Origin of the sequence: Listeria cornellensis FSL F6-0969, assembly GCF_000525855.1 — a bacterium.
In the GTDB taxonomy this organism is placed as follows: Bacteria; Bacillota; Bacilli; order Lactobacillales; family Listeriaceae; genus Listeria_A; species Listeria_A cornellensis.
In genome coordinates this window covers 57,672-115,342 of record NZ_AODE01000008.1, presented here as the reverse complement: position 1 = coordinate 115,342, position 57,671 = coordinate 57,672, and the positions used below count along the sequence as shown (strand labels likewise).

Sequence of the window (57,671 nt, the reverse complement as noted above, 5' to 3'; positions counted from 1 at the left end):
GTTTCACCTGTTTTTGTTGCTAATTCATCTAATTTCGTATAATCCAATGCGTCGGGAAGCAACTTCAAGTTTTTCTGAACTTTCTCTTCACGAGAACCTTGAATAAACTTGGAATCTAAATCATCTTTTCGTTGCAAAATCTTCACTTGCGTTGCGGCTGCAGTTTTTGTAAATGTATCGACCTCGGTTTTTGGTCCAGGAGATGCGATACTTTCCAGCAATGCCGCCAAAGTGGTATCATTTTTAACGACTTTATAACTTAGTAATCTACGTGCTGCGTATCTTCTTTCAGCAGTAGACCGTTCATCTGACATTGCAAATTTATAAGCTTGAAGTGGCGAGAAATTCCCACCGAAATGTCCATCATCGACACCAGCTGGTTGGAACCATTGTGGTGATAAAATAAACACGACTTTCTTGTCTTTTAGATCATTGCCCATCGCTTTTATATCTAAATAATGCGAAAGGGATTGTGTACCAGGACGACCAATAAGAAATGGCGTATAGCCACGATTATATTTCTCTGTAAAGACATTCGGGTGGAATTGATCCACACGTGATAGCTCTGAGGAACCGAAAATAGGCACGTAGGTTTTATCTGTCGCGAGCATTTTTTTGTTGAATGGCAACACCTTGCACGACAACCGGGTTCATAGAAGTAGCGCTTTTTTTGACAGTATTAGTCGACACACCACCAAAAATTGAACTAGGGCCAAACAGGATGAACAAGAACACAGCCCCTGCAATAAGCAAAGGCCCAAATGTCATCCAGATTTTCTTTTTCATTTTAATTCCTCAAGTTTAGCGATGATTTGATCTGGAGTTGCCCACTCATCACGATCAAATTCCGAAACAGGAACAGTGATGCCTAAGCGCGATTCTACTTCTATTAATAACTGAACGGTTGCCATCGAATCGAGTAGTCCTTCATCAAACAGATGTACCGATGTGTTTTCCACAACTTCCTCTGATTCTGTAATCTCTTCTAAAATCTCTAATACGTCTTCGCGAAATGCCATAATATTTTACCACCTTATCATTTTATTTAAAAACTAATTTTGTCAAAAATACCTGAGAAAATCAGGAAGCCAAAGCAGACGAATTGGAATGTAATCACAATACCAATCACGTTGGTGACTTTATTTTTCGGATAGAATTTCTTTTTCTTATTCCAGCGTTCAAAGAGGTCAAATCCGACAATCAACGCCGCCTGATAGAGCCCATAAACGATGTAATACCAGTGAAGTCCGTGCCACATACCCATAATCAAAAAATTCACGAAGTAGGCAATATAAGCAACGGTAAACTTACTCTTAAAAAAACTTCTTCTTCGTCATCCAGAAAACCAGACGCATAAACACGAAATCGCGGAACCAGAAAGATAGCGTCATGTGCCAGCGATTCCAGAACTCTTTAATATTACGACTCGCGAATGGTTTGTTAAAGTTCATCGGTGTCTGAACACCCATCAAGTAACTAACCCCAACCGCAAAAGCACTGTAACCTGCGAAATCAAAGAACAAATACATACTATAGGCATACATATAACCAACCAAGCTCCAGCCAAATTGAACGTGATGGTGGAGATTATACTCAAGACCAGTTATGGCATTGGTTTGAATCACATAAGCAATAATAAATTTATATAGAAAACCTAAGAAAATAAGGAAAATACCACGATTAAGTAAATTTGCGTATTTATCAGGATCTATAGGTGAGTCGGCTTCTTTTTTAAAGCGACGGAAGCGATCAATAGGGCCAGATGACAGCGTCGGGAAGAACAGTAGGAAGTTAATGAAATCCCACGAGTTTAGCTCTTTAATCAATCCATCACGCGTCTCCATAATCATTTGCGCGGCTTTAAAAGTTAAGTACGATATCCCGAGAAAACCAATCATCGTTGTGTTCGCTGCGAGTAACGGCTGTACTTTTACAAGGAAGAGCGGCAAGATGGAAAGAATGAGTGCAAGTACGAAAATGCCGCCATGATTGCTTTTCTGCCGATAATTAAAGTAAAGTCTTACGAGCGCTAATTGCCAAAATACGAATACGATCAAGGCAATAGCTTGAATCGTGTTGCTAGCAAACATCATGTAAATGAAGACCAGTGTCACAAAAGCATTGTAAACAGGCATTCTTTTACCGAGTAAGCCAGCAATCACAATCGGTGCTAAAAAGGCGAACAATACTGCAAAATAGAGTATTGATCCGTATGGCGTTGTCATGTGTTCACCTCACTGGAAAGCTGCTTGCGGTCAATTTTGCCATTCATCGTTAGTGGGAGTTCCTCTTTGTACATCCATTTACGTGGAATCATATAGCTGGGCATCGATTCTGCGAGTTCTTTTTTGATAGCCGCGCTTAATTTATATTCCTTCTCAAAATCGTGCTCAGAAGGGACTACGAAAGCAACTAAACCATCCACCTTACCCTCACGCATTTTCGGAACGACAATACAAGAGCGAATGTAGCTTACTTCTTTTAAATTATTTTCAATATCTTCCAGCTCGATGCGATATCCATGTAGCTTAATCTGAAAATCAAGCCGCCCTTGGAAAAAGAGCATGCCGTCAATAATTGTACCGCAATCACCAGTTTTGTAAGCTTGAAATGGCTCATCCGTATAAAAAACAGCATCCGTTTTCTCTGGCTCATTGAGATAACCTTTCGAAACGCTAGGACCGATCAGGACGATTTCTCCTTTTTCTCCATTTGGAACCGGCAAACCATCCTCATCCAAAATAGCGAGTCTCGTGTCGGGCTTAATACGTCCAAGCGGCAGGCTAGGATACGTGTTGACATTACTCTCATCAATCACCACATTTGTCACAGCAACGGTCGCCTCAGTAGGTCCATACGTGTTGTATACTGTAGCTCTTGGGAAGCGAGTAATAAGCATCTGAGCAGTCTCTTTTGTCAAAACTTCCCCACAGAACAGGAAGTGTGTAATGGATGGATTGTTTTCTCCATTAAAATTCTGATCCATCAAGCAAATATCAACGAAAGAGGGTGTGGAAACCCAAACATTGACTTCTAAGCTGGGGATAGTCTCGTACAAACTCTTTAAATTAGCGCTGACTGTTTTATCTAGCGGTACAAGCGTTCCACCAGCAAGTAAACAAGGATAAAGATCCATAACCGATAAGTCAAACGAGTAGGGCGCTTGGTTGAGGAAACGAGTACCTTCTTGAATTTGGAAATCTTGGAGTATCCAGTTCGTAAAGCTCACGAGATTGTTATGACTGATTTGTACACCTTTCGGAACGCCTGTACTTCCCGATGTAAAAATGATGTAATAATTATCTTCTGCTTTCACAAAGTGTGAATCCTCAGGTGCTTGTCCAGTAGTACGCTTGATGATTCCTTCTAGTTGTTCCGAATCGATAGTACTCACTCCCGCAATTTTTGCCTCGGCTGGTAAATCAGCTGTGCAAAGAATGAAGCTTGGCTGCGCGACCTCAGTTATCTGCTTGATGCGATCTGCTGGCATGGAAGCATCGATTGGGACATAAGCGCGCCCAGATTTAGAACAAGCCAGGAAAGCAACAATTTGTGAAGCATCCATATGTCCATAAACTAAAATAGGTGCAAAATCATCATCTAGTTCTTGCAGTAAAAAGACCGCTAATGCGTCTGATTGTTCTTTCAGTTCATGGTATGTCAAGGACTCGCCATTGTAGTCATAACAAGATTTATTCGGTGTCTTAAGCGCCCATTCATCAATACGTTCATTAATAGAAGTGGTGAAAAAAGATACACTCATTCGTAATCGCCTCTTTTCTTTTAAAATTCATTATAAATAAATGTGGTGTCGTTCGGATTTTTGAAGCCATAGAACCAAAGCAAGCCGAGTAAAACAACCAGATAAAATAACGTTTTCCAGATAAAAATAGCTGTTGGATGGAACATCGCTGTTTTCCATTTCTTCATGTCGCATATCACCTCGTATATTTCTTTAATATTACAAATGTTAAAGTAGAGTGTCATGTATTTATATAATGTAACGCATTTGCTTTGAAATGTCCAATTACATTTTTGTAAGGTTGTGTAAGGGGTACTACAGGAGTGCCTAAATTAGCTTTTTCAGAACGAAATGTAGGTGAAAATACTCTTTTAAAAGTATAGAAAAATACACCAGATTACCAGTTAAGTCAAATAATAGCTTTCTAAAGCGATTTCTACAGCATTTAGAGCTGAAATTATGAACTTTTTGTGAATTTTTCTAAAGAGCTTTGTTTTTCCAATTAAAGGTCTTTTATATCTGTTAATTGGTATTTAAATGCTCCAATATGTCGTCCTGTAATATGACTATTTAAGAGAATATAGGATACGGCTATGCGAATCATTGGAAATTATATATAATGTAGGGAGTATGAATTTTTTGAGGGGGCTAGTAGTAGTGAATACCAAGCAAATTGCGGGAGAAAAAGCATGTGAGTATATTCAAGATGGTATGGTTGTTGGGTTAGGAACGGGATCAACAGCCTACTACATGATTCAAAAACTAGGTGAACGAGTAGCAGAGGGCCTAAATGTGACAGGTGTTGTTACTTCCAAAGCAACGGAAAAACTAGCATTGAAACGTAATATTCCCTTGATGGACTTGAACGATGTCACGGAAATCGATTTGACTATCGATGGAGCGGATGAAGTAGATGCAGTGTTTCGAGGCATAAAAGGTGGAGGTGGGGCTCTTTTATTTGAAAAACTTGTCGCCCATGCGTCGAAAAAAAAGTATCTGGGTTGTCGGCGAAGATAAAGTTGTTGCAACGTTGGGAGCCTTTCCGCTGCCTGTTGAAGTAGTACCATTTGGTTACAAGCAAGTAGAGCGCCAATTGGAAGTTAGAGGTTATAATCCAGTGTTACGTCATCATGAGGATGGTAGTATTTATGTGACGGATAGCCAAAACTATATTTTAGATTTACAAATGAAAGAAATAACGAATCCAGAAGACCTGAACGATTGGTTAAACAATCTACCAGGTGTTGTGGAAAATGGTTTATTTTTAAACTATGCTACCTCTGTTGTCATCGGCTTTTCAGATGGTAGCGTTGAGGTTCGCGATAAATAAAATAAAATCGGCATGTCCAATTCGACATGCCGATTTTATTTTAGCTATTGTGATTTCATTCTAATTAATAGATTGGTAAAATGAGTAATAATAATAAATTAAAAGTCCAATGCGAAACAATTAAGAGTGATAAACTTGGGCGTTTGATGTAGATAAATCCCCAGTATATAGATGCTAAAGTTGCTGCTAGGGCAATGATGAAATTGCCACTGAACAACATGAAAGCACCGTTCAATGCAGCCATTATGAAGACGGCAACCCACGGAATTAAGTCATGCTCTAATCGTTTTAATACAAAGCCACGCCAGAAAATTTCTTCTCCAGGAACAATGGCAACAACAAGTAATAACCAAATGAGCAATGATTCAGGTTCATACTTTCCATATCCTTTCGCAACAAGCATATCGAAATTACCTGGAATAAATTTCAGTAGAAGTGCCCCAATATAAAACAAGATATAAAGGATAATACCACTAAAAATGCCTGGGATTATATTTTTTAGAATAGAAAATTGTTTTTTTAATTCATCATTTAATACGACCCAACTAATAAGAAATAGCATGGAAGCGCCATATAAGTACCAGAATACAGAAGCGTATTCAAAGGTGACATACATTAATCCCGCTGCTAATAAGATGCCTAAATAAAGGCGGTAATCAATCTTGCTGCTTTTCAATTTTTCCACCTCTTTACTCCATTACCATCTATGAATACTTTAATGGAAAAGAACATATTTAGCAACAAGGAACTCTTTTAAATGGATGTTTTTTTATAATTGATTGTAGTTTTGGTGAAATCATTTATAATTAGGGAATAGGAGTTGATTGCTTTCATGGTAGAAAAAAGATTTCGATTTTTCGTTTGGCTCTATATGGCCCTCTTTTTCGTTGCAGTGATATTGATTGTTTTGAACGTATTGCCACTTCGCTTAACTGAGATTCATGCCTTGTTCTTTATTGTTTCGGGTGTTTTTGCAGTTATATTTTTAATTCTGCAATATGGGAAAGGACTTGGGTCGGCGATTACGATACTCATTTTTGCGGTCAGTACGAGTATTGAATGGATGCAAACAAGTCTAACAAATGCTGGACAGCAAAACGATGTTACGACAGATTTTGGACTGGTTATCAATGGAATACCTGTTGCGTTTGGATTTATTTGGCTAGTTCTGATTGTTGGAACGCACGTTATTTCCCGGGAAATAACGTTGAAAATTAAAATAGATTGGATTCGTGGAGGTATCTACGCGATTATTGCGGCTACAATGGTGATGGTATTTGAAATGCTGATAGAACCTGTTGCGATGCAAGTGAAGCAGTCCGCGCTAGATAGTCCGACATTGACGATTATTCAAATGACAGATGCAGCGAATTGGTGGACGCTAGGGCTTATTCTTCATTTGATGATTTACTTCATGCTTAGCTTAACGGATCAGTGGGGCAAACTGCATTTCCCAACGCTGAAATCGGAACTTGTCCTCGTTTATTGGATTGTTCTCTCATTCTTCCTTGTGTTAGGCTATTTTATGGGATTATGGAGTATTTTACTCGTGACTTTGATAGGAAATATCCTATTTACGGTCTGTTATTACCTTAGTTTAGAAAGCGATACGAAGAAAAAAAACTGTTGCATGAGTGTAATTGCAGCAGTTTTTTTTGTGATTAAGTATTTTCTTTATTGAACTGACGAACGACGATATTGGCACTTTCTAAGATGAATGGAAGGCTATTTGCTGGATGTGTCGCACCGCCCACGATTTTCATATTTTTGATGGCTGGTATTTTATTCGGTCGAAATGGGCCTAGCTGTGATAAGTTATGTGTCAGGTTGAAGATAGCGCCTTTGAAAATATGATAATCATTTTCCCAATCGTATGGCGTGATAATTTTTTCTGTGAGGATATGGGACTCTAAATCAGTTAAGCCAAGTTTCTTCTCAATAGTTTTTTAAAACAAGTTGACGCATCGCAGAGCTTTCTTTTTTCCAATCAATCGTGCTGTTGTTGTTAGGAACAGGTACTAGAATGCGCAGTGTGGACATATCTTTTGGTGCCATTGTTTTATCGACAGCGGTGGGGTATGTGATATGGATAGACAAATCTTCAGGAATGATTCGTTGGCGCATAATTTTGTCCATATGACTACGAAAATCACTCGGAAATAGAACGGTATGAACATTTAGAGGAAGCGTTGTGTCTAAACCGAGATACATGGCAAAACCAGAACAAGAATATTTTTTTTTGATTCAATTTTTTAAGGTTAACAGGTGCTTTTGTATTAGAAAAGAGATGGCTCATTGTGTAGGCATAGTCTGCATTCAGAAAGAAATAATCGCCTTCCACTAACTCTCCGTTTTCGAGTGTAATGGAGGTGATGGTTTTGGAAGCTGTATTTATTTGCTGGACCTGTTGATTCAGGTGAATTTTTCCACCGTTCTCCTGTACGATTTCACTCATGGCTTGAGTGAGACGATTGATGCCACCGACAATATGAAAAATGCCAAAATAGTGCTCAGCAAACGGAATGACAGAAAAGGCACCGGGCGTTTCCCAAGGCGACATTCCTAAAAATTTCGTTTCAAATGAAAAAGCTAGGCGTAACCGCTTATCCTCAAAGTACTTGGCGAGTTCATCGATTAAATGATTCCCAAGGGTGAGACTAGGAAGCGCTCGTAATGTCCGCATTCGGAAGATAGACCAAAGCGATGTGAAAGGTTCTTGCCATAAAGGTAGCAGGTAAATCATTTTCTTGGCATTATCATGCATAAAACGATCATAGTGTTCCTCCTCACCTGGGAAAAAACGAGCAATTTCATTTTTCGTTTTGTCGCGATTAGAAGAAGGGCTAAAAATAATGTCTTCTATATAGAGACTATAAAGAGGATCTAGTGAAACAAGTTTGATGTAATCTTGAATATTGCGGTTACAGTCTGCAAATAGGGCTGTCAGTACATTCGGCATATTTAAAGCGGTAGGCCCTAAGTCAAAAGAGAAACCGTCCTGTTTTAAAAGTGCTGTTCTTCCACCAATTTCAGATGCTTTTTCATAAATATGTACGTCGTGACCTTGTTCTGTGAGTTGCATGGCGGTCGCTAATCCACCTGGACCTGCGCCGATGATAACGATTTTTTTTGACATGTTTGTTCACTCCAATTAGCGGTTTTTGCACAAAAAAAACACGAAGGTATAATGAACCATCTTAAAAATGGGATTATAGACCTTTGTGCAAAGGATTGTGGAAATACATAAGCCAGTTTTTTATGAAAGCCATTTTCTGACATAGTACGCCGAATTATTTTTATTATCACTATTTTTATTTTTCTTTCGCCTATTGAATGGATGATCTTGTACTTTTTGTGATTGACCACAGTTTTTTTCTTCAATAGCTAGATTTTTGAAATTTTCCATTAGTGTTAAGTCTACAATGACAGAGTTTTCGTTTATTTTCTCAACGACACCTGTCAGGCCATCTTTGAACTCGATAATGTCTCCTACTTGTGCTTTTGCCATGTTTATCACTCCCGATTCATAGAAACGTTAATAAAAGCAATTCACTAAATATAAAACTTTGTCTCCATTTTGCCTGAAAGATGATGGGAATGCAAATGAAAGACCTTGTAAGCGTTGTGAAAATGTCTGAAATTGGTCACGTTTACCACTAAATGATAGCGGTTTTAAAGAAAATACGTGAATTCATCATAAATTTGAATTAAATAGTTGTGTCAGGTGCGAAAACATGGTAATGTTTTTTAATTGAGGGATAGTCTTTTTTTTGCTGAATTTTTTTTTTAGTGAGAAAAGTCACAATAAAATTTCTTATATGAAGGAGAATGTAAATTATGGAACAAGCAAGCTTTGTAGTAATCGATGAAACAGGAATCCACGCACGCCCAGCAACTCTTTTAGTTCAAGCGGCAAGCAAATACAGCTCGGATGTACAAATTGAGTACACTGGCAAAAAAGTTAACTTGAAATCAATCATGGGCGTTATGTCTTTAGGTATTGGTAAAGGCGCTGACATCACAATTTACGCTGAAGGTAGCGACGAGAAAGACGCAATCGTGGGTCTAACAGAAGTGCTTAAAAAAGAAGGCTTGGCTGAGTAATGGTTAAGGAATTAAAAGGTATCGCAGCATCCGATGGTATCGCTATCGCGAAAGCTTATTTATTAGTGGAACCAGACTTGTCTTTTGACAAAACGGAAGTTGCTGATACAGAAGCCGAAGTTAAACGTTTTCAGGATGCAGTTGCAGTTTCTGGATCGGAGCTTGGCAAAATTCGTGATATCGCGAAGGAAAGCTTAGGCGAAGATAAAGCTCAAATTTTTGATGCGCATCTTTTGGTTCTAAATGATCCAGAACTTATTACACCGATTTCTGAAAATATCACCAACAATAAAGTAAACGCAGAATCTGCTTTACAAGAAACAACAGACATGTTTATTGGCATGTTTGAATCGATGGATAACGAGTACATGCGCGAGCGTGCGGCTGATATTCGTGATGTTCGCAAGCGTGTTTTATCGCATCTGTTGAACGTAACGATTCCAAATCCTGCGCTAATTGACGAAGAAGTAGTTGTAGTCGCTAAAGACTTGACACCTTCCGATACGGCGCAATTGAACCGTAATTTCGTTAAAGGTTTCGTAACAGATATCGGCGGACGTACTTCTCACTCGGCAATCATGGCGCGTTCACTAGAAATTCCTGCTGTTGTAGGTACTGGTGAAATCACGCATGATACGAAAGAAGGACAAATGATTATTGTGGATGGCTTGGAAGGCAATGTTATCATTGACCCAACGGCTGACCAAATCGCTCATTATGAAAAAGTGAAATCTGATTTTGCGGCGCAACAAGCAGAATGGAATAAGCTTAAAAACGAAGCAACTGTTTCTAAAGATGGTCATCATGTGGAACTTGGCGCCAACATTGGTACGCCAGAAGATCTGACAGGTGTAATCGCGAACGGTGGAGAAGCAGTCGGACTTTATCGTACAGAATTCTTGTACATGGGTCGTGATAACTTCCCAACCGAAGAAGAGCAATATGAAGCTTATAAAGCCGTACTTTCTGGTATGGACGGAAAAGCTGTGGTTGTTCGTACACTCGATATTGGTGGCGATAAAACGTTACCGTACCTTGATTTGCCACATGAAATGAATCCATTCCTTGGTTTCCGTGCGATTCGTTTATGTTTTGCGAACAAAGATTTATTCCGTACGCAATTACGTGCTTTACTGCGCGCAAGTGTTCACGGCAATCTAAAAATCATGTTCCCGATGATTGCTACAGTTAATGAATTCCGCCAAGCCAAAGCACTTTTGGAAGACGCGAAGAAAGAACTTTTAGCAGAAGGTGTGGCAGTTTCTGACACAATCGAACTTGGTATTATGATTGAAATTCCAGCAGCGGCGATTCTAGCGGATCAGTTTGCGAAGGAAGTTGATTTCTTTAGTATCGGAACAAACGATTTAATCCAATATACAATGGCGGCAGACCGCATGAACGAACAGGTTTCCTACTTGTACCAACCTTACAATCCTTCTATTCTACGCCTTGTGAAAATGGTTATTGACGCAGCGCATAAAGAAGGCAAATGGGCTGGTATGTGTGGCGAGATGGCTGGCGATCAAACGGCTGTACCATTACTACTTGGTATGGGCTTAGATGAGTTCTCTATGAGCGCGTCAAGCATCCTTAAATCACGTTCTCTGATCAAACGCTTAGATCGTACAGAAATGGCGAAATTAGCGGAAGAAGCATTACAACAAGCGACAGAAGAAGATGTTGTGGTGTTAGTAAATAAATACACAGCTGAATAAGTCAGTCAGCGAACCGACAAACGATCATCTGCGTCGTTAAAGGCTCTGTTCCGGTGCTCATGTACAAATCGTACATTCCGCTCCGGTACTCGCCTTTGCTTAGCAGCTAATCATTTGTCGGCCCGCTGACAGTTTGGCGAATCAGAAATGGTTTGCGTATTGACACGAATGCCCGGGGATGATTCCTCGGGTTTTTCTTTGTGTCGATGTATGTGAAATGATGAAATCTGTCGACCGTCAGTAGTGCAAAAACTATAGGGCATCGACAGATTTGTTGTAATGCCTGGTATCAAATGGTTTAACGTAGTTTTGAGGCGGGGAGATGTAAGGTTAGATAGGTGAAAAACGTAGATTTAGTATCGGTCGACAGAATGGAGGTCTTAAGGTATGATGGGAGTAGGGCTAAAAAGTCACGGGTTTTTATCTAAGTAATGTGAAATGTAAAGATAGAACACCAGCCGATAGACTGAATAAATGGTGTCTGTTTTTATCTAAGTAATGTGAAATGTAAAGCAAATTAAGGCATTAGGATTAAGTTTTTAAGAAGGAGTTTTTATCCAAATAACTTAAACCCGACCGCTCCTATTTGCAATTTCCCCAAACCAGATGTAAACTTTGTCTATACGAAAAGTGAACGACTAAAGGAGGAATTTCTGAATGAAGAAAATAGGGTTTGTTGGTGTCGGGGTCATGGGTACAAGCATGATTCAGAATTTGATGAAGGCTGGTTTTGAGGTACATATTTATACGAGAACGAAATCAAAGGCGGATGCGGTTATTCAAGCTGGAGCGATTTGGTATGATACACCGCAAGCGTTGGCGCCGAACGTGGACGTGCTGATTACGATGGTTGGTTATCCAACAGATGTCGAGCAGCTGTACTTGGCGGAGGACGGATTTTTGATCAACGCTTCGTTCTGGAGCTTTTGCAATCGATATGACGACTTCTTCGCCGAATCTTGCTAAACACATTGCGGAAGAGGGCAAGGCGGCTAGTATTGCGGTGCTTGATGCGCCCGTTTCTGGCGGTGATATTGGTGCAAAAAATGGAACGCTTACCATTATGGTTGGTGGGCAAGAACAGGATTTTGCGGCAGTCGAACCGGTTTTGAAAGCGATGGGGCAGAGTGTTATTTTGCAAGGGGCACCGGGGGCTGGTCAGCATACAAAAATGGTGAACCAAATCGCGATTGCATCAAACATGATTGGTGTCACCGAAGCGATTGTTTACGCGAAAAAAGCGGGTCTGGATCCTGAGAAAGTTTTGGCGTCGATATCGGGTGGCGCGGCAGGAAGTTGGTCGTTATCGAACTTGATTCCGCGTGTACTAAAAGACGATTATTCGCCGGGATTCTTCATCAAACACTTCATCAAAGATATGCGAATTGCGCTGGATGAGGCAAAACAAATGGGTCTGGAGCTACCGGGACTTGCGATGGCGGAACAAATGTATCAGCAGTTGGCGGAGTCTGGGTTTGCGGATAATGGGACACAAGCTTTAATTAAATACTACGAAAAATAAATAAAAAAAAGCTCTGTGCGTAACGCGAAATGTGGCGTCATGTACAGAGCTTTTATTATGCGTATTTTTCCATGAATGTATGCATCCGATCCATCGCTTCAGCTAACTGGCTGAACGATGCAGCAAAGGAAAGCCGGAAGTAACGATCGCCTTTTTCTGAAAAAGAAGAGCCAGGAACAACGGCTACTTTGGCGACCTCTGCCAGCTCAATTGCCCAGTCAAATGAATTTTGCGGAACAGAATCGGGTAGTTTTGCAAAGAAGTAGAAAGCGCCGTCGGGTTCGATAATCGAAAAGCCCATTTTAGTGAGTCGATCCTGAACAAAACCCGCGCGCGTATTGTATTCTGTACGCATTTGGACGGCATCATCTTTACCATGCACCAGCGCTTCTTCAGCGGCCTTCTGAGAGATCGAGGACGCACACGTTACGGAATATTGGTGAACCTTAATCATTTGGCTTGTAATCGCTTCAGGAGCCATTAAAAAGCCGATACGCCAACCGATCATCGCGTGGGATTTGGAAAGCCCGTTGATGACAATCGTCTGTTCGCGAATCATCGTGGCAATCGAGGTATGCGTTCCAAAGAAAGTCAGCTCGCTATAAATCTCATCTGCAATGACAAAAATACCAGTTTCGCGAACAACCTCGGCAATTTGCTCTAACTCCTCAAGTGTCAATGTCACACCAGTAGGATTAGACGGATACGGCAAAATGAGTGCTTTCGTTTTTGGCGTAATCGACGCACGTAATTGTTCAGCTGTTAATTTGAAAGCCGTCTCGGTCGTATCGATTTTGATAGCTTTAGCCTCCATCAAATGAATTAATGGCTCATATCCAGGATAAATCGGGTCTGGCAACAAGACCTCATCACCAGCCTCTAAAATCGTTTGTAGCGCTACATTAATTGCTTCTGTTGCGCCCACTGTCACAATAATTTCGTTCGTACTATAGGACAAATCGTATTTATCGTGAAAATAAGCAGAAGCCGCTTGCAAAAGTTCCGGAGTACCCGCGTTTGGTGTATAATTCGTGAAATCGTTGTTAATCGCTTCTATTGCCGCCTGTTTTACGTGCATAGGCGTTGGGAAATCAGGCTCTCCAAGCGTTAACTTGATCATATCGGGAATCCCCGCAACACGTGTATTAAATTTCCGAATACCACTAATTTCAATTTCTTGCACAGACTGTCGTAATTGTTTTGACATGGATAGACTCCCTTTCTATAAAACATCAAAATTATTTCTTCGGATAAGACGTAACTCTTGATTTATTGAGGTTATGCTCAAAACGTAATATTTAGCGGAAATATGGGGAGGCATTCTCATAAAACGCAGATTTTTTGAGAGGATCTGGCTTCACACCAGTGTAGTTCTCGAGCGTTGTCTTGGCATGTGACAACGACATTCTGACTTGATTCGTTGTTTTAATTGGTTGCATAGTCCCAAGGTGTGGTAGGTCTTTCATATCTTGTTTTTGCGGTGGAAGATGAAACAGAAAACCGTGGCAATCAATAAGAAGATTAGAGTGTTGGTAGGACTTTTTCGGGTTGTTTGAAAATTGTAGACCTAGCTTTTTTGCTTGGCCTTCTGTTAATAGTTTTTCAATCGCGGCTTTCTTCAATTGATAAAGATAGCGTGGATCGATTGCGGCTTTGCTATGGCGATTCACAATAAAGATCGCTTCGGCAATTTTTTTTGCTCGCATAATTCATTGTATCCCTCCTTTCCAGTTATAACTAATTATACCGGAAAACGCGTGGAGAAAAAAGGGAAACTAGAGAAAAAAAATCAAAAAAAATCGTAAATGTGTCGGCAATTTTGCCCATTTCGTTAAATAATGCAACATTTCTTGAATAATCGGACAATTTTTTTTTGAGAAGACTTGTGTTCTGCTAAAAATTCGAGTATACTATCAATAATGATAATCATTTTCAATTAGGGAATGATGTTAACGTTTTGGAAGGGGCTTGATGGAATTTGAATAAAACAGGCAAAGTAGAATCATTTTATTTCCCAACAAAAGACGGGATGTTAAAATTGCATGTATATGGTTTTAATCCAGTTGGTTCCTGGGGCGAAGTTTACACAACCCTGAATGAACAAACAGTGTGCGTGAAAGGCTTTCATCGTCAAAAAACAATTATGCGTTCAGTGAAAATGATGCTGGATACGAATATAAATAAGAAACAAGGTTGATTTTGTGTTTAGTTATGTGAGTAAATTGGATATAGTTTTGAGGAAAGGCGTGAAATGAGGGATTGTGACCTTTGATTTTGCGTTTTTTTTTGTAGTTTGGAGGAAAAATAGGTTTCAAGGAATGGGATAGGAGGAAAGCAGTAATAAGGAGTCGAAAATTATTTGTTTATTATAAATTTTACAGAACGCTTGCTAAATAGGTGTAAGGTGCGATAAAATCTGTTAGTACGGTTTAAATAAATGATAATCGGGTGGTTGAATAGAGAGGAGAATGTACAATGTCTCAGTTATTGGGAATTATTCAACGTTTACAAGCAATGCAAGAGGATGACACAGCGGACACGCAATCGCGAAGATTCGAAAAAGATGGAGAGCCGTTGTGTGAAGTACGTTATTTCCACGCTTCAAATTCTTATGAAATTGAAATTTACGGAGATAAAAATAAATATCAATTCGATGATATTGATATGACGACGCTAGAAATCTTCGAAATCCTGCAGTAAGCGACTAATACGAAACAAGACTAGTCTCCAGTGAAAAAATGAATAGTAACGGAAAGATTACCAAAGACGACAAACTCTGTTGCTTTTGGTAATCTTTTTGTCTGAAAAGCGGAAACAGCCCAGAAGAAAAGCGGAAACAGCCCGTTATGTTGATGAACTTTCAAACCGCCGTTTGGTTTGATTTAGTGAATCAATAGGCAGTGGAGCAAAGCGAGACTGACAACCTTTTATTTGCTAGGAGGCGCAGAGAAAACCTTCTTTTGGTTTTTGCGGAGGCACCGAAAATTCCGAGAGGGTGGCTGTTGGAGCTAGCCCGCGAAACAAGGATAAGTAAGAGGAACAAAGCGTTCCCGCGCCCAAAATGGCCGAACATGAACAACCGCAAAACAAAGTCTAAATAAGCAAAAACCCATACATAGCTTTACATAAATTTCGTCAGCGAGAAAACCTGCTGTGTAGATACCGAACATGGTTCAGCGTATGGATTGCATATTGAGGCTTTAAATCGGCAAGTGATCCCTCATAAAAACCTCAACAATTTCCCGATCCCCAACATCCATCCCTTTAGAAACACCAGCCTTTATGGTAAAATAGACATGAACAGGTTTGAACGATTCACTTTTAGGCTAAATATACAAAGGATTAGAATAGCAAGCGCTATCCCTAAACGTTTGAAGCCAATTTTCAAACAGCCAATAAAGAACAGAGATGAGGGGGATTGTATGATCTCTAGTAGACTAGGAAATTTTTTGAATGACAAATTAGAAAATTATATTATATCCGCTGAAAAAGTAGCGCATGTACAAATGGGAAATAATTTAGAGCATGCCTTGTTAGTTTTAACAAAATGTGGATATTCCGTAATTCCCGTCTTAGATTTTGAATTTAAGTTGCATGGGTTAATTAGCTCGGCGATGATAACCGATTCGATTCTGGGAATGGAACGCATTGAATACGAGCGCTTGGAAGAATTGAAGGTAGAAGACGTGATGCAGACGAAAATCCCTGTTTTAACGAATGCACACGACATCGAAAAAATAGTGAAGTTACTTGTGGACAACCCGTTTATTTGTGTGGTCGATGAGGAAGGCGTTTTTGAAGGAATTATCACGAGGCATGTCATTTTAAAGCAAGTGCAACGCTATATTCACGAATAGATTGGAGAGAGTCGATTGATTGTCACAGAGTATGAATTATTAGTTTGCTTAGCGGCGGAATTAAATATGCGCAAAAGTGCTGAGAAGCTATTTCTGTCACAACCAGCGCTCTCCCAACGACTTCAAACGATTGAAAGTAGATGGGAAACCAAAATATTTTTACGCACACAAAAGGGTTTGTTATTGACGCCAGAAGGGGAAGCGATTGTTCAACATGCAGAGCGCGTGATTGAGCGTGAACGGCAGATTCAGGAACGTTTAGAGGCGCAAGATGGAATTGTTCGTGGAACGCTAAAAATCGCTTGTGCTAGCATTGTGGCCCAAATGTGGTTACCTCGTGTACTGAAGCAATTTATAGAAACGTATCCCGATGTGCATATTTCTGTTGTCACGGGTTGGAGTAGCGAAATTCACCAAACACTCGTCGATGGATCGGCACATGTTGGTATCGTTCGCGGAAATGTAGCTTGGAAAAGTATTCAAAAACCGCTGTTTCAAGATAAGCTTTTTCTTGTGGATAAAGAGATTACACGCTTAGAAGATGTATTAGAATCGGAGCGGCCGTTTATCCAGTTTCAGAGCGATTCGAATTACTATCAGGTGATTCAAGACTATTGGCAGCGCAACTTCGGAAAGATGCCGCGTCAAGCGATGGTAATGGATCAGATTGAGACGTGCCGCCAAATGGCTTTTAATGGCATCGGTTTCGCAATTTTGCCAGAAGTGACATTGATCGGAGCAAGTGAGGATATTCATAAAATTCCGCTCGTCGATAAGTCAGGTGAAATTTTATGTCGAGATACGTCTTTGATTGGCTATGAACAGTCACTTGCGCTGCCACAGGTGAAGGCGTTTCTCGAAATTGTAGATAAATATCTTGAAACTCACTACTAGCTGTGGCACTATTAGAACGAGGCATATATCTGAAAGGGGTTATTCATTCATGAAACAAATGGACGCGCATCAAATTATTTCATTCATTCAAAACAGCAAAAAGGCAACACCGGTAAAGGTTTATATGAAAGGCGATCTCGCAAGCATCGCATTTCCAGAAGATGTGAAAACATTTATCTCAGGAGACGCTGGAACAATTTTTGGCGAATGGGCGATTGTTAGCGAATTGCTTGAAACAAATAAAGATAAATTAGTGGACTTTGTTGTGGAAAACGATCGTCGTAACTCGGCAATTCCATTACTAGATATGAAAAATATTAACGCACGTATCGAGCCCGGTACGGTTATTCGCGATCAAGTAGAGATTGGTGATAACGCGGTAATCATGATGGGCGCAAGTATTAATATTGGTGCTGTGATTGGCGATAATACAATGATTGATATGAACGTGGTACTCGGTGGACGTGCAACGGTAGGTAAGAACTGTCACATTGGTGCTGGATCGGTGCTAGCAGGTGTCGTCGAGCCACCATCCGCCCAACCAGTTGTTGTAGAAGATGACGTGGTTATCGGCGCAAATGTTGTCGTTTTAGAAGGTGTGCGCGTTGGTAAAGGTGCGGTCGTAGCAGCGGGTGCAATCGTAACGAAAGACGTGGAACCATTCACTGTCGTAGCGGGAATTCCTGCCAAAGAAATTAAAAAAATTGATGCGAAAACAAAATCAAAAACTGAAATCATGCAAGAACTTCGCCAATTATAAAAAGGAAGAAGCATTTGTTTATCGCATGAGTTCAGACTTTTGTGGGGAACAAGTGCTTCTTTTATTAGGAGGATAAAAACGATGCCAGAATTGAATCCATTTATTAAATTACGCCGGGAGTTGCATTTAATCCCTGAGGTTGGCTACGAAGAATTCAAGACGCAGCAATTTTTACTGGATTACATAGGAACATTACCACAAGAGAATCTTGAAATAAAAACATGGCGTACCGGAATCTTAGTCCGAGTTGCAGGTGTGGCTCCAACGAAAACCATCGGATACCGTACAGATATTGATGCGCTACCAATTACCGAAGAAACGGGATTACCTTTTTCGAGTCTCCACGAAGGAAAAATGCATGCATGCGGCCATGACTGCCATATGAGTATTGCACTTGGTCTCCTGACTCAATTTGCGAACGATCCGCTTCGTGACAATCTTCTTTTTATTTTCCAACCAGCAGAAGAGGGACCAGGTGGCGCAAAACCGATAATGGAGAGCGCTGAATTTAAAGCGTGGTGGCCAAATACGATGTTTGGACTCCACATTGCGCCCGAATACAAAGCTGGACAAATTGCCGTGAAACCAGGCCTTCTTTTTGCGAATACATCTGAATTATTTATCTCGTTTAAGGGAAAAGGTGGGCACGCGGCATATCCACACTTGGCGAATGACATGGTCGTAGCAGCCAGCGCCTTTGTCGGCCAAATGCAGACGATTATTAGTCGCAATATTGATCCATTAGATGCGGCAGTCATTACAATTGGACAAATCCGAGGCGGCGAAGTTCAAAACGTCATTGCGGAGGAGGCCTATTTGGATGGCACGATTCGCACGCTTTCCAAAGAGACCATGGATATTGTGTGGACGCGGCTCAAGCAACTCGCAAAAGGATGGGAGGAAGCCTATCAATGTGAGGTCCGTTTTATTGCCGGCTCTGATTACGTCGAAGTAGACAACGATGAGGTGGAAACGAATAAATTCATTGACTACTTACAAAAAAACGCATCCAGAAAGTTATATCGCCTGCAAAGAAGCAATGACAGGAGAAGACTTTGGCTACTTCTTAGAAAAAATTCCTGGGTTCATGTTCTGGCTTGGCGTCGATTCGGAATACAGCCTTCATCATTCTAAATTAAACCCAGATGAAGCGGCGATTCCATTTGCTATCGACGTTTTAACAGGTTATTTAAAGAGTATAAAATAAGTAAAAACCTCGAGTTTACAACTCGAGGTTTTTACTTATTTTCCAGGTTCTAGCGGTGCTAAATAAGAAAGCGGAAGTTCGATCTGATGACGAACCAGTTCTTCCCGTATATCTTTCAATAAATTCCGTTGTACTTCAAATTGTTCACCGTTTACCGCTTTCCCCATGACACGAATCATCGTATTTGTCGCGCTAACTTCCTGTACACCAAGCACAGTAGGTCCATCCACGATATTTTTATTCGTCGCTTTTTCCTGCTCACAAACGCGTTTTATAATATCCATCGCGAGCTGGGCGTCGGCTGTTGGCGCAATTTGAACATCGACCAATATCCGCATGTTTCCACGAGAATGATTACTAACAATCATAATTTGCCGATTGGGAATAAAATGTAGCGTGCCATCGAAGTCACGAACCTGTGTCGTCCGCAAGCCTAGAGCCTCCACATTCCCGTTCACCTGCTCTAATGTAATACTGTCCCCAACATCTAATTGTCGCTCCAGTAAAATAAAGAAACCAGTCACGACATCACTCACAAGGCCTTGTGCTCCAAAAGCAATCGCTAAACTCGCCACTCCAGCTCCCGCGATAATCGCTGTTACATTAATAAAATTCTGCAAAATTAACATGGCAAATGTGAAAAACATAATGTAACCGAACACATTCATAATTAGGCCTTCTAATGTCTTGGCACGACTCTCTGAAACCATCTGTTGTGAACGATATTTTCGAAAGAAGCTCCGAATTAGTTTACGCCCAATCCAGCCTAAAATAAAATATAAAACGAGCAAAACGACGATGCTAATAATTTTAGAAACAGAATCGAGCCAAAATTTATCCCAATCAATGCGTTCAAACCATCGAGTTATAAAATCCAATCATGTCACTTCCTTCTTTAAATAAAGTCTTGTAACCATTCTAACAAAGAAAAGTGAGCCGTGTCTAGATAAAAAAGATTACGCAGAATTGTCTCCACGTAATCTTTTCCAAACTATGTTGTATCTATCCTTAAAAAGAAAGACTCATTTTCGAAACTTCTCTATATTGTTCATCCACGCCAATTATTTCCACGATATCACTTGGCTTCGTAATAAAGTAATTTGTACTCGTGAATGTATAGTTCCCGTCATGTGTAGTGGCTTGCTGTACAACTTTACCGTTTACCCAGAGGCGAACTTTTGAGATATTTTTTCCGAAAGTACCTGTGATTAATTTATCGCCCATCTGAAAAGTATTTGCTGTTAGTTTCTTATCAAGTGGAGACAGGTCTTTTAGAGGGACAGTAATCCGATTGAGCTCTTTGTATTGCGTATCAACACCAACAATTTCGACTTTATCGGAAGCGTTGTTTATAAAGCTCCCAATATTTGTGAATGTGTAGTTACCATCTGCTGTAGTAGTAGCTTGAGTAACCACTTTACCGTTAATCCATAGACGAACTTTTGAGATACTCTTTCCAAAAGTACCACTTAATGTGCTATCTCCTATCGTGTAAGGGGATATGGTTAAACCAGTAGTCGTGATAGTTGAATTTTTGATAGTAACGGCAATCCGTTTTTTCTCAACATAGGAAGCATCGACACCAACAATTTCGACCTTATCTGTTGCTTTGGTAATGAAGTTGGCCGCGTTATTAAAAGTGAAGGTGCCATCTGCGTTGGTTGTAGCTTGCGTGACTACCTTATCATTAATCCATAGACGAACTTTGGCAATGTTCTTGCTAAAGGTTCCTGTTAAAGCACTATCACCGAGTGTATACTCATCTACTGAGAGTGCATAAGGATTAGCGGGAGCCATGACGGTTTTGGTAGTAGATGGACTGATTAGATCACCTTGTCTATAGGAAATTTCTATGCGCATACCAGGTTCTAATTTGATGATTGCTCCAGGGGAATAGTAATCTAGGGATAAGCTGAATTTGCCATCTTGTTCTGTCGCATAACCATATTTTTGGGAAGAGCCATCGAGATTGTAAATATTAAATGTGACACTATTATTAGACACTGATTTTCCGGATATTTCCGTATCGTTAGCATAGACATCATTTAAGATCGGTGCTTGAAGTGGGTTTTTGGGATTTAGTTCAACATTCGGTAGAACATCTTTATATTTATTTAGTAAAGTTGATTTGTTAGGTTCGTCTAATGATTGGATTGCTAGAAGTAAATCATCTTTACCTGCCACATAGGGACTAGTAAGCATAGAATCATTGGAGCGTATTATTTTTGCTGCTTTTTCAATGATTGTAACTAGATTGTCTTTTGCAGTTGTGGTACTATCTTTTTGTTGTAATCCTGATTTTGTAACTAGGAATGTATGTGTGCCAGCTGAAGGATTAGTGATAGTTAGGTTGTCGATAGATAGAAGAGCAGGATCAGCATGAAAAACACGAATTTGATAGCCTTCTTTTATCGTCGTTTCTTCTGTACCGAGTTGGAGATTGCTATTTGCAATGGTTTCTCTTGAATAAGTGATCTTGCCCGCGGAATCAAGCACTTCTATTTTAGAGTAGAGGCCTTGTTTAGTAGGATTTGCGTTGACAAAATTGTTTTCAATGGAAAGTTTTTCGTTATTTAAATCAACATGAGCAGTGGTATATTCACTGTTATTCACACCTTTAAAATGAATATCTTGTTTGATTAATTCGGATGCTTGTTTGGCTGTATATTTTATAGGAATACTAGTAGCGCCATTTTTAACACGAAGATAATGTGAATCAATGTTATACTTAGTCGCATCACCTGTAGGTAAATCTAATGTGTAAATACCGACAGGAAGACTACGAAGTGCTATGCTTTTACTAGTTAAGCTAACTTCGCGAACCACTTTTTCCCCATTTCTGATGATTAGAATCTTATCTTTTATTTGAGAAAAGTCGTCGATATCAATTTTAAGTGTTACATTACCAGTTAGGTTCGTGCCTGCTAATTGATCTGTATCCACTAGCGAATAAGAAAAGGGAAGATCTAATTGTGTTTGTACAGTTGGTAGTTGGTCTGCAGTCACTAGTTCTGTAAGTGGAGCCACAGGTTTATCCTTCTTGTAGTAGTTTTCTATTTGTTGTTTCTGTGAGATATTTCCTTTGGCAGAGGTTAGGACTGGCGTAAAGTCAAAACCACTTGCTTCTTCATAATATTTTGAGATCAGATCTAGGAGTAGCAAGTTATTTCCACTATAGTCAGGTTGGTTGGTCAATTTACGAAATTCTTGATTAAAGTGGGTGAAACCCTTGCTATCTGTCTTTTCATTAAGTGCGAGAAGTAGATCATGTTTTGAACTTCCCTCCCAATTTTGCAAGGGAAGATGGTCTTGTTGCCATTGTTTTATCATTTGACTTTCACTATTCGCCTTCCCACCATTAGCATAATATCCACTTTTTGTATAGAAATCTTTTCCGAATTCCTTTTTTTGATAAGCGCTAACGTATAGGTTATTCCATACTTCGTTTACATCAAATCCCCAAGTGTTGGCGTTCATGGCGGCGTTAACCATTGGATCGATGAAACTACCTTGATAACCATGTCCAATTTCATGAAGAGCAGCTGTAGCCCAACTCTTAGAAAGCCAGAGATTGGCAACACTATCGCCAGTTTCAGAAGTGAAATAAGAGTTGTAAGTAGCAAAAGACCCAGATGTTCCCTTGACATTTGCTTTGAAGAAATATTTATTAGGGATATTTTTGTCCGTTAAATTAATGGGTGTGAAAGAAAGACCAGCTACTTTGTTAAATGTTTCAAATACATCCGTATAGTAGTGGATTAAATCATTGATAGAGCTGAAATCTTCCATATTTTTTAAATAAGCTTCGTCTTTTTGAGGAACTAGCAACTGGAAATACTCTGATGTAACTAGTCCGTAGGGAGCTTTTTCTGAATCCCATTTCTGGAAAAATTCTGCTTGATTATCATTGGTTTGATAAATAGGTAAATTTTTCATTTGGTCGGTGACACGATATTCTAGAATAGGTTTTTCTTTCGTAAAGGGTGTTTCGATAAAGGGAACAAGGTCTAATGGACTTTCTAAGTTACTCCACTCTGATGTAACATAAGCAGTAGGTTGCTTGACGCCATCTCCTAAAAAATAAACCTTGAGTTCGTCTGTAAATTTCGGATTCACTTGACGCATTTCCAACTTTACACCTGCTGGAACAATGATTCCTAGTGCTTGTCTGTCATGATAACGACCTTTTGTCATTCCTGATTTATCTAACCAGGTAGGTTCTTCTAAAACATAAGCTTCTTTCGTACGTACTTCGTCTGCATGTACAGGTGGTGAGAAGCCTCCAATTAGAATACTTGCAAGTAAAACAAAAAATAAGGGAACCATCTTTCTTTTCATCATTTCTACTCCTTTTTGAGATATGTTGCATCTCGCATTAGTATGCAATAATTGCATCAAAATAATCTTACAGCTCTTATCATAACTTTTTACGGGAGAAGAAAAGTACAGTATTTCCGCTTTTTGGTCGATATAAAATGAACATATTGTCACAATTCTACTAAGTTTGTGTTTCGTTTTGGAAATCAACTATAGTCGAAAAGTCAATCTTAATTGTCATGCTAGAAACGCTAATGATACATTTTTAGTTTTGAATGTACCTATCTATGTGCCTTTTTATACAGATTTAAGGTACAATGAGAGAGAGAACTTTTTTAGGAGGAATAGATGATGTTTAAGAAGATGTTCAAAAAAGATAAACAGGAAGCGGTTGTATCACCAGCTACAGGCCAGTTTGTAGAGCTGAAAGATGTGCCGGATCCCGTTTTTAATCAAAAAATGATGGGCGAGGGTATAGCTGTGAAGCCAATAAATGGAACGGTTGTAGCGCCAGTTACAGGTGAAATTATTCAAGTGGCGGATACGAAACACGCATTTGGAATTAGATCGGAACTCGGTCAAGAAATCCTTGTGCATATTGGATTGGAGACGGTTGCGTTAAAAGGAGAAGGGTTCAAAGTCCTTGTTTCTCTGGGTGATAAAGTGACTGCTGGACAACCGATTGTGGAAGCAGACCTTGATTTTATTGAAAAAAAATGCGAGTAGTACGGTGATTCCGATGGTTGTAACGAACAGTATGGAGAATAAATATGATTTTGATTGGAAGACTGTAACGGACGTTGTTGCGGGGCAAACAGTTGTATTTGAATCGAAAGCAAGATAAGTAGTAGGAAGGCATTGTTCTATGGCAATGCTTTTCGTTTCTTTTCAGGTGAGATTAGGATAGAATAAATACATAATTATTGAGGGAAAAGGAGTGGTGGTTATGGTACTTGAAGTTATTGTTGAGAATATACGGGAAGCGTCGCAAGCAGAGCATTTTGGTGTGGATCGTTTAGAGGTTGTTTCGGCTATTAGTGAAGGTGGTTTGACGCCGAGTTATGGCGCTATCAAGCAGATTACGGAGAATATTAAAGTCCCGGCGATGGTGATGATTCGTCCGCATAGTCACTCGTTTCACTATGATGATTATGATATCGCGATGATGCAGGAAGATATTTTGATGGCAGGCGAACTGGGCGCGCATGGCATTGTTTTTGGTGCTTTGACGAAATCCGGAGAAATCGATCGTGATTTGCTGGAGAATGTGATTGACTGGAAGGGCGATATGGATTTGACGTTCCACCGGGCGATTGAAAGTGCGCAAGACATTGATAAAGCGTACGCGGTTCTTCGAGAGTATGGCAATAATATTACGCAAATTTTGACCTCAGGTGGCGGGGATAAGGCGACGGACACGTTAGATCGTTTGAAAAAGTGGGTTGCGGATAGTCAAGCGGATAGGACTTCTTTTGAAATTCTGGTAGGAAGCGGCGTGACATCGGATAATATTGGACTGTTGCACGAAGCGCTTCATAATACGCAGTACCATGTTGGCGGTGGCGCGCGTTTGGATGGTGATTTTAGCAAAGGGCTCGACGCGACGAAGATTAAAGCGTTGCAGGAAGCGATTAAATAGGATGGAAGAGTCGAGCTGAGGATGGTTCGGCTTTTTTTCTCGGATTGGGCTGTACCGACGTTAGCATTTAAGCTATAATAGGAACAGAATAACTAATGAGGTGGAAAAGTTGATAAATATGATTGGAACGGCACAAATGATGACCGTTATTGCAAAAGAGGAAGAATATTTTATGCTTGAAAAACGCGGCGTGGAAGTGAAGTTACCGCTGACAAATGCGTCTAATTTGAATTTAGCGGTTGGTGATACGGAAACCGTGTTTATTTACCGTGATTATGATCATGAGGTTGTGGCCACGACGATTATTCCGAACGCGCAAGTTGGAAAATTTGCTTGGGGAACCGTGACGGATGTACGTAAGGATTTAGGTGTCTTTGTGGATATCGGTATTCCAAAAGATGTCGTTGTTTCGATGGATGACATGCCAGCGCTCAATCACTTGTGGCCGAAAAAGAATGACCGATTAATGATTATGCTACGTGTGGATGAGAAAGAACGGATTTGGGGTGTGCTTGGTGAAGAGCATGATTTCAAAGCGATCGCAACAAAGGCGACGCAAGATATGTTTAATCAAAATGTGACTGGGACGGTTTACCGCTTGTTGAAAGTTGGAACGTTTGTGATTACGGAAGATGGCCATATTGGCTTTGTTCATGAGACAGAACGGACTTCGGAACCACGATTAGGTCAAAAGCTAGATGCGCGTGTGATTGCTGTCAAACCTGATGGCACGTTGAATTTATCGTTACGTGGACGTGTGCATGAAGTGTTAGGCGACGATGCAGAAATGATTTTGACGTATTTACGAAGCGTCGGTGGCAAAATGGCTTTTTCCGATAAATCAGATCCAGATGCTATTCGCGCTAAATTTGGAGTCAGCAAAGCGCAGTTTAAGCGGGCATTGGGTAGTTTGATGAAGGAACGCCGGATTAAACAAGAGGATGGCTTCACGTATTTAATAGAAGAAGATAGCGAAAAATAAGACTTAAGATGGAGAGGTAGTTCGAGCCACAGCGGCTGTTGTGACTACATCAAACTATTTATAATGGGAACAGAAGTTAATATTCTAGTTACCCGTTATTTGAGTCTAACTCAAAATTTAACAGCAAAGGGGGTGTATTCAGATGAAAAAATTAGAAGGCTCGTTTATTTTCTTATTCTTAGTTCTAGTCGCAGTGGGTATCGCATTTGAGATGCTTTTCAGATGGGAATTACTTGTGTTATTTGCGATTGGTATTTGCTTTTTATTTACGTCACGAAAAGAAGGTGTTCCGAAAAAGAAGGCTCGGTCCAGACTTTTTATTGCGGCAGTATTTATTTTGATTTCTGTACTTTTAACCGTGACATTCAAAATTGGTTTAGTCGTTGCTGGGATATTCGCCGTGTACTATTATGTGAGTCGCAAGCGAGCGCCACAGTTATTAATGGTGAAAACCAAGGAGACGGCGGAAAATATGAATCCGCGCAATACGTTTATTCGCAATCAGTGGTTTGGTAATCAGCGGGTGCTAGATGTGGTATATGAATGGGATAATATTAACATTCAGACGGGCATTGGTGACACGATTATCGATCTTGGAAACACGGTATTACCTACGGGCGAGAGCGTTGTTTTGATTCGCAGTTTTTCAGGGAAGATTCGATTATTAGTGCCGTTTGATTTGGGGATTTGTCTGGAGCACTCAGCGATTTTCGGGCATTTACAATATGACAAGGAAAGTACGGTCGTGCAAAATGACACAATCAAGCTTTATTCGGATAATTATGAGAAGGCGCCGCGTAAAGTGAAGATTATTACGTCGGTTGTGCTTGGTGATTTAGAGGTGATTAGACTATGACGTTCACTCGTGCTTCGATGGCGACTACGACGGCGTTGCTGCTACTAGCCTCACTCGGAACAACCGTTATTTATCAATCGGGCGGCGATATTTCATGGTACGACCTTTTGATTGATAAAAAGATTTTTTACTTGCCGTTTATCGTTTTTATCGTATTGATGGCCATCTCGATTGGGCTTATTGTTGGGGCAGTGATTGGTTATATTATTAAGCGGAAATTCGAGGCGATTGACTTTTCATTGCGGCTTTTGGAGCAAGGGGAATTGGAGAAGAAGCCGGCGGATGATGAGGAAATTTATGCCGAGATTCAGCAGGTGTATAAGCAAATTGAGCGATTACGTGATAAGATGAAGGCGCAGACGATTATGACGCAGGAAATTGCGAATGAGCGCGCAGAAACTACCGGCCAAACAAAAGAGGCTATTTTAGCGGAGGAGCGGCATCGGATTGCGCGTGAATTGCATGATTCGGTGAGTCAGCAACTTTTTGCGGCGATGATGCTTTTGTCGGCACTCAATGAACAGAGTGAGAAGAATGCAACGCCAACGATGCAGAAGCAATTGAAGATGGTGGAATCGATCGTGAATGAATCCCAATCAGAAATGCGAGCGTTATTATTACATCTACGTCCGATTCAACTAGAAGGTAAGTCGCTGAAAACTGGGATTGAGCTATTGCTAAAAGAACTGACAACGAAACTCCCGATTCAAGTCGAGTGGCAAATCGAGGATATTTCGTTTCAAAAAGGAATCGAGGATCATTTGTTCCGAATTGTACAGGAGCTGCTTTCCAATACATTACGTCATTCGAAGGCTAATTTGCTGGAAGTTCGGATGATTGTGATTGATAATCTAGTCGTTTTAAAAGTGGTCGATGATGGAATCGGCTTTGACATGAATAAAATGCGAGCTGGTTCTTACGGTTTACAAAATATGCGTGAACGAGTGGCTGAATTTGGTGGCTCGATTAAAATCATTAGTTTTCCTAAAAAGGGAACGAGTGTGGAGATTAAGATTCCACTGGTGAAGAAAAAGGATGTGAACGGCGAATGATAAAAGTTTTACTAGTTGATGATCATGAAATGGTTCGAATCGGTGTGTCAGCGTATCTTTCGGTGCAAGATGATATGGAAGTCGTTGGAGAAGCTGAGAACGGTCTCGAAGGCGTGAAGCTTGCGATGGAGTTGCGTCCGGATATTATTTTGATGGATTTAGTGATGGACGAAATGGACGGTATTGAGGCAACGCAGGAAATTATGCGTCAGTGGAAAACGGCGAAAATTATCATTGTGACGAGTTTTATTGATGATGAGAAGGTGTATCCTGCGCTTGAGGCGGGTGCGTCGAGTTACATGTTAAAAACGTCGACGGCAAGCGAGATTGCGGATGCCATTCGTGCTACATACGGCGGGGACTCTGTGCTAGAGCCAGAAGTGACAGGAAAGATGATGCAGCGTTTGACGGCGAAACCAGAGAAGAACTTGCATGATGATTTGACAAAACGAGAAAATGAAATTCTATTGCTGATTGCAGAAGGTAAATCGAACCAGGAAATTGCGGATGAACTTTTTATTACATTAAAAACAGTGAAGACGCATGTAAGTAATATTTTGTCGAAGCTGGATGTACAAGACCGGACGCAAGCGGCGATTTATGCGTTTAAACACGACCTTGTTGATAAAGAGTAAGGGGGCGGATTTTTGCGATGAAAGAAGGATTTGCAGTTATTGGTTTAGGACGTTTTGGCGGTAGTATTTGTAAGTCGCTAGTCGAGCAAGGGATGGAAGTACTGGCGATTGATTCGAATGAGGAGCGCGTGAATGAGTTCATGTCGATTGCGACGCATGCGGTCATTTGTAATTCGACGGACGAGAATGCGTTGCGCCAACTCGGAATTCGGAATTTTGAGCATGTGATTGTTTCGATTGGTGAGGATATTCAGTCGAGTATTTTGACAACGCTGATCTTAAAAGAGATGGGTGTGAAGTATGTGACGGCCAAGGCTACGAATGATAAGCATGCCAAATTGCTCGATAAAATTGGAGCGGATCGGGTTGTTCATCCAGAGCGAGATATGGGGCGTCGCATCGCGCATTATATCGTGTCTAAAAATATGCTGGATTATTTGGAGCTTTCCGATGAGTACAGTTTGGTTGAGATTTCGGTTTCCAATCGTCGTTTCTTAGGTAAAAGTCTGCATGAACTAGATTTCAGAAATACGTTTGGCGTGAATATTGTCGGCATTAAGCGTGATAAACAGATGATTATCACTCCAGAGGCAACGGACGTGTTGCAATCGAGTGATGTGTTGATTGTTATTGGTAGTGATGATGATATTGAACGATTACAAGAGCAGATTCAATAAAGTGAAAGGGCGAAGTAGCGTTTGTGTACTAAGCCTTTTTTATTTTGCCTATTTTTAATGTCTAATTGGCGAGAAAGAAGGGTATATGAGAAACAACTATCGAAATGGACGAATGTGTGATAAACTTTCTAAGTGATACTAAACTTAGGAAGAAGAAGGGACAGCAGAGAATGAAGAAACTTATTTTAGAAAAGGTTGGACTTAAAGGACTTATACATATGTTGCAAGTCTTTATTTATACGACAATTTGTGTAGCGATTCATGTATTGGTCATACCAGGGATGATTGGACTATTGCCGATTGCTTTATTGATGGGGGTTATCGCGATTCAGCCGACAAGTGGCATTACAAAACGAGTGATACCAAAGATGCTTTTTGCGTTCGTATTAGCTTGCCTCATTGGTGGCTCGTCGTCTTTTTTCGAAGAGGGGGACGTGTATGCTTATTTTGCAGTGGCAGTTATTGCTTTATTGGTTATTAATTTTACGATGCCGCAAAAATACATGGTTATAACGATGGCGATTGGGACAGCGCTATTTTTTACAGAGAGAACGGCGGGATCTGTTTCCGAATGGACGATATTGGCTGTAGCTTTTATAGATGTCTCTGTCTTTTTCATCCTTGTGCGCCTCATTTTACGATACGTGCATATACCACTTGAGAAAACGATTCACGTCATGATGAAGCAAACAATTGGCTTGTTTCAAAAAGAGCTTCAGAACATCTTAGTAAAAAAAAGAAATCGGGAAACCGAAACCGCTCTATGGTCTGTTCATACAATCACAAATGTTGATCGAAGAATATTTGAAAAGGAAAGATAGTAATCCGAAACATGGTATGATTTATCAGGAAGCGATAAAATCTTATTTACGAGCTTTTTTTTAGCTTACAAACGATATCGGAGTTGGGGAGCTATAGTCTTAGTGAGGAAGCGTTTCAAGAGTTGGAAGCGATTGGAATTAGTGATCTAGCAGTTTCGAAAAGGAGCGATGTGATATTGGCGTTCCACGTGCATGAATTTACGATGAGCGTTCATGAAATTAGAGGTTTTTTACAAACATTGGAAGCGGGGGATAAAGCATGAAGATATCGTGGAAAACTAGACTAGCGCTGGATCCTCGGGTTAGTAAGGTTCTAATTAGTTTGGTTATTTGTTTGATTTTGTATCCGTTTTTTGGGAAATATATCATCTATCCTACATACGTATTTAATGCGATTTATATTACGGCTCAATTGACAAAAGGAGCCACTTATAAGTCTAGTCTTAGCCGGATTTTTGGTACGATTGCTGGCGGTTTGACGGGAGTTATTTTATATTTTGTCATGCCGAATCATTTTGTGGTGATACCACTCGCAGCGACGTTGGCTGTTTTGTGGGGCTACTTATTTTTAGGTAAATTTACACCAGTGGTTGCGGTGGTTGCCGTGATGATTTTAACTGGGAAGGCTGCAGGAGAGCCTGTCGTTTACTTGAATAATCGGCTATTTGATACGATGATAGGGTTATCGATTGGATTTTTAGTGTACTTTTTGTATCCAAGAAAGAAGAAGCAGGTTAGTCAGGTGTTTGATACAAGCGTGAAAGAATTTTTTGCGGGGATACAGCCGATGTATGAAAAGTTGAAGCGTGGCGGGTCTTTGAAGGAAGATTTGAAAGGGGCATGGAAGTCGCTCCAAGGGCTTAAGGATAAGCGGGAGCGCATTGTAAATGATAGTAGCTTCGTGCCTAAAATAGAAGATGCTGAGCCGATGCTTGTGCTCATTCATGATTTGGAATTGATTATCCAAAACTTAGCGATATTGTACCACCAACCGCTAGAGAAAGAACCGTCTGCGGAGTTGGCTGAAGTACTAGTTTTTCATGAGCAGAATTATGAGCGATTGTATGGCAAGGTGCAACAGGAGATTCAAGCTAAATATAGATAAATAAAGCATGCGTGTCTGTTTTAGAGGTGCGCATGCTTTATTATTATTTATTCTGTTGTTAAACCGAGATGTTCGCGGAAAGCTTTCGTTGCGGCGGCCTTAGATGTTACGTCTGGTTCGTAATAATAAAGGTTAAATCCATAAGCTTCACTGTAGATGGAGACTCCTTCGCCTTCCATTTTTAGTGTTTTAACATCGTTTCGAACGCTCGCGTATTTGGTTGCGATTTCGGTAATATCGTCCATCGCTAAGTTGGTTGTGAAGTTATCGCCGACTGCTTTTAGGAGGTTTTTGAAATGGGTGATGGAGGCAGTGCCAGCGAGTTCATTACTGATTCCCATGATGACGTCGCGTTGCCGATCCTGACGCCCAAAGTCTCCTCTTGGGTCTTCATGGCGAATCCGAACATACTGTAAGGCCTGTTTTCCTGTGAGATCAATCTTATCTTTAACAAAAACTTTGTTCACTTCGGTGAGATCGATGTCATTGGTAACACGAACGCCACCTACAGCTGATACAAGGTCGCTGAAGCCTTCCATGTTGATTGTTACGTAATAATCGATCGGAACGTTCATTAGGCCTTCTACTGCTTTTACAGTACCTTCTGCGCCGCCTTTAGAGTAACTACCATTTATTTTTCCAATGGCGCCGTCATCGTAAGTGACCTTCGTATCCCGTGGAATACTAAGCATTTTGACGGAATTCTTTTCTTTATTAATAGTCGCTAGAATCATGGAGTCTGAGCGTCCATTTTTTTCGCCTGCTCGGGCATCTGTACCAATCATTAAAATGGAAAAAGCATGACCATCTGTGAGAGTACTTGTTGAGGCTTTATCTTTAGAAAGTGGTACGTGGATGAGGTTTAAGGTTTGTTGGATGCCATTATAATAATGAATTGCAAAAGCTCCGAGTGTGAAAGCGATGCCTAGTAGGATAACAAAGGAAATTTGTAAGCGTTGTGTTCGTTTGGATGCTTTTTTCTCAAAGGGTTGAAATCGTATGGTATCCATATTTAATCCTGTCTTTCTGTGCGTTGACACATCAATTTTTTTTTGAAAGAAGCGATGCAGTGGTATAAATACATCTTTATTGTTAAAATTAGTACTAGCATTAATGGTATCACTCAAAGGGGTATAAATCAAATTAGAATTTAATGATAAATTGGAGGTATTTTGCCATGAAAAATCAAGAAAAGGTAGAGAAGTTGCGCGGGGGGCTCATTGTCTCCTGTCAAGCGTTGGAGGATGAGCCATTACATAGTCCGTTTATTATGTCGAAAATGGCGTTAGCGGCAAGAAATGGTGGTGCTGTTGGGATTCGGGCTAATACAGCGGTTGATATTCAGGCTATCAAAGGAGAAGTGGATCTGCCTGTGATTGGGATTTATAAGAAAAATTATGGGGATTGTTCTGTATTCATTACACCGACGATGCAGGAGGTTGACGAAATAGTCGCATCTGGTGCAGAAATTGTAGCGATGGATGGGACAGGGCGGATTCGGCCAGATGGTTCGGTCATTTCAGTTTTATTCCCAGAGATTAGGCGTAAATATCCAGAACAATTATTTATGGCGGATGTTGCGACGGTAGAGGAGGCTTTGATGGCAGAACAGTTAGGCTTTGATTTTGTGGCGCCGACTTTATTTGGGTATACGCAGGAGACTCTAGGACAAAAAAATTGCAGATGATGATTTTGCCGTGTTGCGGGAGATGGTGCGTGTCGTGAAGCAGGCAAAGATTATTGCAGAGGGAAATGTTTTGACACCGGAGATTGCTAAAAAAATTCAGGACATTGGTGTGTTTGCAATAGTTGTCGGTGGTGCGATTACAAGACCGCAGTTGATTACGGAACGATTTGTGGATGTGCTGAAATAGGATTTTAAAAGGGATTCGTTGCTGTAGACGGATTTCTTTTTTTGTCTTCCTTTCTTTAATTTATCTATTTGACATATTGGGTTTCTATGATATATTTTCTTTGTGAATGAAAACGCTTAACTAACAGGAAGGTGTGAGGGGATGTTTTGGACGAAGGAGAAGGTGCAGAATCGGAATAAGGAGGTCGCGCAGTATCGCTACACGAAAGCGGAGGTGATTTCGGAGTTTGGGATATTGGAGGATGTGGCTGGAGAAATCGGGACTTATCCGGACGGGTTGGTTTTTGAGGAGACGATTAGGCTTGGAAGTGATTGGAGGGGAAGGGATCGTTATGTTTGGTTGAGGGCGAATGTTGTGTTGCCTCCAAAACAGGAGAATCGACGGGTGTTGGGCTTTTTTGATTTTGGAAAAACAGGGGATGGGAATAACTCAGGTTTTGAGTCGTTGCTGTTTGTGAATGGAAAGCCATATCAAGGCGTGGATCAGAATCATAAGGAAGTATTTTTTGATGAAACGCTTGCTGGGACTTCTGTGGAGCTTGTTTTCAGGCTTTGGTCAGGGCTTGAGGGTGGCGGTAAGGTGACGACACAGGAACATCGGCTAAACGCAGCGTTTGTTGGGTATTTGGATGAGCGCGTGGATGATTTGTATTATACGGCTTTGGCGGCCCTGCAGACGCTGGATTATTTGGCGGAGAACACGACGGAGCGTTATGGTTTGATGCAGGCGTTGGATCATAGTTTTCGGGTGATTGATTGGGTGAATCCGGGGAGTAGGGAACATATCGCGTCGCTCTATTTGGCGGGCGAACTTTTGAATGAGAAGATCGATGCGATGCCCAAAAATTTCGATGTGACGGTGACGTGTGTGGGACATACGCATATTGATGTGGCGTGGTTGTGGCGTTTGAAGCATACGCGAGAGAAGTCGGCGCGGTCATTTTCGACGGTGATGCGTTTGATGGAGCAGTATCCGAATTATGAGTTTTTGCAGTCGCAGCCGCAGTTGTATGCGTATATGAAGGAGGATTATCCGGAGATTTATGCGCAGATCAAGGCGCGGATTGCAGATGGGCGATGGGAGGCGGACGGCGGGATGTGGCTGGAAGCGGATTGCAATATTCCGTCGGGCGAGTCGCTAGTACGCCAAATTTTGCAAGGGAAGCGCTTCTTTCAGGAGGAGTTTGGCAAGGATAGTAAACATTTGTGGTTACCGGATGTATTTGGGTATAGTTGGGCGTTGCCGCAAATTCTGAAGAGGTCGGGCATTAAGACATTTATGACGACGAAAATTAGCTGGAATCAGTTTAATCGGATGCCGCACGATACGTTTTGGTGGCGCGGGATTGATGGTTCGGAGATTTTGACGCATTTTATCACGTCACCGGATGTGCATGATATGTACTATACATATAATGGAAATATCACGGCGCGGACGGTAAAAGGGGTTTGGGATAATTATCGGGATAAAAACTGGAATAATGAGTTGTTGGTTTCATATGGCTTTGGTGATGGTGGTGGTGGCCCGACGCGGGAAATGCTGGAGATGATTACGCGTTTTGATAAGATGCCGGGTATGCCGAAAGTGGAGACTGGACTTGCAGGGCCTTATTTTGATGGCTTGCATGAGCGGGTTGGAAAAACGGAGGAGTATGTGCATACGTGGAATGGCGAGCTTTACTTTGAGTATCACCGCGGGACGTACACGAGTCAGGCGCATAATAAGAAAATGAATCGCAAATTGGAGTTGTTGTTGCGGGATGCGGAGTGGTTCCAAGTGTTACAGGCGGCGCGGACTGGGGATTTTGAGGCATATCCGAATGATTTATTGCAGGAGAGTTGGCGGATTGTGTTGCGGAATCAGTTCCATGATATTATTCCAGGTTCTTCGATTCAGGAGGTGTACGAGGATTGTGTGGTGGAATATGAGGAAGCGGAGAATCTGGCGTTGGTAGCTTATGATGAGATGAGTGCGATGGATGAGGATGCACCGAATAAGATGACGTTGATGAATAGCTCGATTTGGGAACGGCCGCGTTTGGCTGAGATTGCGATTGCGACGGATGAAGTGGTGATTTGGAAGGATGCGGATGGGAAACAGTTGGATGCCCAGCGGAATTTGGCGTGTAGTTGGCTCGTTGCGGTGGAGCAGTTGCCTTCGATGGGAACTGCGACGCTCAGTTATGAAATAGTGCAGAACGAGGTTGCTGCGAAGCTTTTAGCACAAGTCGATGATGGGCGCTTGGAGACGGATCGTTATCTCGTAATTTGGAATGAAGCTGGTCAATTTACTTCGATTTTTGATAAGAAAAATGCACGTGAAGTACTCGCAAAAGGAGAACGCGGGAATGTGTTGCAAGTTTTTGAAGATAAGCCGCTGAATTTTGATGCGTGGGATATCGATATTTATTACCAAGAAAAAATGCGTGAGGTGACGCAGCTAGAGAGTGTAGTGGTAGTTCAAAATGGCGAACTGCAAGCGACGTTACAGATGAAATGGGTGTACGGGACCTCCACGATTTCACAGGATATTCATTTTTACCGCGAGAGTCCGCGGATTGATTTTGAAACGACGCTAGATTGGCATGAAAAGCAACAGTTGCTAAAAGTGGCGTTCCCTGTGGATGTGATGGCAACGGAGGCGACATATGATATTCAGTATGGTAATGTGAAGCGTCCGACGCATTGGAATACAAGTTGGGATTACGCACGTTTTGAGACGGTAGGGCATCAGTGGGCGGATTTGAGTGAAACGGGATATGGTGTTAGTATTTTGAATAATTGTAAGTATGGGCATGATATTAAAGATCACGTGATGCGCTTAACGTTGCTAAAATCAGCGACATATCCAGATCTGACACAAGACCAAGGCCAGCACTCGTTTACGTACTCACTGCTGCCACATAAGGGTGATTTTATAGAAGGGGATGTAGTACAGGAAGCTTGGGCGCTCAACAATCCACTTCGCGCTGCACTTGGCTCGCATGACAATCGATCGTTACTGAAAGCGGATAAAGAGCAGATTCAAATCGATGCAATCAAAAAAGCAGAAGACGATGATGCAATCATTGTAAGGCTGCATGAATATACAGGCGGTCGTTGCCAAGTTGTGTTATTTAGCGATTTTGAGATAGCATCATGGCAAGAATGTGATTTAATGGAAAATCCAATCGGTGCCGCGAAATCAGACGCATGGGAGTTTTTGATAGGGCCATATGAAGTGAAAACATTTAAAGTGAAATTGAAATAACGATAGGAAGCAGCGCTAGCATTTCATTATGTTAGGGTTGCTTTTTGATTTGCTGTAAAAATAGCATGAGAAACTGAAAAAAGGATTCAGTTCAAATTTTAATAGTTGTTACAATTGATGGAGTCGGTTTTAAAGAAGTTCACTTGAGATAGGTTAAGTTATTATAACTTAAAAATGTCACAAAAATGCCATAAACACATTCCGAAAACTGGAAATTAAAGATTTTTTTTTGCTGGGAAATGATGCTAACATTACAAGGAAGGAACTGAAATAGGTGTTTTACAACGCAGAAATTTATAAAAATGAAGGAGTAGAGTATGAAAAAATATAGTGTGTTATTATTTTTTTGTAGTATTGGTAGGCTTTTTTGTAGCTGGTTTTGGAAGTAAGGTATCTGCAGATGAATGGAAGTCTAAAGAAATAGAGATATTGGAAATGCCAACTTGGTTCCAGAAGGCTGGACTTACAAAAGGAATTAGACAAGATAAGCAAAGTTTAGGAATTATTTTACCGGCTAATGTAGAGATTGAAGTCCGCCAAACGAATCCCGACTTTACTAATGTTTTGTCATTGCAGTTATTGAATGATGATCAAGTAACAGAGAGGCAAGTGAATGTTACTTCTAATTGGCAAACTTTTAGCAGTAAGTATGTCACTGTACCATTTGTTGTTACACCGCAAGCGACAGTTAGGCCAGTACTAGAGTATAGGGTGAAGGGGACTTCCAAGGTACTGCCAACGTATATGGCTGGTGACCGCGAATCAGAATTTTTTAAAGAATGGGACGATACAAACGCTGAATTTGGGTTAATTACATCAAGGTATTTTCAGATGCTCGTACCGAAAGTGGATAAGACTATTTTGAAAAAAAATGCCAGAATTCTCTTCTGTTAGTAAGCTGATTGAATATTATACGGACGTATTTGAGACATACAATAAACTAGCAGGAATTTCTTTTACACCAGTGAATCAAACAGATAAGAACATCCCTAATAAATATTTTATAAAAGCAAATCTTCATGGTATTGGTTATGCTTATTATAGTGATGGGAATACCGGTCAGAATGATTCTAGTTTGCAGGCCTATCTTGGAGTAGGTTGGACTATCTTACACGAAATAGCTCATGGCTATCAAGGCGGTTTTATGGAGCAATCGTCATTAGATGTGGATGAGGTGTGGAACAATACCTACGCAGAATATTACGAGAGGAAATACTATGGAGCGGATTACCCTGCAAAAGGTACGCAAACAGCGAATGGAGACAAAGAGATCAGGGAAGCCTCTTTAAACGAGTCATGGCAAGAAGAACATAAAGCGTTTAATAGTTGGTCAGGCAGTGATAAAGAACGAATTCTGTACCTTTTTATGCAAAAAGGAGGGGAGGAAGGATTTATTAATTTTAATCAAGAATATCGTAAGTTAGCTAATACAACTAATTTTGTAAAGGAAAATTATGATTTATTTGATTTAATGTCTAAATATTATGGAGAAGCCAGCGGATTTGATTTCACACCGGTGATTGAATCGGTAGAAGGAACAACATCGCAAGCGTTGCAACAAGATACGGAATACAAAAATCGTAAAGCTGTGGCCTCATTAAAAGAGTTAGTGAGTGCATCAGAACTTGCAAATGCACAGAAGAAGCTGAATTTAGAATCTTATTTATCGTTTGTTGATACGGATCAAATGGCAGAACTACATCTGAATGGGGAAGCCACAATCAAGCTGAATATTGATGATTTTTCACAAATTGAAGGTCAAGATTTGATTGTTAAGAATGGTGCTAAGGTAGTGAAACAAGTGAAAGTTACAGCACAAGTATTGAATCTAGGAACATTGCCTAAAGGTATCTATACGGTATATGCTCCAACGGGAAATTCACAAAAATACACGATAGATCAAAGGTATTTAAAAGTTCAAAATGACGAAAATACACTGAATATGAAATATACACCTAAAAAAAATGAGTTCTTTCATAAATCCAGCTAATATTACTATACTAGGATTAGCAGAGTGGAAAATTGGAGATTTGAATGTAGATTTAGAAAAGGAACAGTTGGCTGTGGATTTTAATAAAATACAAGCTAATTTTTGGTTTTCTGAAGATCTTTATGTAAAAATTCAAGTGCTAGATGCAGAAGGAAAAGAAATGTATACTAAATCAAGGATGGGAAGTAGTGATAACAAGGTTTCAGATAAGGTAACGATTAAAGAAGGCTATAAAATTAAAGTTTTTCATGCAGAACTAGAATTTTTAAGGTTTAATAATCAGAAGATGGTCAATGAAAATACGACATTTGTTGTGACAAAATCAGGGCTTCAAGTCGAATCTTTAGGTGCGCATGGCTTGGACTGGGTTTTAGCAAAAATAGATGATACGGCGAAACAAATTAGAAATAATCCAAGCATGTTGGCAAGTGATTATAGTACGTTAAAAGATGATGTATTGCTTGCTATTCAAAATTTGCCGGAACAAACACGTGCAGAAGCAATGATAGATTATAAGGATGTACTGCCGAAAGATTTGACACAGCAAAAACCAACGTCTATTAACGCGCAATCTGAGTTGAATGCAGAAACGACTAATACGGGAAAATTAGCAGTTGGCGTATTACCAGAGGCCGCAGATCAGAATGTGAATTTTGAATCGAGCAATCAGAATGTGATAAAAGTGGATGAAAATGGAAAATGGCAAGCGATTGGAAAAGGAGGAGCGGTGATTACGGTAACGTCGAAAGTAGATGGTCATATTAAAAAAAACAATTACCGTGAAAGTAACGGAAAAAATGGATTATAGTTTAGTCGTGAAAGCTTACAACATTGGTGACAGTAAGTTAACCGGGGCGTTTGGGAGGAATATTTGGAAGGTACGATTATGGGTGAATGGCAAAGTTGTCACACAAGCGAGTACAAATGCAGCTGGTGAATTTACGTTTGATAATGCAAGTAGCTTCATTCACTCAGCGACAGATTTAATAGAGGTTGTTGGAGTTGATACTGGCTACACAGAGCATGCACGCATAAAAGTACCTGTGACTGGTGGATTGGAATCGATGCTTCATTTAACGCAAAATGCGTATAGTATGGGGAGCACAGCATTATCGGGGCAATTTGGTAGAGCGATTTGGAAAGTACGCCTCTCTATAAACGGAAATGTGGTAGCACAAGCGACTACTAACGCTGATGGTACCTACACATTTACGAACGCATCTAGTTTTATTAAATCAGCTACTGATAAGGTAGAAATCATCGGTGTGGACACGCAGTATAAAGAAGTAAAACGCATCACAGCAACTATTGGAGCTGGAGCTATAAATAATGCCTTACAAGCCAAAGACTTTACGTTTGGAGATAAAACGATAACAGGAACATTTGGAAATGCTATCGCAAAAGTACGTCTCGTTGTGAATGGTGTTACAGTTCAACAAGCAACAACGGTGGATGGTGGCTTTACATTTACAAGCACGAATTATCTCATCAAAAACGCGACAGACAAGGTAGAAATTGTCGGAGTCGATGCACAATATAGAGAAGTGAACAGAATCGTTATTCACTAAATCATTTTTTCAGTGCTTTTTCATCTTGCTCTAAGCTACGTGAGCAAGATGGGAGAGCATTTTTTTATTTCCATTTAAATGTTGTAACTCTGGTTTCGTTTTGCTACAATGATAAGGAATGTTTAAACCGCTTACAAGAAATACAATTAGAAAAAGGGAGGCTTTTATTAACGTGAGAAAAATGTATAAAAAGGGATTGAAAGTTGTTTTAGCTGTTAGTTTAGCATTAGGTGTTGGGAGCACTGCTTTAATTGGAGGTGTTGGAGCAGTAAATGCTGCGGTTGATCCAAACCTTGTTCCAGTTCAAATATTAGGTGTCAATGATTTTCACGGGGCACTAGATACAGCTTCAAGCTCACCGCTTGGTAAAATTGGTGGTGCTGATTACCTGGCGACCAATTTAAACAATACAGAGGCGAGCTTTCTAGCCATGAATGGATTGGCGGATAATGCGGCTAGTAATTCGATTCGTGTACAAGCGGGCGACATGGTTGGCGCGAGTCCTGCGGTATCTGGATTATTGCAAGATGAGCCTACAATCAAAGTGCTCAATCGGATGAAATTCGAAATTGGGACGCTCGGCAATCATGAATTTGATGAGGGCTTGGCCGAATTTAAACGGATTTTAGTTGGTGGGGATACGACGGACTTCAATGAAATCACACAAAATTATGACCACGAAGCATCCGATATGTCGATTGTCGTTGCGAACGTGGTTAATAAATCAGATGGTGCGATTCCTTATGGTTTCAAGCCTTACGAGATTAAAAATATGGGTGGCGTAGATGTGGGTTTTATCGGCGTGGTAACAACGGAGATTCCATCGCTCGTTTTAGCGAATCATATTCAAGATTTTAATTTCTTGGATGAAGCGGAAACAATTGCGAAATACTCCGCGGAGCTACAAACAAAAGGCGTGAAGGCGATCGTTGTGTTATCGCATGTGCCAGCCCTGACACCAGGAAATCCAACGAATGGGGAAGGTAGCGTTTCTGGTGCAGCGGTGGACATGATTAATAAAGTGAATCAGATTGCGCCGAACAACAGTGTAGACCTTGTTTTAGCGGGGCATAATCATCAGTACACGAACGGAAAAGTTGGTAACACACGGCTTGTCCAAAGTTATAGTAATGGGAAGGCATACTCGAATGTGACAGGTGCTCTAAATAAAACAACGAAAGATTTTGAGACGACACCGGATGCGGAGATTAAGTATAATTTGCAAGATGTGACGCCAGATGCGGCGGTGCGCAGTGTGATTGATGAAGCTTATGCGCTTGTAAATCCTGTTATTAGTAAGCCGATTGGTCAGATGGATAGTGCCGTGTTGACGCGAGACACGAATGCCGATAATGAATCGCCACTTGGCAATCTGATTACGGACGGGCAACGTGAAATCGCGAAACAAGCCGGAATTGCTGTTGATTTTGCGATGACCAATAACGGCGGGATACGTGCGGACCTCATTGGAACAGCAGCAAATGGTTCTTTTGCGGTAACATGGGGCGCCGCACAAGCAGTTCAGCCTTTTGGAAACATTTTGCAAGTGGTTGAGTTGACTGGCGCGGATATCGTGGAGGCTCTCAATCAACAATACGATGAATCGGAAAAGTACTTTTTACAAGTATCGGGTCTGAAATACACGTATACGAAGAATGATGCGGGTGAGAAACGCGTCGTAGAAGTAACGAAAGAAGATGGCACGAAGCTTGATGAGACGGCGACATACCGCGTTGTGATTAATGATTTCTTATTCGGGGGCGGTGACTCCTTCTCAGCGTTCACAAAAGGTAAGCAAGTCGATGTCATCGATCCTGATACGGACACATTCATCCATTATATCGAGTCCCAAAGCACGCTTGTAACACCAGAGCTAGGACGTAAAAACTTCAAGACGGAAGCAGAGATTGCAAAAGAAAAAGAGGATGCAGCAATCCAAGCAATGACAGATAGCACAGTTTTCCAGTCGTACAAAGAAAAAGATGCGATTTTCAAAGGAAAAACAGTTCCTGGTGCGACAGTTGTTGTGAACTCACTGGCTGTAAGAGCGAAAGCGGCACCAACTGTATCGGATGCGCAGGGCAATTTTGAAATCGATATGAGCGGTGAGAACTTGAAAGAGGGAGAAACTTTTGAGGTGACAATCACAGATGTGGACGGTTATAGCAAGGCCTTCACGGTGACGGTTATGGCGGCTGACCCAATCGATAATGGCGGTGGTGAAGAGATTCCAGGTGAAAACGGTGGGGAAACGACTCCTCCTGATGTAAATAATGGTGGAACGACGACGCCGGAACCAGTGATTCCTCCTGTTAACGGTGCGGTGGATACAGGAAAAACACCATCAGCCATTGTACCAGTAAATACAGATAAGAGCTTACCACAAACTGGTGACGAGGATCAAACAGGCGCAATGCTTGTCGGTGTATTCTTGATAAGCGCTGCAGTTTATTATCTAAGACGCAAAACAGTATAAAAATAAATGGAAAAGATGAGACTCGGGAAAAACTCAAGATAAAGCAAAAATCGCCTCACCCTTTTTTTTTGGGTGAGACGAAAAATTATGCTTTACACAAATCGAGCGAAAGCGTTTGTATTCAGGGAGTTTGGTGGAAACCGGAAGCGGAGTGTACGACTGTACATGAGAACCGGAAGTCCGCCAAACTCCCTGAATGCGAGCGCTTTTCGCCGATTTATCTGGGTTATGCCCCAGCCCCATCTTTTTTCTATGACTATACTTCCATTATGATTGGTAAAATCATCGGACGGCGTTGTGTTTTGTCATATAAGAATGGTTGTAGTGTGTCTGTGACCTCATTTTTAATTTCTGACCATTGCACTGTTTTGCTGTCCATCACTTTGTTGAGGTGACGGCGTAACAAGCCTTGTGCTTCGTTAATAAGGTTTCCTGATTCGCGCATATAGATGAAACCGCGAGAGATGATATCAGGACCAGCCATGACTTTGTTTTTCGATGCGCTGATAGAAACGACAACGATAACTAAGCCTTCTTCGGATAGGACGCGACGATCACGCAATACGATATTACCGATGTCTCCAATACCGCTACCGTCGATATAGACGTTTGCTGCTTGGATTTTACCAGCAATATGTGCAGAATCAGCGGTTAAGGCTAGAACGTCTCCATTTTCCATAATAAAGCTGTTTTCATGAGGAACGTCACAATAAAATGCGGATTGGGCGTGCATTTTTTGCATTCGGAACTCCCCATGAATCGGCATGAAATATTTTGGCTTCATAAGACGAAGCATTAGTTTCTGTTCTTGTTGCCCACCATGACCAGAGGTGTGAATGTTGTTGACTTTACCGTGAACAACTTCTGCACCAGCTTGGAAAAGCAGGTTGATTGTGCGGTTTACACTGATTGTATTTCCTGGAATTGGTGATGAGGAGAAGACAACCGTATCGCCGGGTTGGATTTGGATTTGACGATGGGTACCGTTGGCAATACGAGATAGTGCCGCCATCGGTTCACCTTGACTACCGGTACAAAGAATCGTGACTTCGTTCGCGGGCAGTTTATTCAATTGGCCCCATTCAATAAAGGTATCTTTTGGTGCTTGGATGTAGCCAAGTTCGATACCAATTGTGATGGCAGAATCCATGCTACGACCGAAAACCGCAATTTTACGACCTGTTGCTACAGAGGATTCTACCACTTGCTGCAGGCGGTAAATGTTGGATGCGAATGTGGCAAAAATGATTCGTCCATCTACATCGCGGAAAATATTTTTGATACTTTCACCAACGATGCGTTCACTCATCGTAAACGTAGGTACTTCGGCATTGGTAGAATCAGATAGCAAGCAAAGTACGCCTTCTTTACCGATTTCCGCCATTTTTGTTAAGTTTGCTGGTTCGCCAACAGGTGTGAAATCGAATTTGAAATCACCTGTGTGGACGATGTTTCCTGATGGTGTCTTCACAACAATCCCGTAGGAATCTGGGATACTATGCGTCGTTGCGAAGAACGAGATACTTGTTTTACGGAATTTGAAAACATCTTCTTCTTCAAACTCGTAAATTTTGGTTTGGCGCAGTAGGCCGTGTTCTTCTAGTTTATTGCGAATAAGTGCTGCGGCGAGTTTCCCAGCGTAAACGGGGATATTTAGTTCGCGAAGCAAGTAAGGAACGCCACCGATATGATCTTCGTGACCATGTGTGATGAACAAGCCTTTAATTTTTTCTTTGTTTTTGATGAGGTACGTATAATCAGGAATAACGTAATCGATACCTAGTAGCTCGTCCTCTGGGAACTTGATACCTGCATCGATGAGGATTATTTCGTCCTGGAATTGTACGCCGTAAGTGTTTTTTCCGATTTCGCCCAGACCACCGAGTGCGAAAACGGCTGTTTCATTATTTTTTACAAATTTCATAGCGGATTACTGCCCCCACAGTTGGAAATTTTCATTTTGTTTTTCGTATTGTAGATGCGCATCGCTGAGTTCTTCTACTAGCTCGATATGGAAGGGTTGGTCTTTAAGAATAACGCGGACTTCTGGCACGTCATTCGCTTCCACATAGATGGATTTTGTTTTTTCTCGGACAGGTGTTTCTGTTTTTGTTGCTTGGTAATAAACTTTAAAAATCATTTTTTTTCTCTCCTTTATGTTTCGTTATTATTCATTGTAAAAATAGCATTGCCCCTCATTTGCAATCTATTTACATGCGATTTCATAGATAAAACGGAATGAGCTCGTTAAAAAGGCAAAAAGAAACAATGGTAGCCGTTTTGCATAACGGTTGGCTACGATTTAGAATATAACATGACATTCTGCGTTTTTTTCGCCTACTCCAATTGAATACCATTATTCTGCGCATTTTAAACAAAATGGGTAGAGAATGATTCCAATTCACGGTAGGTTCAACGAGTCACTTCTTTTGTGAAAACAAGATCCGAACTTTTATCCTTGAGTTCTAATATACCATAAAAAACGATAAATGCTACTACAATATACTAAAATGGGTCGAAAAAGTGAGAGAAGACCCAAAAAGCATGTTTTAAGTGGGGGAATGGGGTTTTTAAAAGGATGGATTAATGACGCAAATTTTGCCCGTTAGCGCCATTTTTTTGGTATACTTGAATGTGAGATTAGTAATGGGTGCATTTTTCCCCGCAAATTTGGTCTGAGGAGATTTGAATTATGAAGAAAATTGTATTTTTTGATGTAGATGGTACGTTGGTAAATGACAACAAGGAAATCCCGGATTCAGCCAGAAAAGCAGTGAAAGACCTGCAGGACAAAGGTGTTTATGTGGCGATTGCGTCTGGACGGGCTCCTTTTTTATTGAAGGATATATGTGAGGAACTGAATATTCATTCCTATGTGAGTTTCAACGGGCAGTATGTCGTATTTGAAGGGGAAATGGTGTTTGATAATCCTTTACCGCAGGCGTCGATGGAGCGTTTGATTGAGGTGACAGAAGAGTTGGATCATCCACTTGTGTTTATGAATGAGGAGACGTTGCGTACGAATATTCCGGATCATCATAAGGTGCATGAGGGAATGAGTTCGCTAAAAGAGGATTATCCAGAGCTTGACGCGGAATTTTATAAAGGACGGACGCTGTACCAGTGTTTGTTGTTTGCCGACGAGAGTCATGATGCGTTTTATAAGGAGAATTTCCCTGAGTACGGCTTCTTGCGCTGGCATGATGTGTCGATGGATGTAGCACCGGCGAACGGATCGAAAGCTGTTGGTATTCGTGAAATGTTGAAGCGATTGGATTTCAAAATTGAAGATGCTTACGCGTTTGGCGATGGCTTGAATGATATCGAAATGTTGCAAGAAGTTGGCACGGGAGTTGCGATGGAAAATGGGCGTGATGAAGTGAAGGCAATAGCTGATTTTGTGACGGATTCTGTGGATAATGACGGGGTTTTGAAAGGGTTGCAACGATTAGGATTATTATAAGAGGAGCAGCGAATCTAATGATAGGTTCGCTGTTTTTGTAGTGCTGCGTGAGTAAATTGAATCGGCTGGAAACGACGATTTATCGAATAATCTTTGTTCTAAAAAAGAGGTAATATCATGGTATAATAGTCGCGTAGAGTAAGGTATGTAAAGGATGGTGGCTTTCTAATTGAAGGGAGTGATGCTTATGTATGTGGGCAATCAAATCTGGAGAAAGGAAATGCCTGATGTCAGTTGCAGAATCGATTATGATGGCGCTTGGGTTTGGAATGTTTATTTTGTCCTTCCTCAAGCTAGTTATCGTAATGGTGCAAGCAATGAAAAACGACAAATAAAAACCATCTGATATACTCTGACAGGAGATTAGATGGTTTCGAGAACATTTAAACGAAAGTCACCGTCTTTTAAGCGGCTTACGTCATTCTATACTAGGGAGTCGTGGTGGAACACGGCTCTCTTTTTATTTGCCCTAATTATAACATAACTCTGCGACATTACTCAAGCAATGAGTGTGAATTCTTGTTTGTTCTTCCAGATATCCGTTGCGAAAATAGAGAGGTAGCGGTAAAATAGATACTGAATCTTTGCTTTAAAGGAACAAAGATTACACAAAACATAAAAGGAGTAGTTACAAAATGAGTGATAAAATGGGTAGCAAGAAGTTTCAGCCTTACATACCTGCTTCCAAATCACTGCCAGAATTGACTGCAACTGCCATTATTCTTGGTATTATTCTTTCAATTTTGTTCGGTGCGGCAAATGCTTACTTAGGGCTCAAAGTAGGTTTGACGGTATCGGCGTCGATTCCAGCGGCGGTTATTTCGATGGGAATTTTGCGTGGTATTTTTAGGCGGGATTCGATTTTAGAAAATAATATTGTACAAACGATGACAACAGCAGGGGAGGCGCTCGGTGCGGGTGCGGTATTTACGATTCCAGCGTTGTTCATGATGGGCGTGGATATTAACCAGATTATGTTGGTATTTATCGTGCTCACTGGGGGATTTCTGGGCGTATTCATGATGGTGCCGCTTAGAAGAATGCTGATTGTCAATGAACACGAAACGTTGCCATATCCAGAAGGAACGGCCTGCGCGGAAGTTCTGAAAACGGGGGAAAAAGGTGGTGGAGCACAAGCGAAAACTCGTTGTATTTGGTTTCGGAGTGGGTGCTCTTGTGAAAGTTTTTACGGACGGATTTAAGGTTTTCCGAAGTGACGTGCAGACGGGGATTTATAATTTCCAAAATGCGTTTATTGGGACGCAAATTTATCCGGCGTTACTTGGTGTTGGATTCATTATTGGACCAAAAATTGCGGGTCAGATGGTGGCCGGTGGTTTGATGGCGTCGCTCGTTTTGATTCCGTCGATTGCATTTTTCGGTGCGGGAAGTTCGGATGTGATTTTCCCAGCGTCTGAAGCGTTGAAAAATCTGGATGCGAGCATGATTTGGGATAACTATATTCGTTATATTGGCGCGGGGGCTGTTGCTGCGGGCGGTCTGATTACACTTGCGAAAACGATGCCAGCGATTGTGCAGACGCTTCGTAGTACGATGGTTGGTCTGAACAAAAATAAAGGTCAGAAAATGCTTGAAATTGAGCGTACAGATAAAGATATTCCGATGAAATGGGTGTTGATTGGTATTGCTGTACTGATTGTTATTATTGCGTTCGATCCGTTTACGAATGTTGGGATTATCGGCGCTTTAGCGATTGCGATTTTCGGATTCTTATTCGTTACAGTGGCGTCACGGATTGTAGGAATTGTTGGTAGTTCGTCATCGCCAGTTTCGGGGATGACGATTGCGACACTTCTGATTGTGGCGATTGCTTATAAATCGTTCGGTTATAGCGGTACGGAAGGTATTGTGCTAACATTGACGGTTGCGGCGATTGTTTGTACGGCGCTTGCGGTTGCGGGTGATATTTCACAGGATTTGAAAACAGGTTATCTCGTTGGTGGGACGCCTTGGAAACAGCAAGTTGCGATGATGATTGGTGTTATCGCCAGTGGTCTTGTGATGGGTTACATTTTGACATTGCTTGATAACGCGTATGGCATGGGTTCAGAAGCCTTGCCAGCTCCAAAAGCGGCGTTGATGAAAATCCTCGCAGAAGGTATTCTAAATGGAAACTTACCATGGACGCTCATCTTTATTGGGGTTTCGATTGCAGTTGTGATTGAATTCCTAGGCATGAACTCGCTTGTGTTTGCAGTAGGTCTATACTTGCCGCTTAACATCAGTGCGACGGTTATGTTCGGTGGATTTGTACGATTGATCGTGAACCAAGTAATCAAGTTGAAAAAGGACAAGGAAAAAGCGGAACGAATCGAGCGCGGAACGTTGTTTGCGTCTGGTTTAATTGCTGGGGAATCCCTTCTGGGCGTGATCATCGCGTTTGTGATCTCGATTAACCCGAATATTATCCCGACAGAGTACTTGCTTTCGAATCAATGGTTACCATTCTTGGTATTCTTGATTGTGTGTACATTGTTGTATTTCTCTACAGTGCCGCGGAAACGAAAAGCTTAGCGACAAACGCTCCGTTCCAGTACTCGTGTACAAGTCGTACATTCCGTGCTGGAACTCGCCTTTGCCTATCATCTAATCATTTGTCGCTTTGAAATGTTTGGACATAAGGAGGGATTTATTCTATGCGAAAAAAAAGAACGACGAAATATGTTGGAAGAAATTCCAGTTTTGAAGGATGATCTGTTTTTGGAAGTGGCGGAGCAGGAGAAATATTTGATTGTACCGCGCTCGGCTTGGCTGGAGCGCGTGGCAACGAAGTTTTTGAAACAGCCTACAGAACGGCGTATTAAGCTCGATGAACATGGTTATTTTATCCTTTCGCAAATGGACGGGGAGACATCGATTCCAGAGATGGAGGAACGGTTTTCGCGGACATTTGGGAATGAGGATGGGATGAGTTTATCGAGGTTGGTCCGTTTCTTGCAGATTATGGATTCGTATAGTTGGTTGAAGTGGAAGCGAGAATGATGAGAGTAGCGGGGATCAGTAGTTTTGGTCTTCGCTATTTTTATTGTGCATGTGTGGTTATTTTTATGATGAAATAAAGTATTAAATAGATAGAATATAGTTCAGATAAATTATTAAATGATATATATATGATAAAAAACGCTTACATGTTATAGTTAAGTATACTTCAAGGAGAGAAGGGAGATAGCATATGAAAGTTTTTATTATTGTGTTATACATTTCATTGGCATTACTGGTTATTCTATCTTACATTTTTGGTTGGATATCTGAAAGCGTTTTTGGAGCAGGTGTAGTTATTACGATTTTTTTTTGGATTATTCATGAGAATTTACTTAAAAAAAAAGGAAGAGAGACATAATGGGGTTAAAAAAAAGGGGTATACTGACAGTGGTGGTAATGTGCATGGATTTATAAGGACAGTGGCTATAAGAAATTGTTAGAAATTCAAACTGGAATGCTGAAAAAAAAATTTTTCGTGATTGGTTTTAAAATATGGAAAAAACCACTGATTCCATCGCGGGTCAGTGGTTTTGCGGCGTATGATTTTGCTGAAATATTTTTATTTAACAGACACCGTTCCCGAATTAACTAATGTATTTATCAAACTAAATAATTGATCGGGAGGTAAATCTTTTTGCCGGCGTTGCCAAAGACGGATCAGTGAAAACGCAGTTGAAATGTTAAACTCTAATAAATATGGTGTCATGGCATTGTTTTTAGGGACACAGTAATCCAGTCCGTCAGAAAAAAAATTCATGTTTTAATTTTTCCATAAAGCGAATATTGCCGTAATCACCTAATAAAGCGTTCAGGTAAATCTCTTTTTCTTCAAAAAGCAGTAGTATATCCTTTGGGTTTGCATCTTCTTGGTCTGTGTTTTTTACTCTTTCTCGGATATAGTCCAATAGATCATTTTCGATAAAATGAAGTAAATCGTAAACATCCGTAAAATACTGATAAAAGGTACTGCGATTATAGCCAGACTTATTAGCAATTTCTTGTACCGTGATCTTTTCTACTGGTTTTTGACTATAGAGTTCGCAAAAAACGTCGATGAGTGATTGCCTTGTTTTCTTGGTTATTTCAGGTTGCTTTTTCATTTCAATCTCCTTTCATAATTCGCATATCATCCGACAGATTTGAAGAAATTGTAGGTTGATGAATCTAGAGTGACACCGTATAATTTATTATACAACACGTTGTCGTATAGTCAATGTATGGAAGGAGAATTTCTATGAAAATACTTATTTTTGGACGCGGTGCTATCGGAACACAATATGCGTGGGCATTTGAAAAAGCGGGGCATACCGTTGAATTTTATGTTCGTGAGGGTAGGAAAGTGGAGTATGGATCATATGTGAATTTGGAAATGTGGGATATGAGGAAACGCAAAAGAGATAGGTTGACTAAAGAAAAATGGCAGATTGTAACGCATGAAGAAATAGAGCGGAATCATGATTATGATCTTATTTTTATGAGTGTTAATCCGGAGCAAGTATCGGGTGCCACGGAATATCTTGCCTCGCGGGTCGGAAATGCAACGGTTCTTTTTTTCTGTAACTTTTGGGAGGACCCAGAGGCAGCTCTTTATCCGATTTCGCCAAGTCAGATTGTTTATGGTTTTCCTAGTGCTGGCGGTGGATTTGAAGGTAACACGCTCTATGGCGGACTATACAAAACGGTTAAATTTGGGACATTCGGACTCGCACTTAGCAAACGAGATTTAGCAGTTCACAAGCTGTTTACTGATGCGGGTTTCAGAATAAAGGTCTCAAATGATTTTCAAAATTGGCTCTGGAATCATTTTGCATTCAATGTTGCGATGGAGGTTGAAGTATTGAAAAGTGGTAGTTTTAAGGCGGTTGTTTCTTCACCAGAATCATTGGCTGGAATAGGCAGTAATATGAAAGAGATTGTTCGGGTTTTGAAGGCCAAGGGTGCAAAGTTAGATGTTTTATCCAAGATTTTAAATGTGCTACCACCGAAAATGGTTGGTTTTTTTCTGAGTAAACTCGTATTCTCACCTGAAAGTATGAGTTATGCGCTTGTGGAGCATAACCACTATAAAGTTGGATATGCTGTAAATGAGGTTATTGCTGAGGCTAGGAAGCAAGGCATAAGTGCGCCGCGACTTTACGCTGTGGAAAGAATTATAACGACTTAACTTTGTAACGCGTACTATTTTGAATAAACCCAGTAATAAAGCCACCGAATCAATCGTGAATCGGTGGCTTTTTGCTGTCTTCTTGTAGGTCTTTTTTGAGGAATTTGAGTTCGGCGATAATCATGATGCTGATAATAATGAGGAGGTACCAGCTGGTGATTTTTCCGAAACCGACGAGTTGCCAGGTGACTTCTTGGTCGGGGTAGTACCAAGCGCCGAAGAAGCTAGCGATGTTTTCTGCGACCCAGATGAAAAATGCGATGAGTAGGAAGGATAGGGAGAGTGGCATCCTCAGGCGTTTGTCGCCGACTGTGAAGGATACGACGGTTCGCAGGAATAGAATCAGGACGGCGATAATGAGTATGTAGCGCAGATCCCAGATATAATGATGGGTGAAAAAGTTGAGATAAATCGCGGCGCAAAGGATGATGACGTAGTTGCTTTTGGGCCAATTTTTGACGGTGAGATCGAAGCGTTTCCAGGCTTGGCAAATGTAGCTGGCGACGCTTGAGTACATGAATCCGCTGTAGAGTGGGACGCCTAGAATTTTTGTGTAAGCGTCTTCTGGATAGGCCCAGGAACCCATCTGGATTTTGTAGATTTCAAGAACGAGACCGATGACGTGAAAAAGCATGATGACTTTGAGTTCGTCCCATGTTTCGAGGCCGAATTTGATTAAAAGTAGTTGGGCGATGATGCAGATTATGAGCAGTAAATCGTACCTTGGAATGAAGGGAATATCAAGGTATTTGGAAAAGGCGAGCGAGAGAAAAATGATGGCTGGGAAGATGCAACAGAGTATTTGTGTCCATGTGAATTGCCAGAGTAGGGATAGGAAACGCATGTGGTACCTCCTGAAGAATGATTATTTGTAGTTTCTATTTTGGAATGGGGATTCGCTTGGAAAAAGATATTTTTGTGTGCCGAGGGTTTGTAATAATTGTCGAATGCGAAGATTATCTACGCGTAACATGGCCTCGATTTCGCTTTTGCAAGGCGGGATGCAGGCGGTTAGGTAGTGTTGTGCGGTTGCGGTTGCGGCATAGGCATTTCCCTGATGGATGAGTGCTGCGAAAATGGTGGTCGTTATATGTGGGGTGTCGGTTGGTGAGAGTAGGTAGTGTTCGTAGTTGCTAGTGTTCATGACCGCGTGAATGCCGCCGAGTGGTCCTTTGTCTAGGAATGGTTCTTGGTCTGTTAGGACGGTTGTCGTGTCGTTGTGGAATAGAGCTTGGATGCTGGGGAACAGGCGCTGATTGGTGACGATGAATAGGTGATTGACGAGCGGGCGCATTTTATCGGCAGTTTGCTCTACCCATGTTGGCGAGTCCGCAGTCTCTTTGTATAGCGCTTTATCTTCGCCAAAACGCCGGGAATTTCCGCCTGCAAGCACGATACCGGCGATTTTTTTAGTTTCTGACAAGGCGACCATCCTTTATTTTTAAAATTTCTCCTGTGAGGGAGGCGGCTTCTTGGTGGTAATGGGTAACGAAAATGACGGGAATGTCGAAATCGCGCGCCATTTGGCCAACGAGTTCGATGCAGATGTTGCGTGTGTCTTCGTCAAGACCGTTGAATGGCTCGTCTAAAAGAAGTAGGTTCGGATTAATAATCATCGCTCGTGCCATTGCTACGCGTTGTTTTTCGCCGCCAGATAATTTTTGGACGGAGGAAAAAAGGAGATGGGAAATCTGTAAGTAATCGCTTATTTTGCGGACTTGTTGTTCGATTTCGGCGCGATTTTTTTTGTTGACGGTTAGGCCGAATGCAATGTTTTGAAAGACGTTCATATTTGGAAAGAGGGCTAGATTTTGGAAGAGGTAGCCGACTTTGCGTGCTGCGGTTGGAACGGTGATGTCGCTATATGTATCGTCCCAAGCGGTGTTGCCGAATTCGATGATGCCTTCGTCGATTTTTTTTAGGCCGCTGATGCATTGGAATAGGGTGGATTTACCGGAGCCGCTAGCGCCCATAATGGCTGTGATTGGAGCGACGAAATCGTAATTAATGTCAAGATCGTGAAAGGGTAGTTTCTTTTTGAATTTTAAGCGTAGTCCCATAGGTTACATTCCTCTCGTTAAGTTGGTTTGGCGGACGGTCAGGATGTGGATGATCATTAGTGCGATAATGCCGATGATAACGTTGATAAGGCCCAGATAAATGGCGGTGCGCATGTCGCCTTGTTGGACCATGAAATAAATACTGGAAGCGATCGTGTCGGTTTTTCCTTCGATGTAACCAGCGACCATGAGGCTTGCCCCAAATTCACCCATTGCCCGACAAAAACTAAGTAAAATCCCCGCTAAAATTGGTTGCCAGCAGTTTGGGAGGATAATTTTAAAAAAGATGGTTTTAGCGTTGGCGGACAGGGTTTGTGCGGCCCAGACGAGGTCGTGATCGATGGAGAGGAACGCGCTTTTTAGACCTTGGTACATGATTGGTAAAATGATGATCGTTGTTGCGATAACGGCACCGGCGAGCGTGAAGATGAAGCTGTAGTTGAAGTTGTTCCATAAAAACGCGCCGAGAAAATCGTTTTTTCCGAACAGATTGAGTAGAATGAGTCCTACAACAGTTGGCGGTAAAACGAGTGGTAGCAGGATGATGATCTCGATGATGAGTTGAAATCGTGATTTGCGGTTTGCGAAGTAGTAGCTGAGTGGGAGCATGGTGAGGAACGCGAGAAGTGTGGACGCAAATGCGATGATGAGTGAGTGTAGGACAGGTGTTAGCATATTCAATAGACCTCCGATCAAGCGCGCCGACAAAGGCTCATTTCCGTCGTTAAAAACTCTGTTCTGCTATGGTACTCGCTTTTGCCTAGGAACTAAATCCTTGTCAGCGCGCTTGAAGTTTGGTGGGACAGAATGAACCCTGAGGATAATAGTCTGCGGATTGATTTTTTTTATGTATTCCTTCTCTATTATGTTATGCGAATCATGCATTGTCAAAGAATATTAGCCGTAAAAATATAGGGATTCTCCTGATGCGCGAAAATGGGAGAAGTTGTACTATCGGGTTAGATAGGAATTTTACTGTTTTTCTTTGTGAATATAATAACAAAAATGAGGTGGTACATAGTGAGGAAAAAAGGTTTGCGGTTCTTTAAACGGACGGAGAAATTTAATGGAAACTGGACGGTGATGGAGGAGAAAAGCCGGGCTTGGGAGAAGATGTATCGGGATCGCTGGAGTCATGATAAAGTGGTTCGCACGACGCATGGTGTCAATTGTACGGGTTCGTGTAGTTGGCAGGTTTTCGTGAAGAACGGGATTATTACGTGGGAAAATCAGGCGACGGATTACCCAAGTTGTGGGCCGGATATGCCGGAATTTGAACCTCGTGGCTGTCCGCGTGGTGCGAGTTTTTCGTGGTATGAGTATAGTCCGCTACGTGTGAAATATCCGTATGTGCGCGGAAAATTGTGGCGTTTATGGCAAAATGCGTTGAAGCAGTATGGGGATCCGATTAAGGCTTGGGCGAGTATTGTGGAGGATCCTGAGAAGGCGAATAGCTACAAGAGTGCGCGTGGTAAGGGTGGACAAATTCGGGTGACGTGGCAGGAAGCGTATTATATGGTCGCGGCGATGCTGATTTATACGATTAAGAAATATGGGCCGGATCGCTTGGCTGGGTTTACGCCGATTCCTGCAATGTCGATGATAAGCTATGCGGCTGGGTCGCGGTTTTTGACGCTGCTCGGTGGCGAAATGCTGAGTTTTTACGATTGGTATGCGGATTTACCACCTGCTTCTCCGCAAATTTGGGGTGAGCAGACGGATGTGCCGGAGTCGAGTGATTGGTATAACGCGGGTTACATCATGATGTGGGGCTCGAATGTGCCGCTCACTCGGACGCCGGACGCGCATTTTATGACGGAGGTTCGTTATAAGGGGACAAAAGTGGTGGCGGTTGCGCCGGATTATGCGGAGAACGTGAAGTTCGCGGATAATTGGTTGGCGCCGAATCCTGGGACGGATGCTGCACTTGCGCAAGCGATGACGCATGTTATTTTGAAGGAATTTTATGTGGAGCGCGCGGAATCGCAGTTTATTGATTATGCAAAACAATTTACGGATTTGCCGTTTTTATTGTTGCTTGACGAGACGGATAAGGGTTTGACGCCAGGTCGTTTCTTGCGCGAGGATGATTTGCATGCGGGGCTTGAGAGTGGCTCGCACGCGGATTGGAAAACGTGTTTGATTGATGAGACGACGGGCGAGATTGTGGTTCCGAATGGGACGATGGGTCAGCGTTGGGAAGAGGGTGTGAAGTGGAACTTGTCGCTGGAACGCGAGGATGGTTCTGTGATTGCGCCTGCGATGACGGTTGGTCTAGATAGAATAGATACGGTTGCGTTTCCTTATTTTGATAATAATGGGAATGGCATTTTTGAACGAGAATTGCCGGTTCGGGAAATTACGCTTGCCGATGGTTCGAAGCGCTTAGTTGCGACGGTCTATGATGTGATGTTGAGCCAGTATGGTGTGGCGCGGCATGACGGTGACCGAATGGCAGCTCGTGGCTTGGATGATGCGGAGAGTTTGTATACGCCGGCTTGGCAGGAACCAATTACTGGTGTGAAAGCGGATATCGTGACGCAAATCGCGCGTGAGTTTGCGCAGAATGCGATTGATACGGGTGGTCGTTCGATGATCATCATGGGCGCGGGAATTAATCATTGGTTTAATAGTGACACGATTTACCGCTCGATTTTGAACTTGGTCATTTTGACGGCATCACAAGGCGTGAACGGCGGAGGCTGGGCGCATTATGTTGGTCAGGAGAAATGTCGTCCGATTGAGGGCTGGCAAACGGTAGCTTTTGCGAAAGATTGGCAGGGCGCAGTGAGACAGCAGAATGCGACGAGTTTCTGGTATTTTGCAACGGATCAGTGGCGTTATGAGGAGATGGACACGGATGCTTTGAAATCTCCACTGGCACAAAAAACGAGCTATAAACATCCCGCGGATTACAATGTGTTGGCGGCGCGACTTGGTTGGTTGCCTTCGTATCCGCAGTTTAACAAGAATAGTTTGCTGTTTGCAGCGGAAAATAAAGACAAATCGGATGCGGAGATCGTGTCGGGTATTGTCGATGATTTGAAATCGGAGAAATTGCAGTTTGCGGTGGAAGATCCGGATAATCCTGTGAATTTCCCGCGTGGCCTTTTTGTATGGCGCTCGAACCTTGTTTCTTCTAGTGGAAAAGGGCAGGAGTATTTTATGAAGCATTTGTTTGGGACGACGAATAATTTGCTGTCGACGCCAAATGATGAGTTTAAGCCGGAGGAAATGGTATGGCGCGATGAGGAGACGGAAGGAAAATTAGACTTGATGGTGACGCTTGATTTCCGGATGACGGCGACGCCGCTTTATTCGGATGTAGTGCTTCCTGCTGCGACGTGGTATGAGAAGACGGATATTTCGAGCACGGATATGCATCCTTTTGTGCATCCGTTTAACCCGGCGATTAGCCACTTTGGGAGTCGAAATCGGATTGGAATATTTTCAAGGATTTGAGTCAGACGTTTTCTGAGATGGCGAAGGATCATTTACATGAGGTGCAGCGCGATGTGATTATGTTGCCGCTGAATCATGATTCGCAAATGGAGATTTCGCAGCCTTATGGTGAGATTAAGGATTGGAAAAAAGGCGAGGTTGAGGCGATTCCAGGTAAGACGATGCCGCATTTCCAATTTGTAGAACGTGATTATACGCAAATTTACGATAAGTTTATTACGCTTGGTCCGAATGTTGGGACGGGCAAGGTCGGCGCGCATGGGACGCAGTTCTCGGTCGCTGAGGAATATGAGGAAATGAAGGCCATTAACGGGATTTACGAGGATGACTCAATTAAGAACGGAATGCCGATTATGGAAAATGAACGGCAGGCGGCGAATGCGATTCTGCATATTTCTAGTGCGACGAATGGGAAGGTTGCGGTTCGGGCATGGGAAGTAGCGGAGGATGCGACGGGGATGAAGCTTAGTCATTTAGCGAAGCCTCGCGAGGCGGAGCGGATTACGTTCCAAAGCATTACAGCGCAACCGCGTGAAGTGATTCCAACGCCGGTGTTTACGGGTTCGAATACGGATGGTAAGCGTTATTCGCCGTTTACGACGAACATTGAGCATTTGGTTCCATTTCGGACGCTGACTGGGCGACAACATTTTTACATTGATCATGAGATGTTTTTGCAATATGGGGAAGCTTTGCCGGTGTACAAGCCGACATTGCCACCGCAAGTTTTTGCGCCTCGTGATAAGGAAATTGTGGAGACGCCGGATACGATTGTGTTGCGCTATTTGACACCACACGGTAAATGGAATATTCACAGTATGTACCAAGATAATCAGCATATGTTGACGCTTTTCCGTGGTGGTCCGAACGTGTGGATTAACCATGAAGACGCTGAGGCTGGCAAAATTAAAGACAATGACTGGCTTGAAGTTTATAACCGAAATGGTGTTGTAACGGCGCGTGCGGTCGTGAGTCACAGAATGCCAAAAGGAACGATGTACATGTATCACGCGCAAGACCGTCATATCAACGTTCCAGGGACTTCGATTACAGGAACGCGAGGCGGTAGTCACAATGCGCCGACGAAAATCCACGTGAAACCAACGCAAATGGTTGGTGGATATGCACAGCTTAGCTACGGTTT

Annotated in this window: 46 protein-coding genes and 10 pseudogenes (2 of these 56 cut by a window edge); 35 read left to right on the top strand and 21 right to left on the bottom strand. The window is 41.6% G+C overall.

Annotation, left to right across the window (positions count from 1 at the left end; genetic code table 11):
* The 5 genes and pseudogenes from dltD to PCORN_RS03355 all read right to left on the bottom strand — a co-directional run.
* A pseudogene (dltD, locus tag PCORN_RS03375) lies at window positions 1-786 on the bottom strand (D-alanyl-lipoteichoic acid biosynthesis protein DltD) (it extends 487 nt beyond the left edge of the window).
* Window positions 783-1,019 (bottom strand): D-alanine--poly(phosphoribitol) ligase subunit DltC, encoded by a 237-nt coding sequence (gene dltC / locus PCORN_RS03370; protein ID WP_036077531.1) that lies wholly within the window; start codon window positions 1,017-1,019, stop codon window positions 783-785. The pseudogene dltD and the gene dltC overlap by 4 nt, the downstream one beginning before the upstream one ends.
* 26 nt (window positions 1,020-1,045) lie before the next feature.
* A pseudogene (gene dltB, locus PCORN_RS03365) lies at window positions 1,046-2,225 on the bottom strand (D-alanyl-lipoteichoic acid biosynthesis protein DltB).
* Window positions 2,222-3,763 carry a D-alanine--poly(phosphoribitol) ligase subunit DltA gene (gene dltA / locus PCORN_RS03360; protein WP_036077530.1) on the bottom strand — a complete coding sequence of 514 codons (1,542 nt, stop codon included), beginning with the start codon at window positions 3,761-3,763 and terminating at the stop codon, window positions 2,222-2,224. The pseudogene dltB and the gene dltA overlap by 4 nt, the downstream one beginning before the upstream one ends.
* 20 nt (window positions 3,764-3,783) lie before the next feature.
* Complete coding sequence (locus PCORN_RS03355) at window positions 3,784-3,930, bottom strand: teichoic acid D-Ala incorporation-associated protein DltX (protein ID WP_036077528.1); 147 nt, start codon at window positions 3,928-3,930, stop codon at window positions 3,784-3,786.
* A 442-nt stretch (window positions 3,931-4,372) separates the two neighbouring features.
* Here PCORN_RS03355 and rpiA point away from each other — a divergent pair.
* A pseudogene (gene rpiA, locus PCORN_RS03350) lies at window positions 4,373-5,072 on the top strand (ribose-5-phosphate isomerase RpiA).
* A 64-nt stretch (window positions 5,073-5,136) separates the two neighbouring features.
* Here the strand turns inward: rpiA and PCORN_RS03345 are convergent.
* A complete protein-coding gene (locus tag PCORN_RS03345; RefSeq protein WP_036077575.1) occupies window positions 5,137-5,748 on the bottom strand; it encodes a CPBP family intramembrane glutamic endopeptidase in 612 nt (203 codons plus the stop codon).
* 156 nt (window positions 5,749-5,904) lie between these two features.
* On the opposite strand from PCORN_RS03345, the gene PCORN_RS03340 reads away from it, so the two are divergent.
* Window positions 5,905-6,753 carry a hypothetical protein gene (locus PCORN_RS03340; protein ID WP_051999215.1) on the top strand — a complete coding sequence of 283 codons (849 nt, stop codon included), beginning with the start codon at window positions 5,905-5,907 and terminating at the stop codon, window positions 6,751-6,753.
* Between the two features lie 254 nt (window positions 6,754-7,007).
* Here the strand turns inward: PCORN_RS03340 and PCORN_RS20030 are convergent, their stop codons facing one another.
* The 3 genes and pseudogenes from PCORN_RS20030 to PCORN_RS17770 form a co-directional block, all read right to left on the bottom strand.
* Complete coding sequence (locus PCORN_RS20030; RefSeq protein WP_077913766.1) at window positions 7,008-7,208, bottom strand: hypothetical protein; 201 nt, start codon at window positions 7,206-7,208, stop codon at window positions 7,008-7,010.
* Window positions 7,209-7,221: 13 nt separating this feature from the next.
* Window positions 7,222-8,208 carry a phytoene desaturase family protein gene (locus PCORN_RS03335; RefSeq protein WP_077913765.1) on the bottom strand — a complete coding sequence of 329 codons (987 nt, stop codon included), beginning with the start codon at window positions 8,206-8,208 and terminating at the stop codon, window positions 7,222-7,224.
* Between the two features lie 185 nt (window positions 8,209-8,393).
* Window positions 8,394-8,580: pseudogene (locus PCORN_RS17770) on the bottom strand (YkvS family protein); the annotation flags it as partial.
* A 329-nt stretch (window positions 8,581-8,909) separates the two neighbouring features.
* Between PCORN_RS17770 and PCORN_RS03325 the strand changes: the two are divergent.
* From PCORN_RS03325 to PCORN_RS03315, 3 genes and pseudogenes are all read left to right on the top strand, one after another.
* Window positions 8,910-9,176 carry a phosphocarrier protein HPr gene (locus PCORN_RS03325; protein ID WP_036058844.1) on the top strand — a complete coding sequence of 89 codons (267 nt, stop codon included), beginning with the start codon at window positions 8,910-8,912 and terminating at the stop codon, window positions 9,174-9,176.
* On the top strand, window positions 9,176-10,894 hold the full coding sequence (gene ptsP, locus PCORN_RS03320) for a phosphoenolpyruvate--protein phosphotransferase (protein ID WP_036077526.1): 1,719 nt from the start codon (window positions 9,176-9,178) through the stop codon (window positions 10,892-10,894). Before PCORN_RS03325 ends, ptsP begins: the two co-directional genes overlap by 1 nt.
* A gap of 657 nt (window positions 10,895-11,551) precedes the next feature.
* Window positions 11,552-12,416 (top strand): annotated as a pseudogene (locus PCORN_RS03315) (NAD(P)-dependent oxidoreductase).
* 55 nt (window positions 12,417-12,471) lie between these two features.
* Here the strand turns inward: PCORN_RS03315 and PCORN_RS03310 are convergent.
* Together PCORN_RS03310 and PCORN_RS03305 are read right to left on the bottom strand one after the other, a co-directional pair.
* A complete protein-coding gene (locus PCORN_RS03310) occupies window positions 12,472-13,623 on the bottom strand; it encodes an aminotransferase class I/II-fold pyridoxal phosphate-dependent enzyme (protein WP_036077525.1) in 1,152 nt (383 codons plus the stop codon).
* Window positions 13,624-13,714: 91 nt separating this feature from the next.
* Window positions 13,715-14,122 (bottom strand): YkyB family protein, encoded by a 408-nt coding sequence (locus PCORN_RS03305; protein WP_174391357.1) that lies wholly within the window; start codon window positions 14,120-14,122, stop codon window positions 13,715-13,717.
* A 272-nt stretch (window positions 14,123-14,394) separates the two neighbouring features.
* On the opposite strand from PCORN_RS03305, the gene PCORN_RS03300 reads away from it, so the two are divergent.
* The 6 genes and pseudogenes from PCORN_RS03300 (at window position 14,395) to PCORN_RS03275 (ending at window position 19,134) form a co-directional block, all read left to right on the top strand.
* Window positions 14,395-14,613 (top strand): hypothetical protein, encoded by a 219-nt coding sequence (locus PCORN_RS03300; protein ID WP_036077515.1) that lies wholly within the window; start codon window positions 14,395-14,397, stop codon window positions 14,611-14,613.
* Window positions 14,614-14,891: 278 nt separating this feature from the next.
* Window positions 14,892-15,116, top strand: a complete 225-nt coding sequence (locus PCORN_RS03295) for a YkuJ family protein (RefSeq protein WP_036077512.1) — start codon at window positions 14,892-14,894, stop codon at window positions 15,114-15,116.
* 722 nt (window positions 15,117-15,838) lie between these two features.
* The gene (cbpB, locus tag PCORN_RS03290; protein WP_036077510.1) at window positions 15,839-16,273 is read left to right on the top strand and encodes a cyclic-di-AMP-binding protein CbpB; all 435 of its coding nucleotides are present in this window, start codon (window positions 15,839-15,841) and stop codon (window positions 16,271-16,273) included.
* Between the two features lie 15 nt (window positions 16,274-16,288).
* Entirely contained in the window at window positions 16,289-17,167 is an 879-nt protein-coding gene (locus tag PCORN_RS03285; protein WP_036077508.1) for a LysR family transcriptional regulator, read from the top strand.
* A 49-nt stretch (window positions 17,168-17,216) separates the two neighbouring features.
* Window positions 17,217-17,927: a 2,3,4,5-tetrahydropyridine-2,6-dicarboxylate N-acetyltransferase gene (gene dapD / locus PCORN_RS03280; RefSeq protein ID WP_036077506.1), complete on the top strand. Its 711-nt coding sequence runs from the start codon at window positions 17,217-17,219 to the stop codon at window positions 17,925-17,927.
* 81 nt (window positions 17,928-18,008) lie between these two features.
* Window positions 18,009-19,134: pseudogene (locus PCORN_RS03275) on the top strand (N-acetyldiaminopimelate deacetylase).
* A gap of 35 nt (window positions 19,135-19,169) precedes the next feature.
* Here the strand turns inward: PCORN_RS03275 and PCORN_RS03270 are convergent.
* Window positions 19,170-20,012, bottom strand: a complete 843-nt coding sequence (locus PCORN_RS03270) for a mechanosensitive ion channel family protein (protein WP_036077505.1) — start codon at window positions 20,010-20,012, stop codon at window positions 19,170-19,172.
* A gap of 130 nt (window positions 20,013-20,142) precedes the next feature.
* Window positions 20,143-23,475 (bottom strand): immunoglobulin-like domain-containing protein, encoded by a 3,333-nt coding sequence (locus PCORN_RS03265; RefSeq protein WP_159102520.1) that lies wholly within the window; start codon window positions 23,473-23,475, stop codon window positions 20,143-20,145.
* Window positions 23,476-23,802: 327 nt separating this feature from the next.
* Here PCORN_RS03265 and PCORN_RS03260 point away from each other — a divergent pair.
* From PCORN_RS03260 to PCORN_RS03220, 10 genes and pseudogenes are all read left to right on the top strand, one after another.
* A pseudogene (locus PCORN_RS03260) lies at window positions 23,803-24,295 on the top strand (PTS sugar transporter subunit IIA).
* Window positions 24,296-24,397: 102 nt separating this feature from the next.
* A complete protein-coding gene (locus tag PCORN_RS03255) occupies window positions 24,398-25,090 on the top strand; it encodes a copper homeostasis protein CutC (protein WP_036077503.1) in 693 nt (230 codons plus the stop codon).
* A gap of 109 nt (window positions 25,091-25,199) precedes the next feature.
* Window positions 25,200-26,072 carry a CvfB family protein gene (locus PCORN_RS03250; RefSeq protein WP_036077500.1) on the top strand — a complete coding sequence of 291 codons (873 nt, stop codon included), beginning with the start codon at window positions 25,200-25,202 and terminating at the stop codon, window positions 26,070-26,072.
* A gap of 142 nt (window positions 26,073-26,214) precedes the next feature.
* Window positions 26,215-26,928 (top strand): cell wall-active antibiotics response protein LiaF, encoded by a 714-nt coding sequence (gene liaF / locus PCORN_RS03245; RefSeq protein WP_036077498.1) that lies wholly within the window; start codon window positions 26,215-26,217, stop codon window positions 26,926-26,928.
* Entirely contained in the window at window positions 26,925-27,980 is a 1,056-nt protein-coding gene (locus PCORN_RS03240; protein ID WP_036077495.1) for a sensor histidine kinase, read from the top strand. The genes liaF and PCORN_RS03240 overlap by 4 nt, the downstream gene beginning before the upstream one ends.
* Complete coding sequence (locus PCORN_RS03235) at window positions 27,977-28,615, top strand: response regulator (protein ID WP_036077492.1); 639 nt, start codon at window positions 27,977-27,979, stop codon at window positions 28,613-28,615. The genes PCORN_RS03240 and PCORN_RS03235 overlap by 4 nt, the downstream gene beginning before the upstream one ends.
* Window positions 28,616-28,632: 17 nt before the next feature.
* Window positions 28,633-29,292, top strand: coding sequence for a potassium channel family protein (locus tag PCORN_RS03230; RefSeq protein WP_036077490.1), 660 nt, complete (start codon window positions 28,633-28,635; stop codon window positions 29,290-29,292).
* Window positions 29,293-29,462: 170 nt separating this feature from the next.
* On the top strand, window positions 29,463-30,113 hold the full coding sequence (locus tag PCORN_RS03225) for a hypothetical protein (RefSeq protein ID WP_051999213.1): 651 nt from the start codon (window positions 29,463-29,465) through the stop codon (window positions 30,111-30,113).
* 83 nt (window positions 30,114-30,196) lie between these two features.
* Window positions 30,197-30,376, top strand: a complete 180-nt coding sequence (locus PCORN_RS18955) for a hypothetical protein (RefSeq protein WP_149024232.1) — start codon at window positions 30,197-30,199, stop codon at window positions 30,374-30,376.
* Window positions 30,373-31,218, top strand: a complete 846-nt coding sequence (locus PCORN_RS03220) for an FUSC family protein (RefSeq protein ID WP_036077486.1) — start codon at window positions 30,373-30,375, stop codon at window positions 31,216-31,218. Before PCORN_RS18955 ends, PCORN_RS03220 begins: the two co-directional genes overlap by 4 nt.
* Window positions 31,219-31,265: 47 nt before the next feature.
* On the opposite strand, the gene PCORN_RS03215 is transcribed toward PCORN_RS03220, so the two are convergent.
* Complete coding sequence (locus tag PCORN_RS03215; RefSeq protein ID WP_036077484.1) at window positions 31,266-32,228, bottom strand: LCP family glycopolymer transferase; 963 nt, start codon at window positions 32,226-32,228, stop codon at window positions 31,266-31,268.
* 167 nt (window positions 32,229-32,395) lie between these two features.
* Between PCORN_RS03215 and PCORN_RS03210 the strand changes: the two are divergent.
* The 7 genes and pseudogenes from PCORN_RS03210 to PCORN_RS03190 all read left to right on the top strand — a co-directional run bounded on the left by PCORN_RS03210 (window position 32,396) and on the right by PCORN_RS03190 (window position 42,375).
* Window positions 32,396-33,092, top strand: a pseudogene (locus tag PCORN_RS03210) (N-acetylmannosamine-6-phosphate 2-epimerase).
* 141 nt (window positions 33,093-33,233) lie between these two features.
* Window positions 33,234-36,341 carry an alpha-mannosidase gene (locus PCORN_RS03205; protein WP_036077482.1) on the top strand — a complete coding sequence of 1,036 codons (3,108 nt, stop codon included), beginning with the start codon at window positions 33,234-33,236 and terminating at the stop codon, window positions 36,339-36,341.
* Window positions 36,342-36,776: 435 nt separating this feature from the next.
* The gene (locus PCORN_RS17050) at window positions 36,777-37,235 is read left to right on the top strand and encodes a hypothetical protein (protein WP_149024231.1); all 459 of its coding nucleotides are present in this window, start codon (window positions 36,777-36,779) and stop codon (window positions 37,233-37,235) included.
* Window positions 37,213-38,331: a M60 family metallopeptidase gene (locus PCORN_RS17045; protein ID WP_051999211.1), complete on the top strand. Its 1,119-nt coding sequence runs from the start codon at window positions 37,213-37,215 to the stop codon at window positions 38,329-38,331. The genes PCORN_RS17050 and PCORN_RS17045 overlap by 23 nt, the downstream gene beginning before the upstream one ends.
* Window positions 38,306-39,139, top strand: coding sequence for a putative mucin/carbohydrate-binding domain-containing protein (locus PCORN_RS17040; RefSeq protein WP_051999210.1), 834 nt, complete (start codon window positions 38,306-38,308; stop codon window positions 39,137-39,139). The genes PCORN_RS17045 and PCORN_RS17040 overlap by 26 nt, the downstream gene beginning before the upstream one ends.
* Complete coding sequence (locus PCORN_RS03195; RefSeq protein ID WP_159102518.1) at window positions 39,129-39,899, top strand: immunoglobulin-like domain-containing protein; 771 nt, start codon at window positions 39,129-39,131, stop codon at window positions 39,897-39,899. Before PCORN_RS17040 ends, PCORN_RS03195 begins: the two co-directional genes overlap by 11 nt.
* A 172-nt stretch (window positions 39,900-40,071) precedes the next feature.
* Complete coding sequence (locus tag PCORN_RS03190; RefSeq protein WP_036077480.1) at window positions 40,072-42,375, top strand: bifunctional metallophosphatase/5'-nucleotidase; 2,304 nt, start codon at window positions 40,072-40,074, stop codon at window positions 42,373-42,375.
* 256 nt (window positions 42,376-42,631) lie between these two features.
* On the opposite strand, the gene rnjA is transcribed toward PCORN_RS03190, so the two are convergent.
* Together rnjA and PCORN_RS03180 are read right to left on the bottom strand one after the other, a co-directional pair.
* Window positions 42,632-44,299 (bottom strand): ribonuclease J1, encoded by a 1,668-nt coding sequence (gene rnjA, locus PCORN_RS03185; protein WP_036077479.1) that lies wholly within the window; start codon window positions 44,297-44,299, stop codon window positions 42,632-42,634.
* 6 nt (window positions 44,300-44,305) lie between these two features.
* A complete protein-coding gene (locus PCORN_RS03180) occupies window positions 44,306-44,515 on the bottom strand; it encodes a DNA-dependent RNA polymerase subunit epsilon (protein ID WP_036077477.1) in 210 nt (69 codons plus the stop codon).
* A 552-nt stretch (window positions 44,516-45,067) separates the two neighbouring features.
* On the opposite strand from PCORN_RS03180, the gene PCORN_RS03175 reads away from it, so the two are divergent.
* From PCORN_RS03175 to PCORN_RS19220, 5 genes and pseudogenes are all read left to right on the top strand, one after another.
* Window positions 45,068-45,838 (top strand): Cof-type HAD-IIB family hydrolase, encoded by a 771-nt coding sequence (locus tag PCORN_RS03175; RefSeq protein WP_036077476.1) that lies wholly within the window; start codon window positions 45,068-45,070, stop codon window positions 45,836-45,838.
* Between the two features lie 227 nt (window positions 45,839-46,065).
* Window positions 46,066-46,173, top strand: coding sequence for a putative holin-like toxin (locus PCORN_RS18135; RefSeq protein WP_077912427.1), 108 nt, complete (start codon window positions 46,066-46,068; stop codon window positions 46,171-46,173).
* A 300-nt stretch (window positions 46,174-46,473) separates the two neighbouring features.
* A pseudogene (locus PCORN_RS03170) lies at window positions 46,474-48,373 on the top strand (OPT family oligopeptide transporter).
* 147 nt (window positions 48,374-48,520) lie between these two features.
* Window positions 48,521-48,841: a PqqD family protein gene (locus PCORN_RS03165; RefSeq protein ID WP_036077475.1), complete on the top strand. Its 321-nt coding sequence runs from the start codon at window positions 48,521-48,523 to the stop codon at window positions 48,839-48,841.
* A 190-nt stretch (window positions 48,842-49,031) separates the two neighbouring features.
* The gene (locus PCORN_RS19220) at window positions 49,032-49,199 is read left to right on the top strand and encodes a hypothetical protein (protein ID WP_159102517.1); all 168 of its coding nucleotides are present in this window, start codon (window positions 49,032-49,034) and stop codon (window positions 49,197-49,199) included.
* 382 nt (window positions 49,200-49,581) lie between these two features.
* Here the strand turns inward: PCORN_RS19220 and PCORN_RS03160 are convergent, their stop codons facing one another.
* The gene (locus PCORN_RS03160; protein ID WP_241433056.1) at window positions 49,582-49,941 is read right to left on the bottom strand and encodes a TetR/AcrR family transcriptional regulator; all 360 of its coding nucleotides are present in this window, start codon (window positions 49,939-49,941) and stop codon (window positions 49,582-49,584) included.
* Between the two features lie 134 nt (window positions 49,942-50,075).
* On the opposite strand from PCORN_RS03160, the gene PCORN_RS03155 reads away from it, so the two are divergent.
* On the top strand, window positions 50,076-51,005 hold the full coding sequence (locus PCORN_RS03155) for a ketopantoate reductase family protein (RefSeq protein ID WP_036077474.1): 930 nt from the start codon (window positions 50,076-50,078) through the stop codon (window positions 51,003-51,005).
* Window positions 51,006-51,054: 49 nt separating this feature from the next.
* On the opposite strand, the gene PCORN_RS03150 is transcribed toward PCORN_RS03155, so the two are convergent.
* The 4 genes from PCORN_RS03150 to PCORN_RS03135 are packed head-to-tail and all read right to left on the bottom strand — an operon-like array spanning window position 51,055 to window position 53,740.
* Window positions 51,055-51,849 carry a DUF817 domain-containing protein gene (locus PCORN_RS03150; RefSeq protein WP_036077473.1) on the bottom strand — a complete coding sequence of 265 codons (795 nt, stop codon included), beginning with the start codon at window positions 51,847-51,849 and terminating at the stop codon, window positions 51,055-51,057.
* 21 nt (window positions 51,850-51,870) lie between these two features.
* On the bottom strand, window positions 51,871-52,428 hold the full coding sequence (locus PCORN_RS03145) for a molybdenum cofactor guanylyltransferase (RefSeq protein ID WP_159102516.1): 558 nt from the start codon (window positions 52,426-52,428) through the stop codon (window positions 51,871-51,873).
* Entirely contained in the window at window positions 52,415-53,065 is a 651-nt protein-coding gene (locus PCORN_RS03140; protein ID WP_036077470.1) for an ATP-binding cassette domain-containing protein, read from the bottom strand. Before PCORN_RS03140 ends, PCORN_RS03145 begins: the two co-directional genes overlap by 14 nt.
* A 3-nt stretch (window positions 53,066-53,068) precedes the next feature.
* The gene (locus PCORN_RS03135; RefSeq protein ID WP_036077466.1) at window positions 53,069-53,740 is read right to left on the bottom strand and encodes a molybdate ABC transporter permease subunit; all 672 of its coding nucleotides are present in this window, start codon (window positions 53,738-53,740) and stop codon (window positions 53,069-53,071) included.
* A gap of 342 nt (window positions 53,741-54,082) precedes the next feature.
* Here PCORN_RS03135 and PCORN_RS03130 point away from each other — a divergent pair.
* Window positions 54,083-57,671: pseudogene (locus tag PCORN_RS03130) on the top strand (nitrate reductase subunit alpha); it runs 85 nt beyond the window's last position.

Bases quoted from the DNA above. Each gene is read 5' to 3' on its own strand.
- ptsP (WP_036077526.1), top strand. From the start codon at position 9,176: ATGGTTAAGGAATTAAAAGGTATCGCAGCATCCGATGGTATCGCTATC.
- PCORN_RS03305 (WP_174391357.1), bottom strand. From the start codon at position 14,122: ATGCGAGCAAAAAAAATTGCCGAAGCGATCTTTATTGTGAATCGCCAT.
- rnjA (WP_036077479.1), bottom strand. From the start codon at position 44,299: ATGAAATTTGTAAAAAATAATGAAACAGCCGTTTTCGCACTCGGTGGT.
- cbpB (WP_036077510.1), top strand. From the start codon at position 15,839: ATGATCTCTAGTAGACTAGGAAATTTTTTGAATGACAAATTAGAAAAT.
- PCORN_RS03215 (WP_036077484.1), bottom strand. From the start codon at position 32,228: ATGGATACCATACGATTTCAACCCTTTGAGAAAAAAGCATCCAAACGA.
- liaF (WP_036077498.1), top strand. From the start codon at position 26,215: ATGAAAAAATTAGAAGGCTCGTTTATTTTCTTATTCTTAGTTCTAGTC.
- PCORN_RS03355 (WP_036077528.1), bottom strand. From the start codon at position 3,930: ATGAAGAAATGGAAAACAGCGATGTTCCATCCAACAGCTATTTTTATC.
- PCORN_RS03140 (WP_036077470.1), bottom strand. From the start codon at position 53,065: ATGGGACTACGCTTAAAATTCAAAAAGAAACTACCCTTTCACGATCTT.
- dltA (WP_036077530.1), bottom strand. From the start codon at position 3,763: ATGAGTGTATCTTTTTTCACCACTTCTATTAATGAACGTATTGATGAA.
- PCORN_RS03175 (WP_036077476.1), top strand. From the start codon at position 45,068: ATGAAGAAAATTGTATTTTTTGATGTAGATGGTACGTTGGTAAATGAC.
- PCORN_RS03195 (WP_159102518.1), top strand. From the start codon at position 39,129: ATGGATTATAGTTTAGTCGTGAAAGCTTACAACATTGGTGACAGTAAG.
- PCORN_RS03265 (WP_159102520.1), bottom strand. From the start codon at position 23,475: ATGATGAAAAGAAAGATGGTTCCCTTATTTTTTGTTTTACTTGCAAGT.
- PCORN_RS03255 (WP_036077503.1), top strand. From the start codon at position 24,398: ATGGTACTTGAAGTTATTGTTGAGAATATACGGGAAGCGTCGCAAGCA.
- PCORN_RS17050 (WP_149024231.1), top strand. From the start codon at position 36,777: ATGCCAACTTGGTTCCAGAAGGCTGGACTTACAAAAGGAATTAGACAA.
- PCORN_RS03155 (WP_036077474.1), top strand. From the start codon at position 50,076: ATGAAAATACTTATTTTTGGACGCGGTGCTATCGGAACACAATATGCG.
- PCORN_RS03205 (WP_036077482.1), top strand. From the start codon at position 33,234: ATGTTTTGGACGAAGGAGAAGGTGCAGAATCGGAATAAGGAGGTCGCG.
- PCORN_RS03160 (WP_241433056.1), bottom strand. From the start codon at position 49,941: ATGAAAAAGCAACCTGAAATAACCAAGAAAACAAGGCAATCACTCATC.
- dltC (WP_036077531.1), bottom strand. From the start codon at position 1,019: ATGGCATTTCGCGAAGACGTATTAGAGATTTTAGAAGAGATTACAGAA.
- PCORN_RS03240 (WP_036077495.1), top strand. From the start codon at position 26,925: ATGACGTTCACTCGTGCTTCGATGGCGACTACGACGGCGTTGCTGCTA.
- PCORN_RS03340 (WP_051999215.1), top strand. From the start codon at position 5,905: ATGGTAGAAAAAAGATTTCGATTTTTCGTTTGGCTCTATATGGCCCTC.
- PCORN_RS03235 (WP_036077492.1), top strand. From the start codon at position 27,977: ATGATAAAAGTTTTACTAGTTGATGATCATGAAATGGTTCGAATCGGT.
- dapD (WP_036077506.1), top strand. From the start codon at position 17,217: ATGAAACAAATGGACGCGCATCAAATTATTTCATTCATTCAAAACAGC.
- PCORN_RS03150 (WP_036077473.1), bottom strand. From the start codon at position 51,849: ATGCGTTTCCTATCCCTACTCTGGCAATTCACATGGACACAAATACTC.
- PCORN_RS20030 (WP_077913766.1), bottom strand. From the start codon at position 7,208: ATGGACAAAATTATGCGCCAACGAATCATTCCTGAAGATTTGTCTATC.
- PCORN_RS03135 (WP_036077466.1), bottom strand. From the start codon at position 53,740: ATGCTAACACCTGTCCTACACTCACTCATCATCGCATTTGCGTCCACA.
- PCORN_RS03165 (WP_036077475.1), top strand. From the start codon at position 48,521: ATGTTGGAAGAAATTCCAGTTTTGAAGGATGATCTGTTTTTGGAAGTG.
- PCORN_RS19220 (WP_159102517.1), top strand. From the start codon at position 49,032: ATGAAAGTTTTTATTATTGTGTTATACATTTCATTGGCATTACTGGTT.
- PCORN_RS03310 (WP_036077525.1), bottom strand. From the start codon at position 13,623: ATGTCAAAACAATTACGACAGTCTGTGCAAGAAATTGAAATTAGTGGT.
- PCORN_RS03220 (WP_036077486.1), top strand. From the start codon at position 30,373: ATGAAGATATCGTGGAAAACTAGACTAGCGCTGGATCCTCGGGTTAGT.
- PCORN_RS18135 (WP_077912427.1), top strand. From the start codon at position 46,066: ATGTCAGTTGCAGAATCGATTATGATGGCGCTTGGGTTTGGAATGTTT.
- PCORN_RS03230 (WP_036077490.1), top strand. From the start codon at position 28,633: ATGAAAGAAGGATTTGCAGTTATTGGTTTAGGACGTTTTGGCGGTAGT.
- PCORN_RS17040 (WP_051999210.1), top strand. From the start codon at position 38,306: ATGAGTTCTTTCATAAATCCAGCTAATATTACTATACTAGGATTAGCA.
- PCORN_RS17045 (WP_051999211.1), top strand. From the start codon at position 37,213: ATGCCAGAATTCTCTTCTGTTAGTAAGCTGATTGAATATTATACGGAC.
- PCORN_RS03325 (WP_036058844.1), top strand. From the start codon at position 8,910: ATGGAACAAGCAAGCTTTGTAGTAATCGATGAAACAGGAATCCACGCA.
- PCORN_RS03295 (WP_036077512.1), top strand. From the start codon at position 14,892: ATGTCTCAGTTATTGGGAATTATTCAACGTTTACAAGCAATGCAAGAG.
- PCORN_RS03180 (WP_036077477.1), bottom strand. From the start codon at position 44,515: ATGATTTTTAAAGTTTATTACCAAGCAACAAAAACAGAAACACCTGTC.
- PCORN_RS03225 (WP_051999213.1), top strand. From the start codon at position 29,463: ATGAAGAAACTTATTTTAGAAAAGGTTGGACTTAAAGGACTTATACAT.
- PCORN_RS03335 (WP_077913765.1), bottom strand. From the start codon at position 8,208: ATGTCAAAAAAAATCGTTATCATCGGCGCAGGTCCAGGTGGATTAGCG.